56 protein-coding genes (1 of these 56 running past the window's edge) are annotated in these 54,806 nt (G+C 67.7%); 24 read left to right on the plus strand and 32 right to left on the minus strand.

Features of this window, described 5'->3' with window-relative positions:
• Together HV786_RS10125 and HV786_RS10130 are read right to left on the minus strand one after the other, a co-directional pair.
• The coding region (locus HV786_RS10125; protein WP_175210714.1) for a penicillin-binding protein 1A at window positions 1-2,523 on the minus strand (2,523 nt) is incomplete at its 3' end.
• A gap of 96 nt (window positions 2,524-2,619) precedes the next feature.
• Window positions 2,620-3,435, minus strand: coding sequence for an AraC family transcriptional regulator (locus tag HV786_RS10130; protein ID WP_062841859.1), 816 nt, complete (start codon window positions 3,433-3,435; stop codon window positions 2,620-2,622).
• A 180-nt stretch (window positions 3,436-3,615) separates the two neighbouring features.
• Here HV786_RS10130 and HV786_RS10135 point away from each other — a divergent pair, with 180 nt between their 5' ends.
• Window positions 3,616-4,851: an MFS transporter gene (locus tag HV786_RS10135; protein ID WP_128827997.1), complete on the plus strand. Its 1,236-nt coding sequence runs from the start codon at window positions 3,616-3,618 to the stop codon at window positions 4,849-4,851.
• 397 nt (window positions 4,852-5,248) lie between these two features.
• Window positions 5,249-6,481: a GGDEF domain-containing protein gene (locus tag HV786_RS10140; RefSeq protein ID WP_128827998.1), complete on the plus strand. Its 1,233-nt coding sequence runs from the start codon at window positions 5,249-5,251 to the stop codon at window positions 6,479-6,481.
• Here the strand turns inward: HV786_RS10140 and HV786_RS10145 are convergent.
• Entirely contained in the window at window positions 6,471-8,387 is a 1,917-nt protein-coding gene (locus HV786_RS10145) for a S9 family peptidase (RefSeq protein WP_128827999.1), read from the minus strand. The genes HV786_RS10140 and HV786_RS10145 overlap by 11 nt on opposite strands.
• A gap of 138 nt (window positions 8,388-8,525) precedes the next feature.
• Between HV786_RS10145 and HV786_RS10150 the strand changes: the two genes are divergently transcribed.
• Window positions 8,526-8,981, plus strand: coding sequence for a BPTD_2524 family lipoprotein (locus tag HV786_RS10150; protein ID WP_128828000.1), 456 nt, complete (start codon window positions 8,526-8,528; stop codon window positions 8,979-8,981).
• Window positions 8,982-9,000: 19 nt separating this feature from the next.
• Here the strand turns inward: HV786_RS10150 and HV786_RS10155 are convergent, their stop codons facing one another.
• Entirely contained in the window at window positions 9,001-9,423 is a 423-nt protein-coding gene (locus tag HV786_RS10155; RefSeq protein ID WP_063955853.1) for a PaaI family thioesterase, read from the minus strand.
• 75 nt (window positions 9,424-9,498) lie between these two features.
• Between HV786_RS10155 and dinB the strand changes: the two genes are divergently transcribed.
• Window positions 9,499-10,596, plus strand: a complete 1,098-nt coding sequence (gene dinB, locus HV786_RS10160) for a DNA polymerase IV (protein ID WP_128828001.1) — start codon at window positions 9,499-9,501, stop codon at window positions 10,594-10,596.
• Here the strand turns inward: dinB and HV786_RS10165 are convergent.
• The 19 genes from HV786_RS10165 to HV786_RS10255 form a co-directional block, all read right to left on the minus strand.
• Window positions 10,593-11,057: a GatB/YqeY domain-containing protein gene (locus tag HV786_RS10165; RefSeq protein WP_128828002.1), complete on the minus strand. Its 465-nt coding sequence runs from the start codon at window positions 11,055-11,057 to the stop codon at window positions 10,593-10,595. The genes dinB and HV786_RS10165 overlap by 4 nt on opposite strands.
• Window positions 11,058-11,137: 80 nt before the next feature.
• Entirely contained in the window at window positions 11,138-11,578 is a 441-nt protein-coding gene (locus HV786_RS10170; protein WP_128828003.1) for an excinuclease, read from the minus strand.
• A 64-nt stretch (window positions 11,579-11,642) separates the two neighbouring features.
• Window positions 11,643-12,869, minus strand: coding sequence for a beta-ketoacyl-ACP synthase (locus HV786_RS10175; protein WP_128828004.1), 1,227 nt, complete (start codon window positions 12,867-12,869; stop codon window positions 11,643-11,645).
• Window positions 12,869-13,600 carry a 3-oxoacyl-ACP reductase FabG gene (fabG, locus tag HV786_RS10180; protein WP_056315995.1) on the minus strand — a complete coding sequence of 244 codons (732 nt, stop codon included), beginning with the start codon at window positions 13,598-13,600 and terminating at the stop codon, window positions 12,869-12,871. The genes HV786_RS10175 and fabG overlap by 1 nt, the downstream gene beginning before the upstream one ends.
• Window positions 13,597-14,052, minus strand: coding sequence for a hotdog family protein (locus HV786_RS10185; RefSeq protein ID WP_175210716.1), 456 nt, complete (start codon window positions 14,050-14,052; stop codon window positions 13,597-13,599). The genes fabG and HV786_RS10185 overlap by 4 nt, the downstream gene beginning before the upstream one ends.
• Window positions 14,049-15,248, minus strand: coding sequence for a beta-ketoacyl-[acyl-carrier-protein] synthase family protein (locus tag HV786_RS10190; protein WP_175210718.1), 1,200 nt, complete (start codon window positions 15,246-15,248; stop codon window positions 14,049-14,051). Before HV786_RS10190 ends, HV786_RS10185 begins: the two co-directional genes overlap by 4 nt.
• A complete protein-coding gene (locus HV786_RS10195; protein ID WP_175210720.1) occupies window positions 15,245-15,799 on the minus strand; it encodes a DUF3261 domain-containing protein in 555 nt (184 codons plus the stop codon). The genes HV786_RS10190 and HV786_RS10195 overlap by 4 nt, the downstream gene beginning before the upstream one ends.
• Window positions 15,800-15,805: 6 nt before the next feature.
• Window positions 15,806-17,068: an NAD(P)/FAD-dependent oxidoreductase gene (locus tag HV786_RS10200; RefSeq protein ID WP_252870086.1), complete on the minus strand. Its 1,263-nt coding sequence runs from the start codon at window positions 17,066-17,068 to the stop codon at window positions 15,806-15,808.
• Window positions 17,069-17,093: 25 nt separating this feature from the next.
• A complete protein-coding gene (locus HV786_RS10205) occupies window positions 17,094-19,421 on the minus strand; it encodes an MMPL family transporter (RefSeq protein ID WP_217472110.1) in 2,328 nt (775 codons plus the stop codon).
• A complete protein-coding gene (locus tag HV786_RS10210; protein WP_128828005.1) occupies window positions 19,405-20,007 on the minus strand; it encodes an outer membrane lipoprotein carrier protein LolA in 603 nt (200 codons plus the stop codon). The genes HV786_RS10205 and HV786_RS10210 overlap by 17 nt, the downstream gene beginning before the upstream one ends.
• Window positions 19,998-20,447: an acyl-CoA thioesterase gene (locus tag HV786_RS10215; RefSeq protein ID WP_128828006.1), complete on the minus strand. Its 450-nt coding sequence runs from the start codon at window positions 20,445-20,447 to the stop codon at window positions 19,998-20,000. Before HV786_RS10215 ends, HV786_RS10210 begins: the two co-directional genes overlap by 10 nt.
• Window positions 20,440-21,363, minus strand: coding sequence for an LpxL/LpxP family acyltransferase (locus tag HV786_RS10220; protein ID WP_175210723.1), 924 nt, complete (start codon window positions 21,361-21,363; stop codon window positions 20,440-20,442). The genes HV786_RS10215 and HV786_RS10220 overlap by 8 nt, the downstream gene beginning before the upstream one ends.
• Window positions 21,360-22,112, minus strand: coding sequence for a glycosyltransferase family 2 protein (locus tag HV786_RS10225; RefSeq protein WP_175210725.1), 753 nt, complete (start codon window positions 22,110-22,112; stop codon window positions 21,360-21,362). Before HV786_RS10225 ends, HV786_RS10220 begins: the two co-directional genes overlap by 4 nt.
• Window positions 22,099-23,802, minus strand: a complete 1,704-nt coding sequence (locus tag HV786_RS10230) for an ApeI family dehydratase (RefSeq protein ID WP_175210727.1) — start codon at window positions 23,800-23,802, stop codon at window positions 22,099-22,101. Before HV786_RS10230 ends, HV786_RS10225 begins: the two co-directional genes overlap by 14 nt.
• 3 nt (window positions 23,803-23,805) lie before the next feature.
• A complete protein-coding gene (locus HV786_RS10235) occupies window positions 23,806-24,354 on the minus strand; it encodes a COG4648 family protein (RefSeq protein WP_175210729.1) in 549 nt (182 codons plus the stop codon).
• The gene (locus HV786_RS10240; RefSeq protein ID WP_056316019.1) at window positions 24,351-24,605 is read right to left on the minus strand and encodes an acyl carrier protein; all 255 of its coding nucleotides are present in this window, start codon (window positions 24,603-24,605) and stop codon (window positions 24,351-24,353) included. The genes HV786_RS10235 and HV786_RS10240 overlap by 4 nt, the downstream gene beginning before the upstream one ends.
• A 16-nt stretch (window positions 24,606-24,621) precedes the next feature.
• Window positions 24,622-24,882 carry a phosphopantetheine-binding protein gene (locus tag HV786_RS10245; RefSeq protein WP_056316022.1) on the minus strand — a complete coding sequence of 87 codons (261 nt, stop codon included), beginning with the start codon at window positions 24,880-24,882 and terminating at the stop codon, window positions 24,622-24,624.
• Window positions 24,863-25,726, minus strand: coding sequence for a lysophospholipid acyltransferase family protein (locus HV786_RS10250; protein ID WP_128828007.1), 864 nt, complete (start codon window positions 25,724-25,726; stop codon window positions 24,863-24,865). The genes HV786_RS10245 and HV786_RS10250 overlap by 20 nt, the downstream gene beginning before the upstream one ends.
• Window positions 25,723-26,445 (minus strand): beta-ketoacyl synthase chain length factor, encoded by a 723-nt coding sequence (locus tag HV786_RS10255; protein ID WP_128828008.1) that lies wholly within the window; start codon window positions 26,443-26,445, stop codon window positions 25,723-25,725. The genes HV786_RS10250 and HV786_RS10255 overlap by 4 nt, the downstream gene beginning before the upstream one ends.
• 110 nt (window positions 26,446-26,555) lie before the next feature.
• Here HV786_RS10255 and HV786_RS10260 point away from each other — a divergent pair, with 110 nt between their 5' ends.
• The 7 genes from HV786_RS10260 (at window position 26,556) to HV786_RS10290 (ending at window position 33,377) form a co-directional block, all read left to right on the plus strand.
• A complete protein-coding gene (locus tag HV786_RS10260; protein ID WP_128828009.1) occupies window positions 26,556-27,221 on the plus strand; it encodes a 4'-phosphopantetheinyl transferase family protein in 666 nt (221 codons plus the stop codon).
• 90 nt (window positions 27,222-27,311) lie between these two features.
• On the plus strand, window positions 27,312-28,529 hold the full coding sequence (gene hmpA / locus HV786_RS10265) for an NO-inducible flavohemoprotein (protein ID WP_128828010.1): 1,218 nt from the start codon (window positions 27,312-27,314) through the stop codon (window positions 28,527-28,529).
• A 59-nt stretch (window positions 28,530-28,588) separates the two neighbouring features.
• A complete protein-coding gene (locus HV786_RS10270) occupies window positions 28,589-29,026 on the plus strand; it encodes an Rrf2 family transcriptional regulator (RefSeq protein ID WP_128828011.1) in 438 nt (145 codons plus the stop codon).
• Window positions 29,027-29,132: 106 nt separating this feature from the next.
• Window positions 29,133-30,380, plus strand: a complete 1,248-nt coding sequence (locus tag HV786_RS10275) for a D-amino acid dehydrogenase (protein WP_128828012.1) — start codon at window positions 29,133-29,135, stop codon at window positions 30,378-30,380.
• 178 nt (window positions 30,381-30,558) lie between these two features.
• Window positions 30,559-31,467 (plus strand): DMT family transporter, encoded by a 909-nt coding sequence (locus tag HV786_RS10280; RefSeq protein WP_175210731.1) that lies wholly within the window; start codon window positions 30,559-30,561, stop codon window positions 31,465-31,467.
• 72 nt (window positions 31,468-31,539) lie between these two features.
• Entirely contained in the window at window positions 31,540-32,499 is a 960-nt protein-coding gene (locus HV786_RS10285) for a proline dehydrogenase family protein (protein WP_175210733.1), read from the plus strand.
• Window positions 32,500-32,519: 20 nt separating this feature from the next.
• Window positions 32,520-33,377 (plus strand): AraC family transcriptional regulator, encoded by an 858-nt coding sequence (locus HV786_RS10290; protein WP_175210735.1) that lies wholly within the window; start codon window positions 32,520-32,522, stop codon window positions 33,375-33,377.
• On the opposite strand, the gene HV786_RS10295 is transcribed toward HV786_RS10290, so the two are convergent.
• Entirely contained in the window at window positions 33,317-33,991 is a 675-nt protein-coding gene (locus tag HV786_RS10295) for a flavodoxin family protein (protein ID WP_128829819.1), read from the minus strand. The two genes, HV786_RS10290 and HV786_RS10295, sit on opposite strands and share 61 nt — an antisense overlap.
• Before the next feature lie 123 nt (window positions 33,992-34,114).
• On the opposite strand from HV786_RS10295, the gene HV786_RS10300 reads away from it, so the two are divergent.
• The 4 genes from HV786_RS10300 (at window position 34,115) to HV786_RS10315 (ending at window position 37,801) form a co-directional block, all read left to right on the plus strand.
• The gene (locus HV786_RS10300) at window positions 34,115-34,999 is read left to right on the plus strand and encodes a LysR substrate-binding domain-containing protein (RefSeq protein ID WP_175210737.1); all 885 of its coding nucleotides are present in this window, start codon (window positions 34,115-34,117) and stop codon (window positions 34,997-34,999) included.
• A gap of 127 nt (window positions 35,000-35,126) precedes the next feature.
• A complete protein-coding gene (locus tag HV786_RS10305) occupies window positions 35,127-36,032 on the plus strand; it encodes a LysR family transcriptional regulator (protein WP_062842078.1) in 906 nt (301 codons plus the stop codon).
• Between the two features lie 104 nt (window positions 36,033-36,136).
• Complete coding sequence (locus tag HV786_RS10310) at window positions 36,137-36,799, plus strand: glutathione S-transferase family protein (RefSeq protein ID WP_175210739.1); 663 nt, start codon at window positions 36,137-36,139, stop codon at window positions 36,797-36,799.
• 30 nt (window positions 36,800-36,829) lie between these two features.
• The gene (locus HV786_RS10315; protein ID WP_175210740.1) at window positions 36,830-37,801 is read left to right on the plus strand and encodes a pyridoxamine 5'-phosphate oxidase family protein; all 972 of its coding nucleotides are present in this window, start codon (window positions 36,830-36,832) and stop codon (window positions 37,799-37,801) included.
• Here HV786_RS10315 and HV786_RS10320 read toward each other — a convergent pair.
• Entirely contained in the window at window positions 37,798-38,256 is a 459-nt protein-coding gene (locus HV786_RS10320; protein WP_175210742.1) for a winged helix-turn-helix transcriptional regulator, read from the minus strand. The genes HV786_RS10315 and HV786_RS10320 overlap by 4 nt on opposite strands.
• A 92-nt stretch (window positions 38,257-38,348) precedes the next feature.
• On the opposite strand from HV786_RS10320, the gene HV786_RS10325 reads away from it, so the two are divergent.
• Window positions 38,349-39,587: an MFS transporter gene (locus HV786_RS10325; RefSeq protein WP_254599471.1), complete on the plus strand. Its 1,239-nt coding sequence runs from the start codon at window positions 38,349-38,351 to the stop codon at window positions 39,585-39,587.
• Window positions 39,588-39,614: 27 nt separating this feature from the next.
• Here the strand turns inward: HV786_RS10325 and HV786_RS10330 are convergent, their stop codons facing one another.
• Both HV786_RS10330 and HV786_RS10335 read right to left on the minus strand, forming a co-directional pair.
• On the minus strand, window positions 39,615-41,384 hold the full coding sequence (locus HV786_RS10330; protein ID WP_175210744.1) for an acyl-CoA dehydrogenase: 1,770 nt from the start codon (window positions 41,382-41,384) through the stop codon (window positions 39,615-39,617).
• Window positions 41,385-41,419: 35 nt separating this feature from the next.
• Window positions 41,420-43,075, minus strand: coding sequence for an acyl-CoA synthetase (locus HV786_RS10335; RefSeq protein ID WP_175210746.1), 1,656 nt, complete (start codon window positions 43,073-43,075; stop codon window positions 41,420-41,422).
• Between the two features lie 160 nt (window positions 43,076-43,235).
• Here HV786_RS10335 and HV786_RS10340 point away from each other — a divergent pair, with 160 nt between their 5' ends.
• Window positions 43,236-43,946: a Crp/Fnr family transcriptional regulator gene (locus tag HV786_RS10340; RefSeq protein ID WP_056316086.1), complete on the plus strand. Its 711-nt coding sequence runs from the start codon at window positions 43,236-43,238 to the stop codon at window positions 43,944-43,946.
• Window positions 43,947-43,952: 6 nt separating this feature from the next.
• Here HV786_RS10340 and HV786_RS10345 read toward each other — a convergent pair whose 3' ends face one another.
• On the minus strand, window positions 43,953-44,663 hold the full coding sequence (locus HV786_RS10345; RefSeq protein WP_128828014.1) for an aspartate/glutamate racemase family protein: 711 nt from the start codon (window positions 44,661-44,663) through the stop codon (window positions 43,953-43,955).
• A gap of 212 nt (window positions 44,664-44,875) precedes the next feature.
• Here HV786_RS10345 and HV786_RS10350 point away from each other — a divergent pair, with 212 nt between their 5' ends.
• Together HV786_RS10350 and HV786_RS10355 are read left to right on the plus strand one after the other, a co-directional pair.
• A complete protein-coding gene (locus tag HV786_RS10350; RefSeq protein WP_128828015.1) occupies window positions 44,876-47,161 on the plus strand; it encodes a nitric-oxide reductase large subunit in 2,286 nt (761 codons plus the stop codon).
• Window positions 47,162-47,272: 111 nt separating this feature from the next.
• A complete protein-coding gene (locus HV786_RS10355) occupies window positions 47,273-48,118 on the plus strand; it encodes a formylglycine-generating enzyme family protein (RefSeq protein ID WP_175210755.1) in 846 nt (281 codons plus the stop codon).
• Here HV786_RS10355 and HV786_RS10360 read toward each other — a convergent pair.
• A complete protein-coding gene (locus tag HV786_RS10360; protein WP_128828016.1) occupies window positions 48,115-48,873 on the minus strand; it encodes a Crp/Fnr family transcriptional regulator in 759 nt (252 codons plus the stop codon). The genes HV786_RS10355 and HV786_RS10360 overlap by 4 nt on opposite strands.
• Before the next feature lie 191 nt (window positions 48,874-49,064).
• On the opposite strand from HV786_RS10360, the gene nirK reads away from it, so the two are divergent.
• Window positions 49,065-50,147 (plus strand): copper-containing nitrite reductase, encoded by a 1,083-nt coding sequence (gene nirK, locus HV786_RS10365; protein WP_056316100.1) that lies wholly within the window; start codon window positions 49,065-49,067, stop codon window positions 50,145-50,147.
• Window positions 50,148-50,218: 71 nt separating this feature from the next.
• A complete protein-coding gene (locus HV786_RS10370) occupies window positions 50,219-50,545 on the plus strand; it encodes a c-type cytochrome (protein WP_128828017.1) in 327 nt (108 codons plus the stop codon).
• A gap of 49 nt (window positions 50,546-50,594) precedes the next feature.
• Here the strand turns inward: HV786_RS10370 and HV786_RS10375 are convergent, their stop codons facing one another.
• Window positions 50,595-51,218 carry a LysE family translocator gene (locus tag HV786_RS10375; RefSeq protein WP_175210757.1) on the minus strand — a complete coding sequence of 208 codons (624 nt, stop codon included), beginning with the start codon at window positions 51,216-51,218 and terminating at the stop codon, window positions 50,595-50,597.
• Between the two features lie 182 nt (window positions 51,219-51,400).
• On the opposite strand from HV786_RS10375, the gene gorA reads away from it, so the two are divergent.
• On the plus strand, window positions 51,401-52,759 hold the full coding sequence (gorA, locus tag HV786_RS10380; RefSeq protein WP_128828018.1) for a glutathione-disulfide reductase: 1,359 nt from the start codon (window positions 51,401-51,403) through the stop codon (window positions 52,757-52,759).
• A gap of 19 nt (window positions 52,760-52,778) precedes the next feature.
• Here gorA and HV786_RS10385 read toward each other — a convergent pair whose 3' ends face one another.
• Window positions 52,779-53,603, minus strand: coding sequence for a DUF72 domain-containing protein (locus HV786_RS10385; RefSeq protein ID WP_128828019.1), 825 nt, complete (start codon window positions 53,601-53,603; stop codon window positions 52,779-52,781).
• A gap of 152 nt (window positions 53,604-53,755) precedes the next feature.
• Between HV786_RS10385 and HV786_RS10390 the strand changes: the two genes are divergently transcribed.
• Window positions 53,756-54,388 (plus strand): LysE family translocator, encoded by a 633-nt coding sequence (locus tag HV786_RS10390; protein WP_128828020.1) that lies wholly within the window; start codon window positions 53,756-53,758, stop codon window positions 54,386-54,388.
• On the plus strand, window positions 54,388-54,684 hold the full coding sequence (locus HV786_RS10395) for a hypothetical protein (RefSeq protein WP_056316115.1): 297 nt from the start codon (window positions 54,388-54,390) through the stop codon (window positions 54,682-54,684). The genes HV786_RS10390 and HV786_RS10395 overlap by 1 nt, the downstream gene beginning before the upstream one ends.
• Here HV786_RS10395 and pdxR read toward each other — a convergent pair.
• A protein-coding gene (gene pdxR / locus HV786_RS10400) for a MocR-like pyridoxine biosynthesis transcription factor PdxR (RefSeq protein WP_175210759.1) crosses the window boundary here: on the minus strand, window positions 54,681-54,806 show its final stretch. The gene runs 1,380 nt beyond the window's last position; the window shows 126 of its 1,506 coding nt (coding positions 1,381-1,506); the start codon falls outside the window, past its right edge; the stop codon is at window positions 54,681-54,683. The two genes, HV786_RS10395 and pdxR, sit on opposite strands and share 4 nt — an antisense overlap.

Genomic DNA, 54,806 nt, shown 5'->3' on the forward strand with positions numbered 1-54,806 from the left:
CGGCTGCACGCCGCCCGCTGCGGGCATGGCCTGCGCCTGCGGGCCGGGCGCGGCGTCCGCGCGCGGCACCGGGATCGGCATCAACGGCGGCTGGATCGGGCTGTCTTGCGGAGCCGCGGCGCCGCCCGGAGGCAGCGGCTTGACCGAGGTGTCGACGCCATCCGTCGAGCGGTTGTTGTTCAGGAAATCGGTGAGCGCGTCGCCGGAAGACAGGTCCAGCGAGGCCACTGCCTGGCCGGGCGGGAATTCGGAGAAGTAGTACTCGCCGTTGTCCACCAGCAGGCCATCGGGACGGGGCGCCGGCTTGGCCTGCGGCACGTCCTTGAGCACGGGCTGCATGTAGTCCAGCCAGGTGGACAGCGCCAGGCCGCTGCCGAACTCGTTGGTGCCCAGCGACTTTGGCTGATCAAAGCCCATCCACACGGTGGTGGCCAGGGTCTGCGTGAAGCCCGAGAACCAGACGTCGACGGCGTCGTTCGTGGTGCCGGTCTTGCCGCCGATGTCGTTGCGTTTGAGCACCTGATGCGCACGGGCGGCGGTGCCGTTGACGGTGACGTCGCGCAGGATGTCGTCCATGACCCAGGCGGTGCGCGGGTCGATGGCGCGCGCCTGCGCATCGCCGGCCACGACGGGTTGCGCCTTCATCAGCACGTTGCCGGAGCGGTCCGTGACGTGGTCGATGAGGTAGGGCGTCACGCGATAGCCGCCGTTGGCGAACACGCTGTAGCCATTGACGACCTGCAGCGGCGTGGCGCCGCCCGCGCCCAGGGCAAGCGGCAGCACGGCCGGCCAGCGCGACTTGTCGAAGCCGAACCGCGTCAGGTAGTCCTGGGCATATTGCGGGGAGATCGCCTGCAGGATGCGGATCGACACCATGTTCTTGGATCGCATGAGGCCCTGGCGCAGGGTCAGCATGGGTTCGTACTTGTTGCCGTCGTTCTTGGGCTGCCAGGCCTTCGATCCCGTCTGCTCGGCCGTCAGCATGAAGGGCTGGTCGGAAATCTGCGTGGCGGGCGTCAGGCCCCGTTCCAGCGCGGCCGCGTAAACGAACGGCTTGATGTTCGATCCGGGCTGGCGCCAGGCCTGCGTGACGCGGTTGAAGTGGCCGCGATTGAAGTCAAAGCCGCCGATCATGGCGCGGATGGCGCCATCCTGCGGCACCATCGACACCAGCGCGGCCTGCAGCGCCGGCATGTTGATGATTTCCCAGTTGTCGCCGTTCTTGTGGATGTAGACGACGGAACCGCGGCGGATGCGCTGGGTGTCGCTGGCCTTGGGATTGAGCGCGCGGGCGACAACCGCCAGGGCCTTCTTGTCCGAGATCGTGATGATGTCGCGTCCGCTGCGGGCCACGGTGACTTCGGTGGGGCTGGCGGCCAGCACGACGGCGGCGAGCAGGTCTTCGCTGTCGGGCGACTTTTCCTGCACGCCATCCAGGACCTCGTCGAGCGCTTGCGGATCCTTTTCCACGCCGTCGGGCAGGTCGACCTGGTCTTCCGGACCCGGATAGACGGCGCGGCGCGTGTAATCGATGATGCCGTCGCGCACGGCGCGGTAGGCGGCTTCCTGGGCCTTGGAATCGATCGTGGTGTAGACGTCGATGCCCTGCGAGTACGTGTTTTCCTGGAAGACGCCGTACATCAGCTGGCGGGCCAGCTCGGCCGGATAGTCGCCATGCACCGCGAAGCCGCGCGCGCTGCTGCCGTCCGAGCCGCGGATCGTGAGGCGCTGCTTCAGGGCCTCTTCGGTCTGCTCCGGCGTCAGGTAGCCCAGCGTCTTCATGCGGCCCAGCACGTAATGCTGGCGGATTTCCGCGCGCGGGAAGTTGGTGATGGGGTTAAAGCGCGAGGGCGCCTTGGGAATGCCGGCCAGCATGGCGGCTTCGGCCGGCGTGACTTCCGACAGCGGCTTGCCGAAGTACGTGCGGGAGGCGGCCGCAAACCCATAGGCGCGATGACCCAGATAGATCTGGTTCATGTAGAGCTCGAGGATCTGGTCCTTGGTGAGCTCGGATTCAATCTTGAACGTCAGCAGCAGTTCATAGAACTTGCGCGAGTAGGTCTTCTCCGACGACAGATAGAAGTTGCGCGCAACCTGCATCGTGATCGTGCTGCCGCCCTGGGACTTGGAGCCCTTGACGATGTTGGTCAGCACGGCGCGTGCAACGCCCATCCAGTCGACGCCGCCGTGGCTGTAGAAACGGTCGTCCTCGGCCGCCAGCACGGCTTGGCGCATTACCGGGGGGATCTCGTCGAAACGCAGCACGTTGCGGTGCTCTTCGCCGTACTCGCCGATCAAGACCTTGTCCGCGGTGTAGATGCGCAGCGGCACGCGCGGCCGGTAGTCGGTCATCGCGTGCAGGTCGGGCAGGCTGGGCCACGCCAAGGCCAGCGCGAGGCCGAGCAGGATGGCGCCGCACACGGCTGCGCCGGCGGCTGCGATGCCCGCTTTGACCAGGAGAGGTTTCCAGGGAAGGCCCGATTTGCCGCCCGGGTTGGCGGAGGATTGCTGGGGGGTGCTCATTGCAGGCGATTCTAGGTCAGAACGCTATAGACCGCCCAGGGCGCAATAAGGTTTCGGTAACGAAATCTGCCCGCCCAGGATGAATTCAGCTTAGTGTCAGGCGCTTGCAGCGCCGGGGACGGATTGCAGGTAGCGCTGCGGCGGCGCGCCAAGCGCGCGGTGGAACATGGCCGAGAACGCGCTGGCGCTACGGTAGCCAAGGTCCGCGGCGATCCGCGCGACGGGCTCGCCCAGCGACAGGCGGCACACGGCGTCGGCCAGGCGCACCTGCTGCACCCATTGGCGGTAGTTCAACCCCAGTTCGCTTTGAAACAATCGGATCAATGTGCGGCCGCTGGCGCCGATCTCGCTGCCCCAGTCGTCGATGCCGCGCTGCAGGCCGGGCTGGTCCAGGATGGCCGCGCAAATGGCTTGCAGGCGCCGGTCGCGCGGCCAGGGGATCTGAATCGGCACGACACGGGCCGCGGCCAGTTCGGCCAGGATCAACCCGGCGATCTGTTCGATCCGTCCCCCGAGCGGGTAGTCGATGGGCTCGGCCGTCAGCGCCAGAATCAGTTCGCGCAACAGGCCGCTGACCTCGATCACCTGGCACTGGGGCCAGTAGCCAGCGGCCGCCTCGGCCTGGATGTAGAGCGAACGCATGGAGACCGCGCCCACCATGTCCACGCCGTGCGGCACGCCGGCCGGCACCCAGAGCGCGCGCAGCGGCGGCAGGGCCCAGAAGCCGCTGGGGGTGGTGACGCGCATCACGCCTTCGATGGCGTAGATGAGCTGCGCGCGGGGGTGCGAATGCGAGCCGGTCTGCGCGCCCGCGGGAAATTCCTTGGCCATTGCCGTCACGACGCGCGGGCGATGCTGGTAGTCCTGGGCATTGATGCTGCGCGCGGGATCGGGGGCTGGACGCACGACCATGGTGTCACTTCCGGCAAAAGGATGAGGGGACGCCCAAAAGCGCAGTGCGCCTATTTTGTCACTTTGGCGACGAAAATTGGCAGATCGCGCGGACGCCGGATTTCTACACTTGAGGCCTGGTTCCGGCGTCCGGCCGGCTGTCCTTCCCCCTGGCTTTCCTTCCCACTCCTTGCGCGACCCATGAACTCCGCCCAGAATCCCGCCGCCGGCCTGGCTGCCACTCCGCCCGCGGCACCGGCCGCCTCGTCCGATCCCTCCACCGCCTTCAAGGTGTTGGGCGCCATCAGCGTGGCGCATCTGATGAACGACATGATCCAGTCGATCCTGCTCGCCATCTATCCGATGCTCAAGGATTCGTTCAGCCTGACGTTCACGCAGATCGGCCTGATCACGCTGGTCTACCAGCTTGCCGCGTCGTTGCTGCAGCCTTTCATCGGCTTGTATACCGACCGGCATCCCAAACCGTACTCGCTGCCGGTGGGCATGGGGTTCACGCTGGTGGGCCTCTTGCTGCTGTCGATGGCGCCGTCCTTCGGTTGGCTGCTGGTGGCGGCGGTGCTGGTGGGCACGGGTTCGTCGGTGTTTCACCCCGAGTCGTCGCGGGTGGCGCGCATGGCGTCGGGGGGGCGGCACGGGTTGGCGCAGTCGCTATTCCAGGTGGGCGGCAATGTGGGATCGGCGCTGGGACCGCTTCTGGCCGCGCTGGTCATCATTCCGCACGGACAGGGCAGCGTGGCGTGGTTTTCGGTGGCGGCGCTGTTCGGCATCGGGGTGCTGATGTGGATCGGCCGCTGGTACAGCGCCAACCGCGTGCTGCTCAAGCCGCGCGCGCGGCGCGAGGGCGCGGACAATGGGCTCACGCGCAATCAGGTGATGGGCGCGTTGGCCGTGCTGGGCGTGCTGGTGTTCTCGAAGTACTTCTATCTGGCCAGCCTGAACAGCTACTTCACCTTCTACCTGATCGACAAATTCGCGCTGTCGGTGCGCGAGGCGCAGCTGTATCTCTTCCTGTTCCTGGCCGCCGTGGCGGTGGGCACCGTCGTGGGCGGACCGGTCGGCGACCGCATCGGCCGCAAGATCGTGATCTGGGTGTCGATCCTGGGCGTGGCGCCTTTCACGCTGATGCTGCCGCACGCGAACCTGTTCTGGACGGGCGTGCTGGTGGTCATCATCGGCGTGGTGCTGGCCTCGGCGTTCTCGGCGATCGTGGTCTATGCCCAGGAACTGGTGCCGGGCAAGGTGGGGATGATCGCGGGGCTGTTCTTCGGCTTTGCGTTCGGCATGGGCGGCCTAGGCGCGGCGGTGCTGGGCAGGCTGGCCGACGCCACCAGCATTGGCCATGTCTATCAGCTATGCGCCTACCTGCCGCTGCTGGGCGTCGTGGCCATCCTGTTGCCAAAGATGCGGCGCGTGTAGGGGCGTCCGCCAGGATCGCAAGAATGCCGGCGCCAAACGTACGCGCCACGCCCGTCGGGCGTGGTCGCGGCGCTTATGGCTGGGCCGTCGACGGACGGAACTTTACGGATATTTGCGCAAGTTAACTGTCAATTACTGCAAAGGGAACGTCACGGCGCGGGCGCCTTGGCGTATTCTGTCGTCGCAGGCCGTGCGATCGTCTTGGCGCGGGCGGTAAAGGTTCTGAACGTTCAGGCGCGCGTTGCCCATGTGGGCAAACGCGCAGCACGTCGTTTTGCCGTTCTGGTAACAAAAAGCATCAAAAATGCTGACGTGTAACGCGTTATCGAGTGCGAACCCAGTGCAACTGCAATTCCCAACGGCGGGGCAGGCCCAGAAGGCCTGAGCCGGAACAACCATGACGACTAGCTTGTTTTTCCTGATGTGGGGGCTCGCCACGGCGCTGGCGTTGCCGCTGCTGCTGCCGTTTCATGGCCGCGGCGTCGAAGGCGTGCCCGCTTTCATGGCGGCCAATGCGCTGGCCGTGCTGTCGATGCTGGCCTACGCGTGCGCCGACATGATGCCGCCCGCGGCCTATGTGATGGTGTCCAACGCGGCCTGGGCCGTGTCCGCCGCGCTGGTGTACATCGGCGTGCGCCAGTTCTTCGGCTTGCATCCGCATATCCTGCGCACGACCGTGTTGTGCTCGCTGTGCACGTTCGGCTTTGCGCTGCTGCTGTATCGCAACGACAGCCTGCTGTCGCGGATGATGCTGTATTCCGGCTACACCTGCGTGCTGATGGCGGCAACGGGCTGGGTCATTTTCCAGCAGCGGCGGCGCATCCAGACCAAAGGCGTCGTTCTCTATCTGCTGCTGGCCTTCTTCGGGCTGGTGGGACTGCACGCGCTGCGCGTGTATGTCTACGGCGCGGGTGTGGAAGTGCCGGTATCCCTGTTGCAGCCGTCGGCGTGGGGCCTGTTCTTCATCGTGTGCGGCTCCGTCACGGTGCCCGGCCTGTTTCTGGCGCTGCTCTTCATGATCCAGTCCAGCCAGGCGGAAAAGATGCAGGCCGCGCTGACGTTCGACAGCCTGACGCAGGCCTACTCGCGGCGCAGCATCCTGGACGAGCTGGAACGAGAGCTGCAACGCTGCGAGCGCACCGGCGGGAAGCTGGCGGTGCTGGTGCTGGACATCGATCATTTCAAATCCATCAACGACCGCTATGGGCACGCGGGCGGCGACACCGCGCTACGGCACTTCGCGCGCGTGGTGCAGAACGCGGTCCGGTCGAGCGACCGCTTCGGACGCATGGGCGGCGAGGAATTCGTGCTGCTGATGTACGACTGTGATCCGGCGAACGCGCTGGTGCAGGCGCAGCGCGTCTGCGACGCCTTGCGCGACATGCCGCTTTACCTGCAGGGGCTGGAAGTGCGGATGACCACGAGCGGGGGGCTGGCGTCCTATCAGCCCGGCGATAGCGCCGACGTGATCCTGGCGCGGGCCGACGTGGCGCTGTATCGGGCCAAGGAACAGGGGCGCGACCGGGTGGAAATGGCCTGGAGCGGCCGGGGGATGGTGCGGGCAGGCGGCGGCCACCCGGCCGCCGCCACGAATGCCCTGGAGGCCGAAGCCGCGGGCACTACGGCTTGAGGTGTTCCGTCAGGAACTTCTCCATGGCCTCGTAGAACTCGAACTTGTTCTCGTCGTTGTGAAAGCCGTGGCCTTCGTTGTCCTTGACCATGTATTCCACATCGACGCCGCGAGCCTTGAGCGCCGATACCATCTGATCGCTCTCGTCCTTGTTCACGCGCGGATCCTTGGCGCCCTGCGCCACGAATAGCGGCGTGCGGATCTTGTCCGCATGCAGCGCCGGCGACGTGGCGGTCAGGCGGTCGCGGTCCCGCACCGGGTCGCCCACCATGTCCTGCATCTTGTCCAGCATCGGCTTCCAGTAGGGCGGAATCGACTTCATGAACGTAAAGAGGTTGGACACGCCCACGTAGTCCACCGCCGCGGCGTACAGGTCCGGCGTGAAGGCCACGCCGGCCAGCGTGGCGTAGCCGCCGTAGCTGGCGCCATAGATGCCGATGCGCTTCGGATCGGCGATGCCTTGCTCGACCAGCCATTCGACGCCATCGGTGATGTCGTCCTGCATCTTCAGGCCCCATTGTCCGAAGCCCGCTTCCCAGAAGTCGCGACCGTAGCCGGTGGATCCGCGGAAGTTCATCTGCAGGACGCAGAATCCGCGGTTGGCCAGGAATTGCACTTCTGGGTTGTAGCCCCAGCCGTCGCGGGCCCAGGGGCCGCCGTGCGGGTTGACGACGCAAGCCAGGTTCTTGGGCGCGCGGCCCGCGGGCAGCGTCAGGTAGCCGTGAATGGTGCGGCCGTCGCGGCTTTGGTAGCTGATGGGCTGCACCCGCGACATATCGGCCTCGGGGATCGCCGGATTCAGGTCCGCCAGCTTGGTCAGCGTGCCGGCCACCGCGTCATAGATGTAGCGCGAGCCGGGCGTGCGGTCGTTGTAGGCGGCGACGATGAACTTGTTTTCGTCGCGGTTGCCGCCCTGCAGGACGACGTCGTAGCCTGGCAGGCGCTCGGCAAGGGTCTTGTAAAGCGCTTCGGTTTCGGCGTCGAAGAACTTGTACTGCGGTTTGTCGGTCTGGTAGGACGCGACGGTCAGCACGCGGCGCTTGCGCGAGAATGCCGCGCCGTCCAGGTCGACCGCGTCGGGCGTGAAGATGACGTCTTCAACGTCCGGCGTGGCCGGGTCGATGACGACCAGCGAAAGCTTGTCGCGGCCGCGGTTGCTGAGCGCGTAGAACTTCTTGTCGTCGAATGTGAAGAACGCGGGGCTGACGCTGGTGCGGTAGTCGGTGCTGATGAGGGGGCGGAAGTCGGAGGCTTCGTCGTCGCGGTAGAGCAGGGTGGTGTTCAGCCCGTCGCTGGCGACGGCGGCGCGCACCTTGCCGGCGTGGTCGGTCTGCCAGCCGACGATGTTGCCCGGGTTCTGCGCCACCAGCACGGCCGCGCCGGTGTGGACGTTGACGCGGTAGACGTCGAAGACTTCGGGGTCGCGCTGGTTGTGACTGATCAGCACATGGTCGGGATCGTCTTCCAGGTCGTCTTCGATGCCCGCGCGCACGCCCTCGTAGGGCGTCAGGTCGGTGATCGTGCCGGTCTTGGCATTGGCGGCCAGGACATGGAAGTTCTCGTCACCGCCAAAATCCTTCTGGTAGAGCACCACGTCCGCGCCCTTCCAGAAGTAGGCGCTGATGTCGCGAGCGGTCTCGCGGGTCAGTTGGCGGGGCTCGCCGACGAGCTCGCTGCCTTGCAGGGGCTGCACATAGATGTTCATGCGGGCCGGATTGCCGTCCACGCTGGTCGGCTGCATGAACGAGAGCGTCTGGCCGTCGTCCGAGAGCCGGAAAAAGCCGCGATCCGGGTTGCGGAAGAAATCTTTCAGGGGATAGGCGCGAGGAGGCGGCTGCGTGGCGCAGGCACCCAATGAGGCGCCGACAATGCCGGCCGCCAGGACGGTGCGCAGGAATGAGAACAAGGGAAACCTCCGTGATGTCGATCCGCGTTGCAATGGCCGGTCGATAATGCCATAGCCGCGCGAGGGGTGTCGAACCGGCCCTACTTATGCCGCCAGTCGGTTTGCGGGATAATCGCGGCAATTCTTCTGGAGATTTACATGTACAGGAATCTGGTCGCGGCCTCGGCGCTGGCCCTGGGGCTGGCCGGCTGCTCGCTCGGCATTTCGCCGGACAGCGCGTCGCCGCACAGTGAATTCAAGGCGCCGGTGGCGTTCAAGGACGCCTACGATGCGGTCATCCGCCAGTCCAACGCCTGCCTGCGTAGCACCGACAACGCCTACCGTGTCGTGTCCGACCTGAACGAAAGCGCGCAAACCGGTGTGGTGCGCGTGCTGGCGCCGTACTCCGATCGCGAAATGTCGCGCGTGGACCTGAAGTCGCTGGGCCCGAAGTCCACGGACGTGCGCATCGTGATGTGGGGCAAGGGCACGTGGGACGCCGCCGCGATGCGCGCCATGCAGGATTCCGTCTACTACGGGCTGGTGTCGTGCAGCACGTACATGCCGCTGGATCCGCGTCCGCCCGTCAAGCCGTCGCGCGACCTGCCCAGGTAGGACAGGCAGCCCGGTAAGGTCAGTCGCCGCCCGGACGGCGGCGGATGATCTTGAAGGTGGCGGTGGCGCGCGCGACAAGTTCGCCGTCAGCGCGGCGGATGTCGCCCTCGCAGAAGGCGATGGAGGCGCCGCGGCGCAGGCAGCGCGCCTCGATGACCAGATCGCCAGTGCCGGGCGACAGGAACGTGGTGTTCATGTCGATGGTGGCCATGCCTTCGGTGGCGTCAGCCGAGCCGCGGGCGGCGGCGCTCAGGGTGAAGTCCAGCACGCTCATCAGCGTGCCGCCGTGCACATCGCCGCGGCTGTTGGTCAAGTCTTCGCGCCACGGCAGCGTCGTGCGGGCGTAAGCGGGCGCGATGCTTTCCGGCACCAGGCCGATGAAACTCATGAAAGGAATGGTCAGGCCGAAGTAGTCGGTGTTGGCGCGGGCGGGTGCAGTCATGGATCCGTCGGGGGCAAGAAGGGATAGCGAATTGTCGCCGGTCATAATATATGTTTTTGCCACGGGATTGAGGCCATGACGGGGCAGGCGCCCGCGCAGTCCGCGCGCAAGATCGTGCATGTGGACATGGATGCTTTCTATGCGTCCGTGGAGCAGCGCGACAACCCCGACCTGCGAGGCAAGCCGGTGGTCGTGGCCTGGACGGGACCGCGCTCGGTGGTGTGCGCGGCCTCGTACGAGGCGCGGCGCTACGGCATCCATTCCGCCATGTCGGCCATCAAGGCCGAACGTCTTTGCCCGCACGCGATCTACGTGCCGCCCGATTTCAACCGCTACCGCGACGTGTCGCGCCAGGTGCGGCAGATATTCGCCCGCCATACCGATCTGATCGAACCCTTGTCGCTGGACGAGGCCTACCTGGACGTCACGGTCAACAAGTGCGGGCTGCCTTCGGCCACCGAGGTGGCGCAGGTGATCCGCCAGCAGATTCGCGAGGAAACCGGCCTGACCGCGTCGGCGGGCGTGGCGCCAAACAAGTTCCTGGCCAAGATCGCCTCGGACTGGAACAAGCCGGATGGGCTGTTCGTGGTGCGGCCGAGCAAGGTGCTAGCGTTTCTGGAGCCCTTGCCGGTGCGCAAGGTGCCGGGCGTGGGCAAGGTCACGCAGGCGCGGCTGGAGCAGCTTGGGATCCAGACGGTGGGCGACCTGGCGACGCACAGCGCGCAGGAACTTGAGCACTATTTCGGCCGCTACGGCAGGCGCCTGTATGAACTGGCGCGCGGCATCGACGAACGCGAGGTGCAGACGGACCAGCCGCTGCAGCAGGTGTCCGCGGAAACCACGTTTTCCAACGATGTCCGGCTGGACGCCGTGGGCGAAGCGCTGGACCGCATGGCGGAAAAGGTGTGGGATCAGGCGCTGAAGAAGGGCGCCTTGGGACGCACGGTGGTGCTCAAGCTGAAGACCGACCGCTTCCGCATCCTGACGCGCAGCCAGACCTGCGCGCAGCCGCCCGCATCCGCCCTGGAACTGGCCGCGCTGGCACGGCTGCTGTGCGAACGGGTCGAACTGCCGCCGGACACGCTGTACCGGCTGGCGGGAGTGGGGATGAGCAACTTCGCAGACCCGGCGGAGCAGTCGCGCCAGCCGGATCTGTTTGGGGGGGCGTTTTAGTTCGCGAGGCGGGCCTTGACCTGCTGCGACAGCGCGGTCATGTCGGCGCGGCCGGCCAGATTCTGCTTGAGGATTGCCATTACCTTGCCCATCGCGGGCGCGCCCGTCACGCCTTGCGCGGCCACTTCCGCCAGCGCGGCGTCGATGGCGGCGGCCACTTCCTCGGGCGTCGCGGCCTGGGGCAGGAATTCCTGCAGCACGGCGAGTTCGCCCTTTTCCTGCTCGGCGGTTTCCGTGCGGCCGGCCTGCTCGAACGCGGCGATCGACTCGCGGCGCTGCTTGACCTGCTTTTCGATGATGGCGGTGATTTCGGCGTCGGACAGATCGCGGCGTTCGTCCACTTCCTTCTGCTTGACGGCAGCCAGCAGGAATCGCAGCGTGGTCAGGCGCTCGGTGGCCTTGGCGCGCATCGCGTCCTTGACGGCGTCGGACAGGCGGGTCTTGAGCGTAGCAGTGCTCATCGGTAAACCTTTGTGGTGTTGCGGTAATCGGGAAGTGTAAACCGGGCCGGGGCGCACCGGGCGGCCCCGGCCCGTTGCGGTTACTTCACCGTGGCGAGGTCGCCGCGCAGCGCAACGCCTGCCACCATGGCGCCGGCGTGGCACTCGTAATCGGTGGTGCTGCGGTATTCGTTCTTGCGGTAGTAGCTGACGATATTGGTGACGGCATTGGCGCCGGCCTTCTTCGCGGCTTCATGCAGCGCGATCACGGCGGACTGAGCCACCCACACGCAAGCCTCTTCGTCCTTTTTGGCAAAGGCGTTCGTCTTGCGGTTGGTGACCACGCCGGCCTCCAGCACCTTGCCCTTGGGGCCCGTGCCGGCCAGGTAGAACTTGACGCTGCCGTCGATCTTGCCGGCATCCTGCGCGGCCTTGATGGCGGCCGCGAGGGGCAGATGGACGGTGCGATCCGCGGCCAGGACCGGGGCGGTCAGGGCAAACGACACGGCCAGCGCGCCAGCGAGCTTGCAATGGAGGGTCATGACTTGCATTCCTTGATGAGACGTTGGAAAAGCGGGAAAGCCGGACGAGCGGCGCTGGCCGGCGTCAGGGCCAGCGCTTGAAGATCAGGGACGTGTTGATGCCGCCGAACGCGAAGTTGTTGTTCATCACGTATTCGTTGCTCATGCGCCGGCCGTCTCCGTCCAGATAGTCGAGCTCGCCGCACAGCGGATCGACATTCTGCAGATTCAACGTGGGCGCGTACCAGTCGTTCCTGAGCATCTCGATGCTGAACCACGATTCCAGCGCGCCGCAGGCGCCCAGCGTGTGGCCCAGGTAGCTTTTCTGCGAACTGATCGGCATGCGGCTGCCAAAGAGGCCGGAAGTCGCCTGCGTTTCGGCCACGTCGCCTTGTTCGGTCGCGGTGCCGTGTCCATTCACGTAGCCGATCGCCTCGGGCGGAAGGCCGGCGTCGGCCAGCGCCATCTCCATCGCGATGCGCATGGTGGCCGCTTCGGGCCGGGTGATGTGCGTGCCGTCCGAATTGCTGCCAAAGCCCACGATCTCCGCGTGGATGTGCGCGCCGCGGGCCTGGGCGTGTTCCAGCGATTCCAGCACCAGCATGCCGCTGCCTTCACCGATGACCAGTCCGTCGCGGTCGCGGTCGTAGGGGCGGGGCGTCAGTTCCGGCGTGTCGTTCTTCTGGCTGGTTGCGTACAGCGCGTCGAACACCAGCGCCTCGCTGGGGCACAGTTCTTCGGCGCCGCCCGCCAGCATCAGGTCCTGGCGGCCGTAGCGGATGGCCTCGTAGGCGTAGCCGATGCCCTGGCTGCCGGACGTGCATGCGCTGGAGGTCGGGATGATCCGGCCCTTCAGTTCGAAGAAGATGCCGATGTTGGCCGCGGTGGTGTGCGGCATCATGCGCACGTAGGAATTGGCGTTCAGGTCATCCGTCACGCCGTTCAGCAGCATGTTGCCGAACGCGCGGATTTCCGCGGTGCTGCCCACCGACGATCCGCAGGCCACGCCCATGCGCCCGTCGGTGATGCTGCGCTCGCCCAGCAGGCCGGCGTCGGCCAGGGCGTTTTCGGCGGCGCGCACCGCCAGCTGCGAAACCCGGCCCATGCTGCGCAACTGCTTGCGCGTCCAGTGCTTGGGCGGCTGGAAGTTTTCGACCGGGCCGCCCAGGCGGGTGTTCAGTTCCGTGTAGCGCGACCAGTCGGGCATGACGCGAATGGCGCTGCGGCCCGCCTGGAAAGCCTGCTGGATGGCCTGCCATTCCGATCCCAGGGCGCTGATGCCGGCCATGCCGGTGACAACGACGCGTTTCATCAGCAAAGTCCTCCGTTTACGGCGATGACCTGGCGCGTGATGTACGCGGCGCCGGGCGACATCAGGAATGCCACCGTCGCGGCGACCTCTTCGGGCCGGCCCATGCGCTGCGCCGGGATGGCCTTCAGGATTTCCTCGACGGGCACCTGCTCGTCGATCATGTCCGTATCGATCAGACCGGGCGCCACGCAGTTCACGGTGATGTGGCGTTTGGCCAGTTCCACGGCCAGCGCCTTGGCGGCGCCGATGAGGCCGGCCTTGGAGGCGCTGTAGTTGACCTGTCCGCGGTTGCCGACCAATCCGGAGACCGAGGTCATGCACACCACGCGACCCGCCGCGCGGCGGCGGATCATGGGCATCGCCAGCGGGCTCATCACGTTGTAGAAACCGTCCAGGTTGGTCCGCAGCACCTGGTCCCAGTCGTCGCCCGTCAGGGCGGGGAACGCGCCATCGCGCGTCAGGCCGGCATTGAGCACCACGCCGTAATACGCGCCGTGCGCGTCGACGTCTGCCTGCAGCACCGCGGCGCACTGCGCGCGGTCGGCCACGTCGAATTGAAGGATGCGGGCCTGGCGGCCACGGGCCTGCACCTCGGCCTGGACGGCCTCGGCCTGCGCGCGCTGTTGGCGGCAATGCAGCACCAGATCGTGGCCCGCGTCGGCCAGGGCCAGCGCGATGGCGCGGCCGATGCCGCGGCTCGAGCCGGTGACGAGAATGGGGTCGGCGCTCATTGGGGGGCTTGTTCCTGCATAAGGGTGTTGGGGTCGCTGGGCTGATAGACGTTGAGGCGGGCTTGGGCCAGCACGCGCGCGCCCTCGCGCAGTTCGCATTCGAAGACGCTCATGCCGCTGGCGTCGATCAGGCCGCGTTCGACGTGGATGGTGAGGGCGGCGCCGGCGGGCAACGATGCGTCGTGGCATTCGTAGCGCCGCGTGCCAAGCAGGAAGCCGAGCTTGACGGCTTCGTTGGCCTGGCGGGCCTGGCAACCTGCCCAGGCGCCGACGGCCTGCGCCATCAGTTCCATGCCGAGCCAGGGTGGCAGGGAGCCGTCGGGCAGCGAGTAGGGGCCCGGCCGCACGACGGCCTGGGCGGTAAGGCTGTCCGCGTCATGGTGGGTGACCGCGTCGAGCAGGATCATGTCGCCCGCGTGCGGCAGCAGGCTGGCGATGGGCCACGTTGTCATGGCTGGCCTCCCAGCACCAGGCTGGCATTGTTGCCGCCGAAGGCGAACGAGTTGCTCATGGCGAGCCGCCGCCGGCCCGCCGGGTAGCGGTGCGCGGACGTGCTGAAGTCCAGCGCCGGCAGCGCCGGATCCGGTTGGCCATCCCAAACATGGGGCATCAGCGCGCCCTGGGTGTTGGCGGAGGACAGGGTGATCCAGGCCAGCGCGGCTTCCAGGGCGCCGGCCGCGCCCAGCGTGTGGCCGGTCAGCGCCTTGGTTGAAGCGCAGGGCACGCCGTTCGGAAACACTGCGTGCGTGGCGTGGCTTTCCATGGCGTCGTTGTGCGGCGTGCCGGTGCCGTGCAGATTGAGCCAGCCGATGCTGGCGGCATCCACGCCGGCCGATTGCAGCGCGGCCTGCATGGCCCGGCGCGCGCCTTCGCCGGTCGGGTCGGGCGCGGACATGTGCCAGGCGTCGGAGCTGGCGCCGCCGCCCAAGAGCGCCACGGCATTGGCATCGGCCGGATCGCGTTCCATCAGGAACAGCACGCCGGCTTCGCCGATGTTGATGCCGCGACGATGGGCCGAGAAGGGCGCGCACAGCGCTTCGTCGACGGCTTCGAGCGTCGCGAAGCCATTGATGGTCAGGCGGCAGAGCGTGTCGGCGCCGCCGCAGATCACTGCGTCGCACAGGCCCAGCTGCAGCAGCCTGCGCGCCGACAGCAGGGCGCGGGCGCTGGAGGTGCAGGCGGTGGACAGGGTGTAGGCCGGCCCCGTCACGCCCAGCCAGTCCGCAAGGAAGGCGGCGGGCGAGGACAGGGCCTGCCTGCGGTAGTCGTAGTCGTCCGGCCAGGCGCCGTGCGCGCGCAGATGGCGGAACGCGGGCGCATTGTCATTCACGCCGGACGTGCTGGTGCCCAGCACCACCGCGACCCGCGCGGCGCCGTGCCGGGCGATGGCGCCGCGCAGCCGGTCCTCGATCTGGAGGGCCGCCGCAAGCAGCAACTGGTTATTGCGGCTGTGGTGATGCGCGGGCATCTGCGGGGGCGCCGGCGGCAGCGCGGCGGTGACGGCGCCCAGCGTCAGCGTGCGGCCGTTCACCCAGCCGTCCTGGGCGCGCATGCCGCTCGTGTCGCCCGCGAAAGCGGCGCGGCCGACGGCGTCCACGCCAGCGCCCAGCGCGCAGACGATGCCGGGAGTGCCAAGCCAGGTCGTCATGGCTGCTCCTTCAGGGGGGTGATGCGCCACGTCACGCCGCTGGCGCTGCCGATCGACAACACCTGGTCTTGCGTGTCCGCGGGATAGGTGATCGTCCAGCGCACCTTGCCGCCGTCAAGCAGCAGGCGTTGCGTGGCGCCGCCTTGCGAGGCCGCGCGCCACGACGCCTGGCCGTAGGCCGCGTCAAGCTCGGCCTGCGGGGTCCAGGCAAACATCAGCGCCGCGAACAGATCGCGCGCCTGCGGGTTGGGCCGCATGAAACCATCGTTGCGCCATTGCCCGCGCTCCAGCATCTGCCGCGCCTGCGGCACGCCCATGGGGTCGAACAGCGACCACCGCAAGGCGGCGTCTTCGCGCTGGACCACCAGCAGCAGGTCCTGGGCGGGCTGGCCCGGCGCGGTCTGCACCACGTGCAACTGGCGCGGCAGCGAAAAACCGGCGTCGCGTGCGGGCAGGGGCGGCGCGCCCGCGCAGCCGGCCAGCGCCAGCAAGGCCAGCGTCATCGCCAGGGCGCGGCAGGCGGACAGGAAGGAGGCGGGATGGGCGGTCATGGCGGTTCAGGCGGGCTGGGCGAGCCTGTCGCCGCTGCGGCACAGCTCACTCAGCATGCGCAGGCGGCGATGCGGGTTGGCGACGAAGGGGTTGGTCGTGTCCCAGGCGTAGCCGGCCAGGATGGAGCTGATCATGCGGCGGATTTCTGGCTGCGCCTGCTGGTAGAAGACGACGTCCTGGAATTCGCCGGTGTACCAGCCCTGCACGTACGCGCGGAAGGTTTCCACGCCGATCATCAGCGGGTCGGCGAACTCGGCTTGCCAGTCCACCTGCGCGCCGCCCAATTGCCGGTGCAAGGCGTCCGCCGCCAGCTTGGACGAGCGCAGCGCGATGGTGACGCCGGACGAGAACACCGGATCCAGAAATTCCGCGGCGTTGCCCAATAGGGCGAAGCCGGGGCCGTGCAGGCGGGTGACGCTGGCGGAGTAACCGCCGATAGTGTTGGCCGGCGTGTCCCAGACGGCGTTCTTCAAGACGCGCTTCAGGTTGGGCGCGGCATCGGCCATGGCGCGCAACGTGGTCATCAGGTCCTCGCCGGGGCCGCCAAAAAGGTCATCGCCGCCCACCACGCCGAACGAGCAGCGGCCGTTGGAGAAGGGAATCAGCCAGTACCAGATGCCGCGCTGTTCAGGGTGAACCGTGATCAGGATCTTCTCCCGGTCAAAGCCGGGATCGTCGATACGGTCTTCGATGTGCGTGAAGATGGCCTTGCGGGGCGGCAGGCCGGAGGGGCGTTCCAGGTCCAGCAGACGTGCCAGCACGCGGCCGTAACCGCTGGCGTCCAGCACGAACTGGCTCTTGACCTGGTAGGCGGTGCCGTCCGCGCGGCGCACGTCCAGCAAGGGCCCGGCGCTGCCGAAGTCCGCGGCGGTGACTTCCTGCTGATAGCGCACCTCGACTCCCTGGCGCGCGGCATCGTCCGCCAGCACCTTGTCGAAGTGCGCGCGCTGCACCTGGAAGGTCGTGCCCGGCCCGGCGGTGAACTTGTCGCGGAAGTCGAAGAACGTGTAGGCGTCGCCGCAGGCGAACGCGGCGCCGTTCTTGACCTGGAAGCCCGCGGCCTGGACGGCAGGCAACATGCCGGCCTCTTCCACGAATTCCAGGCAATGCGCGAGCAGGCTTTCTCCGATGGAGAACCGGGGGAACTGCTGGCGCTCCAGCATGAGCACGTCGTGGCCCTGCCGCTTGAGCAGCGCCGCGGCAACCGCGCCGGCGGGGCCCGCCCCGATAACCACAACTTCCCGATGTTCCATGCTGGAGGTTTCCATGATTCCTTGGTGAAAGAGGCAGGTGTCAGGCCCGCCGGGGCGGCCCGACCCAGGGCGCCCACAGGAGCGAAAAGGCGACGCCCAGGGCCACCGCCAGCCCGAAGTTCGCGATGGCGGGCGTGTGGCTCAGGGCAAGCAGTCCGAAAGACAGCAGCGTCGTGACGGCGCCCAGCAGAATGCCGACGAGGCTGGCGGCGGCGCCAGCGACGCGCTCGTACATGAAGATGGCGTAGTCCACGCCGATGGCCGACACCAGCAGCAGGCCGAAGAGGCTGAAGAGCGTCAAGGGCTGGCCCAGGTAGCCCAGCGCGGCCAGGCTGCAGGCGGTGGCCGCCAGCGGCACGGCAAGGATGCGCCAGGTGGCGGCGCGTCCCATCGTCAGAAGCAGCAGCACGGCCGCGGCCACGTAGGACAGCAGCTTGAGTTCGGCGGCCTCGACCCGCGTGGCGGCGAACATGCGGTTCAACTCGCCGCTGCGGTCGACCAGCGTGACGCCCGGCGCGGCCTGCGCGATGGTTTGCAGCGCGGCCGGATCGGTCAGGCCCAGCAGCGAGATCATGCCGGCGTATTCGCCGTCGTGCTGGCCAAGCCACAGCGAGCGCCAGCGTTCGGCCTGCGGGCCTTGCAGCGCGCCGTCGATGGTGACGACCGGCAGCGCCGCCAGCGACTGCACCTCTTGCGTCACGGCCTCGAGCGGAATGCCGAGGTCCGTCATGGGTTTCCACACTTGCGGTTGTCCGGCCAGCTCGGCCAGGCGGCGCCCCAGGGCCTGCTGGTCGGCGGCGGGCGACACAAGCTGGCTGAGCGCGTTGTAGGTGGCCAGGCCGCCCCGCTGGACCAGCGTGTCGAGCGCTTGCGCGACCCGCGCCTGGCGGCGCAGCAGTTCGTCGGGATCGGGGGCGCGCACCAGAAAGAACTGGCTCGTGGGCACGAAACCGGTGATCTCGCCGATCTGCCTGGCCTGCTGCATCAGCGGCGCCGGCAGGCTCAGCCATTGACGCAGATCGTCCTGGATGCCCAGCCGAGCGATGCCGCCCGCCGTCACCGCCACCAGGACGGCCGCGCCGGCCCACAGAACGCCGCGCCGGGCGCCCAGCCGTTCGCGCGTGGCGAGCGCGACCTGGGCAAAGTGAAGCAGCGGCAGCCAGGGGCGCGGCTGCCAGCCCCGCATCCACGCCGGAAGCTGGCACACGGTGCAGGCATACGCGCCAAGCAGGCCGGCCGCCGAGAATACGGCGGTCTGGGTCAGCGCCGGAAACGGCGTGAACGCCAGCGCGACATAGCCCACCAGACTGGCGGCCAGGCTGATCGTCAGGCCGGGCAGCACGCGGCGCAGCGCGGGCCACGCTTGCCAGTCCGGCATGCCGAAGCGCTTGCCCAGCCAGTGCATGGGAAAGTCGACCGCCACCCCGATCAGGCTGGCGCCGATGACCAGCGTCAGGACGTGGATCGAGCCAAACACCGCGACGCACGCGACCGCGCCGGTCACAAGGCCCACGGCCACCGGCACGAAGGCCAGCAGCACGCGCCAGCGGCGCAGCGCCAGCAACAGGACGAGCACGATGCCGATCGTGGCGCCGGACCCGATCCAGCTGCTTTCGGCGACCGCCTGCGCCTTGCCGGCGGCGGCGTACAGCGCGCCGCCCGCCACCAGCATCTGGGCGCCGCCGGCCTGCAGGGCCTCACGGTCCTTGGCGATCTGCGTGGCGATGCGTTGCGGCGCATCGGCGTCGAACGCGTCGCCGCGCGTCTCGGCGCGCACGAGCACCCAGCGTTTGCCGTTCTGCTGCGCCTGCAGCGTGCCCGAGCCCATGTCGTAATGCACAGGTCCGCCGGGCGTGAGCGATTGCTCGGCGCGGCGCGTGAGCCCCAGCCAGTCTTGATCGGCGGGCACGAGCCCCGACGAGGAGAACGGATCGGATAGCTCGCGCGCGCGGCGCTGTGCGAATGCGGCGGGATCCGTCTCAAGCAGTCGGCGGTCCGCCAGCGGCAGCATCGCCAGGCGGCCGGCCAGCAGTTGTTCGCGCAAGGCGGCCAGGTCCACATTGACTTCCACCTGCACGGCCGAAAAGAGGCCGCTGTCCGACCAGCGCTTGGCAAGCAAGCGTGCCGGCTGCGCGGGGTCGGCGCCATCCGGGGCAGACACCAGCGCGATGAGCTGGCGCGACAGCGGTTCCTGGATGCGGGACTCGGCCAGTTGGCGCGTGGCGTCACTGGCGCTTTGCGGCACCAGCTCCATCAGGTTGGCAGACACCGGCCAGCCATTGCGGCATTGCCAGGCGCCGGCAAGCAGCACCAGCAGCAGCCCCAGCTTGAAGAGGCGGGGCAGCCAGCGTTCAGTCCGAGAATGCACGCTGTTCCTCGGGCGTGAGCGCATCGGCCGCAACCGCGCCCGTCATCTGCAGGACGCTGCGGTCGCCTTGCGTCTCGCGCAATTCGATGCGATCGACCAGCGCGCCGCCGTCGATCTGGATCGTGCTGAAGATCTGCTTGAGCAGCGCCGACCGCGGCGTCAGCGTCAGTTTCCAGGCGGTCGCCTCGCCCGTCAGCGCCAGGTCGAAGTTCTCTTCGAGCCCGCGCGTGTCGCCGGCCAGGACTGACAGGAACAGCTGGTTCTCACGTCCCGCGCCGGTGTGCTGAGGCAGCGCCTGCCAGGCGCCCGATTCGTCGCGGCGCGCGATGCCGTCGGCGTTGATGCGCAGGTCCTGGGCGATGGGCGTACGCAAGAGCCACAGCAGGCCCTTGCCCGCCGCCAGCGTGAAGTCGCCCCGGCTGGTCAGGGGTTGGGGCAGCGACCGCAGGAATTTCTGCTGGACGAATTGGCCGCGCACGATCGGCGTGGCGCGCAGTTGCTGTTGCAGGGCGTTCAGGTCGAACGCCTGGGCGCTCAAGGGCAGCAGCGCCATCGCCAGCAGAAAGAGAAATCGGATCAGGCGCATGTCGCGGTCTCCTGGGATTGAAGGGCGCGTTGGACCGCGTCAACGAAGACGGTGGGTGAGGTCAGCTGCATTTCGCGGCTGGCCAGGCAAACGGCGACCTGTTCGGAGGTGGCCCGGGTGAGCCGCTGGCCCGTGGCCGCGTCCTGGATCAGGTAGTTGATCTTGAGGCGGTGCTCCCATTCGACCAGTTCGGCGCGCACGACCAGGCGTTGGCCGAACTGCGCGGGCTGGGCGTAGCGCAGATGCAAGTCGATCACCGGCCAGGCGTAGCCGCTTGCCCGCATCGCGTCGTAGTTGTGGCCGATCCGGTCCAGGAGCTCGCAGCGCGCCTGCTCCAGATATTTGACGTAGTGGCCATGCCATACGACGTTGATCGAATCGACATCGAAGAAGGGCACACGGATTTCGACTTGCGCGCCGATCGCGCCACGTTTACGCATCGTCTTTCCAGAAGGGGTAGAAGTTGAACCACTGCAACGGCGCTTCGCGGCAATGCGCGGCCAGACGGTCGGCATAGCGCTGGGTCCAGACGGCGATCTGCGCCTGCCGGGTCGCGCGCGTCCATTCGACGCGCTCGGTCAGGCGCTCCATCGAGACGCGATAGCGGCCGCCGTGGCGGGTGCAGCGCAGCAGGTTCACGGGGCAGCCCAAGAGGCCCGCCAGAAGCCACGGGCCCTGGGGGAACAGGGCGGTGGCGCCCAGGAATCGCACGGGCACCGTTCGGTCGCCGCGCAGCGGTACACGGTCGCCGGCGATGGCAAGCCATTCCCCGCGCTGAAGGCGCTCGGCCAGATCCAGCATGACGGCGGCATCCAGCTCGCTGACCTGGATCATGCGCAGCCCGCCGCCGGCCTCGTCGAGCAGGCGGTTGAAGTTCACGGCGTGCTTGCTGTGCACCAGCACATTGAGCCGCAGCGCGCCGGTCTGCTCCGCAAGCGCGCGGCAGATTTCGAGATTGCCCAGGTGCGAGCCCACCAGGATCTGTCCGCGGCCGTGGCCCATCTGGCCATGCAGGCCGTCCGGGTCCGCGATATCCAGGCGCGCCATCGTGATCTTGCCCTGCCACACGTCCAGCTTGTCCAGAATGGCGGTGGCGAAGGCGAGGTACTGGCGGTACACGGGCAGGGCGCGCGGCAGCGGCGCGGCCAGTTCGCCGGAGGCCGCCACGCGAGACTGGTACACCGCGATCGCGCGCCGCGCGCGGGCGCCAAACGCGTAGAAGTACAGCACCACCACCCAGACCACGGGGGCGACCACGCGCCGTCCCAGCCTGCGCGCGGCCCAGGCCGTCAGGCGCATCAGCACGGGGCTGCCGCGTTCGCGCTGCCCGGCCCAATGCGGATCGGCCACGCTCATGGCTGGGCGCTCCGGGACAGGCGGCGCCACAACAGCGCCGGCGACCGGGCCAGCATGCCGAAGAACAGGCGCGCGTGCATGCGGCTGATCAGCACGTTGTCTTGCAGGCCCTTGAAATGCGAAATGCCGCCCTCGGGGTAGACCACGCGCGTCGGCAGCCAGGCCATGCGCACGCCGCGCCAGTGCAGCCGCACCAGGACAGCAATGTCGAAATCCATGCGTTGGCCGACGTGGGCGCCGTCGATCACCGGCAGGACGGCTGCAAGCGGGTAGACACGAAACCCGCACATGGCGTCGGGGATGTCGAGCGACAGGGTGTTGATCCAGACCCATACGCGGGTCAGCCAGCGGCCGTAGAGACGGCTGCGCGGCACGTCGTCGCCGTACACGGGCGCGCCGCAGATCACGGCGTCCGGCTGCTCGCGCGAGGCTTGCGCGAATAGCGGGATGTCTTGCAGCGCATGCTGGCCGTCGGCGTCCACCTGCAGGGCATGCGTGTATCCCAACGCCAACGCGGCCCGCAAGCCATCCTGCACTGCGGCGCCCTTGCCGCCGTTGACGGCGCGGCGCACCAGCTGGGTGTCGGGCCGTTCAGCCAAGGCGTCCAGCACGCCGGCGCACGCGGGCGCGGAGCCGTCGTCCACCAGGACGCAAGGCAGGCCTTGCGCGGCAAGCTGCGCGACGACCGCGGCGACCGTGCCGCCGTGGTTGTACACGGGCACGACCGCGCACAGCTTATGCGGCGTCATGGCTTGCTCCGTGGAGAATGCGCCCGGACGAGCACGGTGCGTCATTCACCGTGAACGTGAAGTAGAGCTTCTGTTTGGCGGTATCCCATTTCAGCGTCAGGACTGCGGCGTCGCCCGGACGCAGCAGGCGCTGGAACTTCAGCGCTTCCATGCCCGCAAAGTTCAGGCTCGGGAGCAGGTCACGCTGGGCAAGCGACATGGCCCAGCTGATCTGCGCCACGCCCGGCACGACCGGCGCCGCGGGAAAGTGTCCGCTGAAGTAAGCCAGGTCGTAGGGAATGTCCAGCGTATAGCGGCGTTCGTTGTCCGGTTGTCCGGGCAGGCCAGCCGGGATGGCGGCGGGCGCCACGGGGCGCGGGCCGGCCGCGGCCTCGAAGTCGGCTTGCGGCAGTTTGCCTTGGGCGTTGGCGGGCAAGTGGGGCAGCAGCCGCCAGGTGCGCGGAATCGCCAGCGATTCGAAGCGGGCGGCCAGATGGCTCCGCAGCGCGTCCACCACGGCTTTTCGGCCCTGGTTGCGCAGTGCATGCAGGCCGTGGGCCGACAGCGCAACGAGCGCGGCCAGGCGCGTGGCGCCGGCGGCCTTGCCGAGCCGGACGTCGGTCGCGAAGGCATGTTCCATCAGCGCGTGTTCGATCATGGGCAGCGATACGCGCTTGTCTTCGATCTTCATGATGCGGTCCAGCCTGCCGAGCAGCCGGAAACCAGTCGCAGTGAGCTCGGCGCCATCGGCGGTCTGCGCCTCGCTGGACTGCACCCAGGGCGACGACACGCGCAGCGCGCCTGCGTCGTTCAGGTCGACGCTGACGCCCGGCAGCGGCTGCCAGTCGGTGTCGCCGGTGCGCCAGGCGACCGCGCCCGTTTCAGAACTGCCGTAGATCTCGGTGGGGCGCAGTCCGAGCGAGCGTTCGATGTCGTCGGATACGTCAAGCGGCAGCGCGCCGCCCGACGAATGGATGCGCGTCAGCCGCCCGCGCAGTTGCGCCGCGTCCAGTCGCTGGCCCAGCCGGCGCAACAGCGCGGGGCTGGCGATCCAGGCGAATGTGGGAAAACGCAGGCTGGCCTGTTGCAGGTCTTCGGGGTACAGCCGCTGGCGGCGGTCGATCTGGCGGCCCGCGCAAAGCGGCCACAGCACGCGAAAAGGCAGGCCATACATATGCTGGGCGGACACGCTGCCCAGCACCGGTGTCTGCGTGTCGGGCCATTGCCGCTGCAAGGCGTCGATCTCCGCCGCAAGCTGGCGCCATTGCTTGACGATATGCTTGGGCGCGCCGCTGGACCCCGAGGTGCACAGCACCAGCGTCACCGATGCATCCAGTTCGGCCGGCGCGAGCGGCGGCTGGTCCAGCAGGTCCGCCAGCCGCCATTGCCGCGCGGCAGGCACGGGCAGATCGGTGTCGGTCAGCCACGCATCGACCGTGCCGTCCAGGCCGTTGCAGGTCTGGCCCTGGTTGTCTCCGGGCAGGACGGCCACGACGCCCGCGCGCCAGCACGCGAACAGCGCGCAGGCCAGTTCCACCGCGTCGTCGAACCACAGCGCGGCGCGCCGCACCGAGCGCGCGCGCAACGTGCCCGCGATGGACAGGGCGTTCCGGGCAAAGTCCTTATGGGTGATCGCCGGGCCATCCGCGATTGAGGCGTCCATGCCGCCAGGGGCGGGCATCAGCAGGCGGGGCAGGGGCGTCCAGGCCATGGCTCAGGCGGCCTTGGCGGCGGCGGGGCGCACCAGCCACTCGCCGGCGGCCATCATGCCCATCAACACGTAGCTGGCGCAGCCGTTGTAGGCCAGCCACCAGCTCCACGGCGCCCAGGCGGCCAGCGCGGCGGCGATCGCGCCGTTAAAGGCGAAAAACACGCACCAGGCCCGCGTCACGTTGCGGGTGTAGCGCACGCCCTCGGGCGGCAGATCGGGGTGGCGCAGGCGCGCCAGGCGTTCCACCACGGGTTGTCCGGCGCGCAGGCTCATGCCGAAAATGGCCAGCATCATGGCGTTGACCAGCACGGGATACCAGCGCAGCCAGCTCTCGGAATTGGTTACCGCCAGGATCAGGCAGAAGACTAGTGCGGCGGCGGGCAGCAGCTTGTCGCCGGGCTGCGCGGCGCGCGCGGTCAGGCCGCGGGCCAGCCACAACAGGGCAAGCGGCAGGGCCAGCCAGGCGGCGTTCACGCGTCCCAGCATCGCGTACACGACGAAGGGGTAAGCCACGGCGGCGGCGGCCAAGGCGGCCGCAACGCCACGGTTCATGCGGCGGGGTCCTGCTTTTGCCACATGGCCTGCACGACGTCTTCGACGGTGCGGACCGTGCGGAAGTCGTTGGCGTCCAGCTTGCGGCCGGTCTGGCGGCGCACGTGGTCGATCAGGTCGATCGCGTCGATGCTGTCGATTTCCAGATCGGTGTACAAATGCGCGTCGGGCGTGATCCGTTCCGGTTCGATTTCGAACAGTTCGACGAGGGCGCCGCGCAGCGTGTTGAAGATTTCGTCGCGGGTGTGCATGGTGACTCCGTATGCGTCAGTCGCGGCGTTGCGCAGTGACAAATGCCGCCAGGCTGGCAATGCTGGCGAAATGCTCGCGCATGTTGCGCGTTTCGGGATCGATGGTGATGGCGTAGCGCTTTTGCAGCGCCAGGCCCAGCTCCAGCGCGTCGACCGAATCCAGGCCCAGTCCGTCTCCAAACAGCGCGGCTTCGCGGTCGATGTCGTCGGGCGTTATGTCTTCGAGCCCGAGGGACTCGATGACGAGCGTCTTGAGCTCAAGTTCCAGTTGATTCATCCAGCTTTGACTCCACTTGCGCCGTCGTGGACGGCGGCGCGTTCATTGGGGCGCCGTCCGGCGCGCGGGGCGCCAGCTTGGCTTCGAAATAGGCGTGCAGGTAGGCATTCATCTTGCGGCCGGCGATCGGCAGCGGATGCGCCTGGCTCCAGGTCGCCGGGTCGATGTCTTCACCGACCTCGATGACATAGCGCATGCGCGACGGCGGAATCCGGTACCAGGGCTCGCCCTTGGTCAGGCTGCGCGGGTTCATCCGGATCACGACCGGCGTCACGACCCGCGCGCCGCGCAGCGCAATGGCGCATGCGCCGCGATGAAACTGCGGCATGGCGTCCGGCGGCGTGCGCGTGCCTTCCGGAAAGACGATCAGCGTTTCGCCATTGCGCAGCACATCAGCCGCGCGGTCGAACATGTCGAAGCTTTCGTCATTGGTGATGTATCCGGCATTGGCGACGGGGCCGCGGGTGAAGGGATTCGTGGCAAGACCATGCTTGACGATGCAGTTGGCGTTCTTGACGTGCCCGACCAGGAACACCACATCCAGCAGCGACGGGTGGTTGGCAAGAATCATCTGGCCCGGCCGGCCCAGGCGGTCGGCGCCCTTGAATTCCACAGTCAGGATGCCCACGCGCACCATGAACCGGATGAACAGCCTGAAGGTGCCATTCAATGCCCAGCGGGCCCGGCGTTGGCGGTCCTGGCGGTCGCCCGGCAGCAGGCGCTGGGGCGGAAACACCATCAGGCGCAGCAGCACGCCGCCCACCCCGAACATGGTGAAGGCCATGCCGGTGGCGACCAGGCGCCAAAGCCAGAAATCTTGACGAACTTGAGCCGGGGAGGTCATGCGTTACGTGTCCAGGTCCATTGGCGGCTGCAGTTGGCGTGCCGCCAGCTTGGGGTCTGCAGCGTCAGGTGGCGCACCAGATTCAGCGGATTGGGCCAGACTTGCGGCGGCGCATCGCCGTCGCCAGCCGGACCCATCGAGAGCGCCCAGTCCGTGCCCGGGCACAGGCGGAACGCGGCGGCGTAGGAAAACGGCGCGTCGGCCACCCAGGGTGCGTACGGGTGCGGCGGCACTTCCTCGGCCAGCACCACCAGCACGTTGTCATGCCCCTGGCCGAACAGCAGCGCGGCTTCGAGGAAGGCGTGCTCCAGGCCATCGTCCTCGACGGACAGCGCCACGGACTCGGCCGTTTCGCGGCGTATGATCGACCATTGCGCGGCTATCGCGTTGTGCACCGACAGGCCAAATGCCGTGGGCGAAAGCGGCTCGTCCGCCGCCAGCGACTCAAGCAGTCCGAAGTTGCGCGTGGTTTCTCCGTGCCGCGAGGCGAATACGAACGGCATGTCCGGGTATCCGTCGGCAAGCGGCCACGCGCACGCGAACACCCCGCGAGCCAGAGGGCTGAGGCGGCGGCGCTGCATGGGGGGCAAGAAGTCGAGGCGGGCGGCGGCCTGATCTCCGAGGGGGCAATACGGGTGTTCCGCCCAGTGCTGCCAACTGCTCGGGTCTTGAAATCCTGGTGTCCAACCTTGCCAATGCGCGATGGAGAACGTCAACATAGCGCGCGATTCTACTATGGCAAACTCGGCTCAAACTGTTTTGAATAGTTACACATCACACAAATTGGCTTAGATTTCTCGCATTATTTTCTAAATAGTTACGTTCTCCGTTGGATATTCAGGAACTTTTAATCTGGTGGGCGGATCAAAGCGCCGCCTCTCTATATAGCCCCGAGCAGCTGTCCGCCGAAGACGCTGCCCGAGCGGCTGCGATCCGCAGCGGCAAGGCACTGCGCGACTGGAAGGCCAGCCGCGCGCTGTTGCATGACGTGCGCAGCCGCCAGCCCGATTCCCGCCCGGCCTCGCTCAGCCACAGCAACGGTCACGCCATCGTGGCCACCGCCCCGTCCGGCTGGAAAGTCGGCGCCGACCTCGAGGCAATCTCCCCGCGTGACGTGCAGGGGCTGGCCCAGTGGGTGTGTTCGGCCGCCGAACGCGACCTGTTGGCGGGGCTGCCCGACGAGGCGCGCCTGCTCCGCTTCTACCAGCTATGGACATTGAAAGAGGCCTTCATCAAGGCCGCGGGTCTGGATTTTCCGGCTGACATGGCATCGGTGGGCTTGTGTCCGGCGCCGTCGGGTTTGGCGCTGCGCCCGCCGCCGGGACGCTGGCGGGCCTGTTCCTATCGGGTGGGCGCCGGCTGGATGGCCTCGGTGGTATGGCAGGCCCCTGAAGGATCAGCAGGGGACTTGGCGCAACCCGCGTGGACCGGCGCGGCCGGCTGTCAGTTGCCGGCTGTCTTGATACAAGGTAGTTGGCCGCCCGATACGACTTGAAACCGCCCTGACGTTTCGCGGCTCGCATTTAAAGATGTATTATGAATATATGTTTAAAGGCGATCCTGTTCGCCATTCAAGGAGCAGTTGATGTTGAGCCCCCAAATCCGCGAGCTGGTCAAAGCCACGGCCCCCGTCCTGAAGGTCCATGGCGTCGCCTTGACCAAGCACTTTTACGCGCGCATGTTCCAGCACAACCCGGAACTCAAGCACGTGTTCAACCAGGCCCACCAGGCGGGCGGCGCGCAGCAGCACGCGCTGGCCGGCGCGGTCACCGCCTATGCCGAGCACATCGACGATCCCTCGGTGTTGATGCCGGTTGTGACGCGGATCGTGCACAAGCATGTCAGCCTGGGCATCCGGCCTGAGCATTACGCCATCGTGGGCAAGCATCTTCTGGCTTCCATTCGTGAGGTGCTGGGCGAAGCCGCCACCGACGAACTGGTGGACGCGTGGGCCGCGGCGTACGGCCAACTGGCCGACCTGCTGATCGCCGAAGAGGCCCGTCTGTATGCGGAATCGGCCAACAAGCCCGGCGGCTGGACCGGCTGGCGCGCGTTCCGCGTCGTGGGCAAGCAGCCCGAAAGCGCCGAAATCACCTCGTTCTACCTCGCCCCGGCCGACGGCGGCACGGTCCCGGCTTACCGGCCCGGCCAGTATGTGTCCGTGCGCGTGTTCGTGCCGGAACTGGGCCTGATGCAGCCGCGCCAATACAGCCTGTCGGACGCGCCCGGCCAGGATCGCCTGCGCATATCCGTCAAGCGCGAACCGGCGGGCGACCAGACGCCGGCGGGCCGCGTGTCCAACGCGCTGCATGACCGCCTGGAAGAAGGCGGCGTGCTGGACGTCGCGCCGCCGCAGGGCGATTTCCACCTGCGCGAGGATGGCGATGCGCCCGTCGTGCTGCTGAGCGGCGGCGTGGGTCTCACGCCCATGGTGTCGATCCTGAACCATCTGGTGCATGCCAATGACGCGCGCCAGATCCGCTTCGTGCACGGCTGCCGCAATCGTTCGGTGCACGCCATGCGCGACCACGTGAACGACATCGCAGCAAAGCGCGCCAACGTGCGCAAGGCGGTGTTCTACGAAGAGGTGGGCCACGGCGACCAGGCCGGCCGCGACTACGATCACCAGGGGCGCGTCGATCTGCTCGCCATTCGCGACGAGGCCATCGTGCCGGGCGCGGACTACTACTTGTGTGGCCCGGCGGCCTTCATGCGTGCGCAGCGCGAGGCGTTGCTGGGGCTGGGCGTGACCGAAGACCGCATCCACGCCGAGGCCTTCGGCACCGGCGGCGTCGCCGGCTGACCGGTGTATCCTGGCGGCCCGACGTTTCCGGGCCGCCCGGCCCCCATGTCCTGTCCACCATGCAACTGAACCGATTCACCGACTTCGGCCTGCGCGTCCTGATGTATCTGACGCAATGCCGCGACCGGTCCGCAGCCGTCACGATCCCCGAGATCGCGGACCGCTTTGGCCTGTCGCGCAATCACCTGGTGAAAGTCGTGCATTTCATGTCGCAGCGCGGCTGGGTCAGCACCACGCGCGGCAAGGGGGGCGGGCTGAGCCTTGCCCGTCCCGCCACGGAATACCGCGTCGGCGACCTGGTGCGCGAGCTCGAGCAGCAGGGCCCCCTCATCGATTGCCGCGAACCTCCGTGCGCGCTGGACGGCGTGTGCCGGCTGTCGGGCGTGCTGGCGCAGACGCTGCAGGCCTTCTACGACACCCTCAATAACTACACGCTGGCCGATCTGGTCCGGGAACCGACCGCCGCCGCGATCATCAAGCTGCACCGCGTCGCCTGAATCGGGGACATGATGTTTGGTTATGGCCCCTGCGGCGTTTGGCATTTGCCGGCGCGGGGGCGGCCGTTACAAAATGGCCGTGTTCGCGGTCTACTTGGATAACGGTATGCGCGTTTGCGTAATTGGCGCCGGCGTCGTCGGTGTGACGTCGGCCTATTTCCTGGCGCGCCAGGGTCATGACGTGGTGCTGGTCGACAGCCAGCCCCGCCCGGCGGAAGTCTCCAGCTATGCCAATGGCGGTCAGCTCAGCTACAGCTATGTGGCACCGCTGGCCGGGCCCGGCGTGCTGCCCAGCGTGCCGGGCTGGCTGCTGCGCCATGATTCGCCGCTGCGGTTCCGGCCCCGCCTGGACCCGCATCAGTGGCGCTGGTGCCTGCAATTTGCGCTGGCCTGCCGCGCCTCGGTCGCCAAGGCGTCCACCGCCCAGATGCTGACGCTGTCCTATCTCAGCCGCGATGTCATGCACTCGCTGCTGGAACAGGAAGACCTGGCGTTCGGCCACCTGAAGAACGGCAAGCTCATCGCCTACCGCAGCCCCGACCTGCTCGAAAAGGCGCGCGCGCTGGTGGCGTACCAGGCGGCGCACGGCGCGGACCAGCAGGTGCTCGATGCCGCCCAGACCGTGGCGCGCGAACCGGCGCTGGCCGGCATGGGCACAAGCCTGGCGGGCGCCATCTATACCCCCAGCGAAGAAGCCGGCGACTGCCGCCAGTTCACCGAAGCGCTGTTCGACCGCCTGCAAGGCCTGGCCAACGTGCAGTGCGCCATGTCCAACCCGGTGTCCGGCCTGCAGCGCGAAGGCCGCCGCATCGTCGCGGTCAACACGCGCGACGGCGACATCGGCGCCGACGCCGTCGTGCTGGCCACGGGCATCGGCACCCGCGCCTTGCTTGGGCCCCTGGGCCACGACGTGCCGCTGTATCCCCTGAAGGGCTACAGCCTGACCGTGCCGTTGGCAGACGACGACACCGTGGCGCCGCGCATCAGCGTGACCGACTACGAACGGCGCATCGTCTACGCCCGGGTCGGCGGCGTGCTGCGGATCGCGGCCATGGTGGACATCGGCAGCAACAACGCCGACATCGACCCCGCTCGCGTCGGCCTTCTGAAAAAACAGGTGCTCGAAGCCTTCCCGCAGCTGGACCTGCGCCAGGCCATTCCATGGGCGGGCCTGCGTCCGGCCACGCCGACCGGAAAGCCGCTGATCGGCCGTAGCCCGGCAGCCGACAATTTGTGGCTGAACGTGGGGCAGGGGGCGTTGGGGTTCACCTTGGCCTGCGGAAGCGCGGCGTTGCTGACGGCGCAAATGGGCGGCCTGGAGCTGCCGTTGGATCCGGCGCCGTTCAAGCCCTGAATCCTGAACCCCGCAGCGTGAACCCAGCGCCCGCAGGGGCAATGTCCATTTTGCGATAGCGCGTGCCATTTCGTCGGCAGACGGGCTGGCGCAGGCTCAATAGGATGGCGGTCACTCCTTCGCGACACCGCATTTCGGCGGACGCGAAGGAGCCGATCCCTCCTTCGAGCGCCTGACCATGTCCTATCTGTTTCCGTTGTTCGCCATCCTGTTCTGGGCGGGCAACGTCATCGTCTCCAAGATGGCCGCCAGCGCCATCTCTCCCACCGCCATCACCTTCTACCGCCTGCTGCTGGCGCTGTTCCTCATGGGGCTGTTCACGGCCCGTCCCGCGTGGCGCAATCGCAGCGTCATCCTGCGGCACTGGCCGAAGCTGGCGCTGTATGGCGCGCTGTCCTCGGCGGTTTTCCAGGCGCTGTCGTACCGGGCGGCCGAAACCACCACCGCCACCAACATGGCCATCCTGACGGCACTGATTCCGCTGCTCAGCATGCTGGGCAGCGTCGTGATCCTGCGCGATCCGCTGACGCTCGGCATGGCCGCGGGCGGGGCGTTGTCCTTTCTGGGACTCTTGTACCTGGTGGGGCAGGGCGACATGCTGAGCGTGTTCCAGCATGGCGTGCATGTGGGCGACGGCCTGATGCTGCTGGCCGCGTTGTCGTATGCGCTGTACGGCGTGCTGCTGCGCCACTGGAAGGTGCCGGTGCCCGCCTGGCAGTCCACCTTCGTGCAGTCGATTTTTGCGCTGATCTACATGCTTCCGCTTTACCTGCGGGTGCCGGCCGCCCAGGCCGCGCTGGACACCAATACCATTCCGCTGATCCTGTACGCCGGCATTTTCTCGTCGGTGCTGCTGTCGTACCTGTGGATCGAAGGCGTGCACCGCTTGGGCCCGAACCGCTGCAGCATCTTCATCAACCTGTTGCCGCTCTTCACCGCGCTGGCCGCTTTCGTGATGCTGCGCGAGCACCTGCAGCGCTATCACGTCCTGGGCGGCGCGGTCACGCTGGCGGGCGTGCTGCTGGCGCAGACTGTGCAGCGGCCGCTGTTTGGCGCCGGGCGCGCGCTGGCGGCCGGCAAGGCGTAGCCTCGCCGTTCACGGGCGTTCAAGACAGGCGCCCGCCGCCGACGCATAGTGGCCGCTTTGCGCGGTGAGGCGATGAGCATTTTTCAAAAGACCACAATTGCGCTGGCCCGGAGCCCGGCGGTCGGGCAGGCGATGCGGGCGATGGCCGCCCGGACCTCGCTGGCGCGCCGGTTCGTCGGCGGCGCCAGCATGGAGGAAGCCGTGCGCACCGCCGTGAGACTGCGCGAGGCGCACGGCATTCGCGCGTCGCTCTTCTATCTGGGCGAGTACGTGGCGGATCGCGCCGCCATCGACCACAACGTCGGGCAAGCCATCGACGCCTGCCGGGCACTGGCCGACGCGGGCCTGGACGTGCATGTCTCCGTCGACCCCACGGCCATCGGCTACATGCACGCCGATGCCCTGGGCGAGGAAAACGCGCGCCGTATCGGCAGGGCGGTGCAGGCCGCCTCGGGCACGGGGCGGGACTGGCTGGTGCTGGACATGGAAGATTCCGGCATCCGCGACCGCACGTGCGCGCTGCATCGGACACTGCTGGCCGAGGGCCTGCCGGCGGGCCTTACGCTGCAGGCGCGCCGCCGGCGCACGCCCGAGGATCTGGCCTGGGCGATCCGGCAGCGCACATCGCTGCGGCTGGTGAAAGGCGCTTTCCCAGAGCGCGCGCTGGACCACGCCGGGCGCGCGCGCATCGACCAGGCCTATCTGGACGCGGCGTCGATCATGTTGTCGCGCGAGGCCCGCGAATCGGGCTTTTACCCGGTGTTCGGCACGCATGACGACCGGCTGGCCGGGGCCATCGTCGATCTGGCGCGCGAGCGCGGCTGGCCCGCCGAGGGATTTGAATTCGAAATGCTCTACGGCGTGCGTCCGGACTGGCAGATTGCGCTGCGCGGATTGGGCTATAACGTCAGGGTTTATCTTCCGTTCGGCGCGGACTGGTGGCCGTATGCCATCCGCCGCGTCGGCGAGAATCCTCGCAATGCGTGGCTCCTGGCCCGTTCGCTGACATCGGACGGGCATTACTTCGGATAGCCGCGACTGGCTGGCGCAACATGGCGGTTTCTCAACACATCTGGCATTGCGGCGCGGGATTGCCCGGCGACGTGCTGATCGCGGACCTGCGCGCCTACCGGTACGCGCCGCATTTTCACGACGCCTGGTCCATCGGCGCCATCGAGCACGGCCGGTGCGACTTCACCGTGCAGGGCGAAGCCCACGCCGCCTGCGCGGGCGAACTGGTGGTGATCGCGCCGGGACAGGTGCACACGGGGGGCACGGCCGCCGGACCGCTCGCGTATCGCATGGCGTACATCGATCCGGCCTGGTTCCAGGATCATGCTCGCGCGCTGCATGCGCAGGGCGTGCGGCTGGAGGGACCGGTGATCGCGGATGCCGCCCTGTGCGCGCAATGGCTGGAGGCGTTGACGCCCGACGAGATCGCGCCCGCCGAACGCAGCGCACGCCTGTCCGCGGCCCTGTTCGGCACGCTGGCCGCGCACGGCAAGGCGCTGGAGGAAAGGGGGACGCCCGCAGCCGGTACGCCCGCAGCACCTCCCTCCGATGACCTATCCGCCATCACCGACGTCTGCGCCATGCTGCACGCGCGCATGGCCGCGGATCCGTCCTGCGCGCCCGACCTGCAAGCGCTGGCGCAGGCGCAGGATCGTCATCGGACCACGCTGGTCAAGCAGTTTGCGCGGCGTTACGGACTGCCGCCGCAGGCGTGGCTGCGCAACTGGCGCGTGGCGCGCGCGCGGGTGCTGCTGCGCGGCGGCTTGCCGTTGGCGGACGCGGCGCAGGCGGTGGGTTTTGCCGATCAGGCGCACCTGACGCGGGTGTTCAAGCAGGTTTACGGCAGTCCGCCCGGCGTGCTGGTGAGAGCCGGCGCCGGCGGCTCCCAGACGTTGTGACTGCGGGGCGTTTCAAGCCGGTAATCTGAATATTTGCGCGTGAAGAATTCCGCGCCCAGCGCCTGCGCGGCGGCCAGCGGACGCCGCGGATCCAACGCCACCTCGCCGCGCCGGTTGCCCGCGCCGTGAACATATCCCACGAAGTCGGAATGCGTGTAGCGCGCAAACTCCTGCACCTGATGCACGATGCCGAGCGCCGCGCCGGGATAGGTCTCTTCGGACGCCACCGCCAGTCCCAGCCGCTTGCCGGCCATGCGCGCCTTGACGTGTTCGGGCTCGGGGCCGGAACCCGCGTAGTGGCTGAACGATCGGTCAAAGAACGCCTTGGTCTGCGCCGACATGCCATACCAGTAGATCGGCGTGCAGAACAGCACGCCATCGGCCGGCAGGAAATGGTCCAGGAAAAGTTCGGCGTACCGGTCGGCGGGCGGTTTGGCATGGCGCAGATCGGGCAGCAGGCCCTGGATGTAGTCATCCAGGAAAAAGAGGGAGGCCGAAATGTCAGCTGCCTGCGCGCCCTGGCGCGCGGCGTGGGCCAACGCCGCGCTGTTGCCATTGCGGCGGGGGCTGCCCACCAGGATCAGCAATCGCTGTTTCGGTTGATTTGAATTCATTCTTGGTTCCTTGGTGAAATGCTGGAACTACGTTCGGATAGGTAATCTTGATCTCCAGGCAGGGCCGCGACAACTGACGATTCCTTCACTAAGATGAATCCTGTTCATCCCAGGAATCGCCCCATGTTCGCCACGCTTCCCGTCACTGCGCTGCGCACGTTCGAGTCCGCCGCGCGGCTGCGCAGTTTCAAGCTGGCCGCAGCCGAACTCTCCGTCACCCCGACGGCGGTGTCGCATCAGGTCAAGGCGCTGGAACGCCATGTGGGGTGCGCGCTGTTCGATCGCGTGCCGCGCGGCGTGCGGCTGACCGACCAGGGGGCGCGCCTCTTTGCCGGCGTGCACGGCGCGTTGCTGGACGTGGCGCAGACGCTGGACGCCTTGCGGCCCGCGCCGGAATCCGGCGCGCTCACCGTGTCCACGACGCATTCCTTTGCGGCGTTGTGGCTCGTGCCCCGGCTGGGGCGCTTTCACGAGGCCTACCCGCAGTATCAATTGCGTCTGGATACGTCGCCCGACCCCGTGGACCTGCTCAAAGACGCCAGCGTGGACGTCGCCATCCGCTACAGCCGCGCGCGCTATCCCGCATTGCACGCGGCCTGCGCGCTGCCCGAATGGTTCGGGGTATATGGCGCGCCGGCGCAGGTTGCCCGCGCGGGCCGGCGGGCGCCGGCCCTGGTGACGGTGCGCTGGCGCGACTCGCCCTTGTACGAACAGGGGTGGCAGGCGTGGTGCGAAGCTGCCGGCCTGCCGGCATGGAAGCGGCCGGTGGCGGAGCACGCCTATACCGAGGAACACTACGCGCTGCAGGCCGCCATTGCCGGGCAGGGCCTGGTGCTGGCCAGTTCGGTGATGGTGTCCGACAGCGTGGCCGCGGGCACGCTCGCGCCTTATCGGCCCGAGGTCCGGGTGCCGGGCGCGGCCTACACTGCGCTGTGCGCGCCGGGGCGCGAGCGTCATCCGCCCGTCAAGGCATTCCTTGCATGGTTGCGCAAGGCCTTCCAAGGCTAGTGGCCGGCCGCACGCGGCATTCGTGGTGCGCGCACGCGCGGCGGGACAGGATGCGCACGAGCGGGTACATTGACGTCGCCGCCCGTGTGCGGCGTTCGCGTTGTCAGACTACGGAGTACGCCCCGCCGTGAACCGATTCCATGAAATGACGGTATTTCTTGCGGTTGCCGACGCGGGCGGCTTTGCCGCGGCAGCGCGCCGGCTGGAGATGTCCGCGCCCAGCGTCACGCGCAGCGTCGCCGCGCTCGAACGCCGCCTGGGCGCCTTGCTGCTGGTGCGCACGACGCGCAGCCTGCGCCTGACCGAGGCCGGCCAGCGCTACGCCGCCGATTGCCGCCGCATCCTCGACGAGGTCGAGCAGGCCGATGACGCCGCGGCGGGCGCGATGGCGGTGCCGCGCGGCGCGCTGTCCATCACCGCGCCCGCGCTGTTCGGCGAGCTGCACGTGATGCCGGCGGTGCTGGGCTATCTGCGCGGGCATCGCCAGGTGTCGCTGCGCGCACTGCTGGTGGACCGCGTGGTGAACCTGGTGGACGAGGACATCGACGTGGCCGTGCGCATCGGTGCGCTGCCGGACTCGTCGCTGACGGCGGTGCCGGTGGGCCACGTGCGCCGGGTGGTGTGCGCCGCGCCGGGATTCCTGAGCGCCCATGGCGAGCCGGCCGACCCCGAATCGCTGCATCGCTTCTGCACCATCACCGCGGCCATGGAAGGCCGCGGGCCGCAATGGCGCTTCCTGCAGGACGGCCAGAGCCTTCGCTTGAACATGCAGTCGCAATTGACCGTCACCTCGTTCCAGGCGGCCGTGGCGGCTGCCCGGGAAGGCTGGGGCCTGACCCAGGTGATGTCCTATCAGGTGGCCCCGCACCTGGCCAGCGGCGCCTTGCAGGTGGTGCTGCGCGACTTCGAGATGCCGCCCGTGCCCGTCCATCTGGTGTATCCGGAAGGGCGGAAAAGCTCGGCCAAGGTGCGCAGCTTTGTCGATTTCTGTGTCGAGGCGCTGCGCCGCGACCTGGCGGCGCTGCCAGCCTGACTGGTTTATTTCATTTCCGGCAAGAGTGTCTTGCCGGCGCCGGCCGTTCTCCATTGGCGCGGGCAGGCCCAAGATGGTGGCTCGAATCCACCTGAGAGCTTCCGATGCCATCCACCTCCTCGCAATCCGCCCCGGCGCAAGCCGCCGCTCCGCTCAAGTTCTACAGCTTCGCGCTTTCCGGCCACGCGCATCGTGTCGCGCTGATGCTGTCGCTGCTGGACGTGCCGCACCAACGTATCGACGTGGATCTGCGTCAGCGTGAGCAGAAGCGTCCCGAATTCCTGGCGCTCAACTCCTTTGGCCAGGTGCCCGTTATCGACGACAACGGCGTGGTGGTGGCTGACTCCACCGCCATCCTGGTGTACCTGGCCAAGCGCTACGGCGGCGGGGCCTGGCTGCCCGAGGATGCGGCGGGCGCCGCGGCCGTGCAGCGCTGGTTGTCGGTGGCGTCCGGGCCGCTGGCTGGCGGTCCGGCGTCGGCGCGGCTGGTGACGCTGTTTGGCGCGCCGCTGGATGTCGACGCCACGCTGGCGCGCGCGCACGCGCTGCTTGCCGTGATGGAAGGCGAACTCGCGCAGCGCGACTTCCTGGCCGGTACCGAGCCGACCATCGCCGATGTGGCCTGCTATGCCTACGTGGCGCATGCGCCTGAAGGCAACGTGTCGCTGGCGGACTATCCGCGGATCCGCGCGTGGTTGACCCGCATCGAGAACCTGCCGCGCTTCGTTCCCATGGAATCGTCGCCGGTGGGCCTGCTGGCCGCCTGATTCCCTCCAATCGACCGCGAGGACATTGCCATGAACCTTCCCGAAAACGTCACGCCGTCGCCCTGGCACGCGGGTGAACTGCAACTGCAGAAGCACGCGGGCGTTGCCGCGCGCATGGACATGGTCGGCCGCAAGGTCATCCGCGACTACATGCCCGATCAGCACCGGGAATTCTTCGCGCAGCTGCCGTTCGTGGTGGCCGGCGCGGTCGACGACCACGGCGATCCCTGGGCCGGCATCCTGGAAGGGCAGCCGGGCTTTGCCGTGTCGCCGGACCCGCACACGCTGCGCATCGCCGCCATGCCGGACGCGGACGACCCGTTGCGCGCGGGACTGGGACTGGGCAAGGCGGTGGGATTGCTGGGCATCGAGCTGCACACCCGGCGGCGCAACCGCATGAACGGCCGAATCGCGGCCTGGGATGGCAAGCGCTTTGACGTGGCGGTGGCGCAGTCGTTTGGCAACTGTCCGCAGTACATCCAGTCTCGCGAATTCTTCTTTGCGCGTTCGCCCTCGCTGCGCTTTGCCGCCGCGCCGCAGGAACGCGCGGGGCTGGACGACGCGGCGCGCGCCCTGATCTCGGTGTCCGACACCTTCTTTGTCGCCAGCTATGCGGACCGCGATGAAAGCGAGGGCGGACGCGCCGTCGATGTCTCGCACCGGGGCGGCAAGCCTGGCTTCGTGCGGGTGGACGGCGACGTGCTGACCATTCCGGACTTCTCGGGCAACCGGTTCTTCAACACGCTGGGCAATCTGGCCGCCAATCCCGTCGCGGGGCTGCTGTTCATCGACTTCGAACGCGGCGACGTGCTGCAACTGACGGGAAGGGCGGAGGTGATTCTGGACAGCCCGGAAATCTCGGCCTTCCAGGGTGCCGAACGCCTGTGGCGCGTGCATGTGCGCCGGGTGGTCTGGCGGCCCGGCGCGCTGGCCTTGCGCTGGCGCTTCGATGCCTGGTCGCCCACGGCATTGGCGACGGGGCGCTGGCCTGCCGCGACCTAGCGGCTGTCTTGCGCCACCTTGCGCACGACCGTGTCGCCGGGGCGCAGCGGCCGGCCGTCCTGCGCGCGGATCTCCATGCGTTGCACCGGCTGGCCGCGCTGGCGATCGATCAACGTCGAGTGTGCCTCGTCCGGCCCGAAGTAGTGGTCCTCGCCCCATTGGCGCAACCCGACGATCACCGGAAACAGCGCCTCGCCTTTTTCCGTCAACACGTATTCCTGATACGCGCTGCCGTCGGACGCCGGGGCGACCGCCAGGATGCCGTGCGCGACCAGCGTGCGCAGCCGGTCGCTCAGGATGTTCTTTGCCATGCCCAGGTTCTTCTGGAATTCGCCAAACCGGCGCAGGCCGTCGAAGGCGTCCCGCACGATAAGCAGCGACCACCAGTCGCCAATGGCGTCGAGCGAGCGCGCGACCGGACAGGCGGCGCCTTCAAGGCTGGTGCGTTTGACCATGCGGACTCCTTGCGCTGGCTGATGGTGAAGTTGGTTGCATTATAAAACCTCATGAACTAGCATTCTGGTTTCGTTATAAAACCAGATAGATCATGACGCCAACCACCCGACCCGGCGCGCCGGGGTACGACGAGACACCCTCGATGCCGCCCGCGCTGGTGCTGCTGCTGGCCGCGGCCTGCGCCCTGAGCGTTGCCAACGTGTATTACGCACAGCCGCTGCTCGATGCGATCGGCCGCGAGTTCCGCATGGACGAGGGTGCGGTGGGCATCGTCGTCACGGCCACGCAACTGGGCTGCGCGCTCGCACTGTTCTTCGTGGTGCCGCTGGGCGACCTGCTGGACCGGCGGCGATTGATGCTGGCGCAGCTGGCACTGCTGGTGCTGGCCCTGGCGGCGGTGGCGGCGTCGGCAAGTTCGCCCTGGCTGCTGGCCGGCATGGTGGCGTTGGGCTTGCTGGGTACGGCGATGACGCAGGGCCTGCTTGCGCTGTCCGCGGCCCTGGCCGCACCGGCGGAGCGCGGGCGCGTGGTGGGCGCGGCGCAGGGCGGGGTGGTGATCGGCCTGTTGCTGGCCCGCACGCTGGCCGGCGCCCTGGCGGATCTGTGGGGCTGGCGCGCGGTCTACGTGGTGTCGGCCTGCCTTTCGGCGGTGCTGGCGCTGGTGCTGGCCCGCTGGCTGCCGCGGCGGCGCCTGCCCGTGGCCGGGCTGGGATACGGGGCGCTGCTGCGCTCCGTCTTCACGTTGCTGGCGACCGAGCGCGTGCTGCGCGTGCGCGGCATGATCGCGCTCTTGATGTTCGCCGCGTTCGGCGCGTTCTGGACGGCGCTGGTGCTGCCGCTGAGCGCGCCGCCGCATTCGCTGTCGCACACGGCGGTGGGGGCATTCGGATTGGTAGGCGTCGCGGGCGTGCTGATGGCGGCGCGCGCCGGCCGTCTGGCCGACGCCGGGCACGGCCAGCGCACCACCGCGCTGGGCTTGGCCCTGCTGTGCGTGGCCTGGGTTCCCATTGCCTTGCTGGACCACAGCCTGTGGCTGCTTGCACTGGGCGTGCTGGTGCTGGACCTGGCGGCGCAGGCGCTGCACGTGACCAACCAGGCCATGATCTTCAGCATCAGCGCGCAGGCGCACAGCCGCCTGGTTGCGGGCTACATGATGTTCTACGCCGTGGGCAGCGGCCTGGGCTCGATTGCCGCGACGGCCGTGTATGCGCGCGCCGGGTGGCTGGGCGTTTGCGCGTTGGGCGCAGGCATCAGCGTGGCGGCGTTGGTGTTCTGGGCGGCGACGGCGCCGCGCGCGAACTGTGTGGGGCAGGGGCGGGCGCGCGTCTGACGACGTGCGCGCCCGCCGCTTGCCGGGTTACGGCTGAACCTCGTACTCCGCCGTGCCCAGCACCACCGCCGCCAGGCCCGGCGCCTGCGTCAGCTTGTGCAGCGCAAAGCATTGCGCAGTGGCGATCTTGGCGCTGTGGAAGTCCGGGTCTTCGGCCTGCAGGTCCAGGCTGGCCAGCAGCGCGCGGGCCATCTGCCAGCCGGCGAAGGTCGTGCCCGCCAGCAGCAGGTAGGGCACCGCCGCGCCAAAGACCGCGTTGGGATTGCCGGCCGCGTTGGCAAGAATGAACTCGACCGCGCTGGCCAGCGCTTCGCGGGCCTCGCGCAGCGGCTTGAGCATGCGGGCGGCGGCGGGCTCGCTGCGGGCTTGCAGGTCGGCCTCGGTCTGGCGGACCGCGTCCAGCAAGGCGCGCGCCACGGCGCCGCCGTCGCGCAGCGTCTTGCGGCCGACCAGGTCGTTGGCCTGGATGGCGGTCGTGCCTTCATAGATGGTCAGGATGCGCGCGTCGCGGTAGTACTGCGCCGCGCCGGTCTCTTCGATGAAGCCCATGCCGCCGTGCACCTGCACGCCCAGGCTGGCCACGTCGATCGACATTTCGGTGCACCAGCCCTTGACGATCGGCACCAGGAATTCCTGGATCGCCAGGTGGCGCTTGCGCTCGTCCGCATCCGGGCTGGCATGCGCCAGGTCCGCATGGCCCGCGGTCACGTAGGCTAGCGCGCGGCCGGCTTCGGTCAGGGCGCGCATGGTGCCCAGCATGCGGCGCACGTCCGGATGCTGGATGATGGGCACGGCCTCGCGCGACGAGCCGTCCACGGGGCGGCTCTGCACGCGGTCGGCGGCGTACGCCACCGCATGCTGGTAGGCGCGGTCGGCGATGGCGATGCCTTGCACGCCGACGGCATAACGCGCGGCGTTCATCATGATGAACATGGCGTCCAGGCCGCGGTTTTCCTGGCCGACCAGGTAGCCCAGCGCGCCGCCGCCGTCGCCGAACTGAAGCGTGCAGGTGGGGCTGGCCTTGATGCCCAGCTTGTGCTCGATGGACACGCAGGCCACGTCGTTGCGCGCACCCAGCGAGCCGTCTTCATTGACCAGGAACTTGGGCACCAGGAAGAGCGAAATGCCCTTCACGCCGTCGGGTGCGTCCGGCAGGCGGGCCAGGACCAGATGCAGGATGTTCTCGGCCAGGTCGTGCTCGCCGTAGGTGATGAAGATCTTGGTGCCCGACAGGCGGTAGGTGCCGTCGCCCATCGGTTGCGCGCGCGTGCGGATCATGGCCAGGTCCGAACCGGCCTGGGGCTCGGTCAGGTTCATGGTGCCGGTCCATTGGCCGGAAATCATGGGGCCGATGAAGCGCTCGCGCAATTCGGGCGAGCCGGCCGTCATCAGGGCCTCGATGGCGCCGTTGGTCAGCAGCGGGCACAGTGCGAACGACAGGTTGGCGGCGTTCAGCATTTCAGAGCAGGGCGAGCCGATCAGGCCGGGCAGTCCCTGGCCGCCGTATTCGGTGGGGTGGGCCAGGCCTTGCCAGCCGGCGTCCGCGTATTGGCGAAAGGCCTCTTTGAACCCTGGGGCGGTGGTCACCGCACCGTCGTGCCAGGCGCTGGGGTCGCGGTCGGCCGGATGGTTCAGCGGCGCCAGCACTTGCGCGGCGAAGTGGGCGGATTCTTCCAGCACGGCCTGGGCGGTGTCGGGCGTGGCCTCCTCGAAACCGGGCTGGGCGGCCACCTGCGGCAGGCCGGCCAGATGGTTCAACACGAACAGCATGTCTTTCACGGGGGCTTGGTACGTCATGGCGTAGGCGCTCCTGGTTTTATGGAATTAGCGGATCAGGCTGGCTTGCCGGGGTCGGCCACGTCGATGGCGGACGTGGCGCCGACGGCGGCGCGCAGCTCGAATTTCTGGATCTTGCCGGTGGAGGTCTTGGGCAGTTCACCGAAGCGCACCGCGCGCGGCACCTTGAAGCCCGACAACAGCAGCTTGCAGTGCGCGATGATTTCCTCGGCGGTGGCGGTGCAGCCGGGCTTGAGCTCGACGAAGGCGCAGGGCGTCTCGCCCCATTTGGGATCCGGCATCGCCACGACGGCCACGGCCGCCACGGCGGGATGCCGGTAAAGCGCGTCCTCGACCTCGATGCTGGAGATGTTCTCGCCGCCCGAGATGATGATGTCCTTGCTGCGGTCCTTGATGCGGACATAGCCGTCGGCCGTCATCACGCCCAGGTCGCCGGTGTGGAACCAGCCGCCGGCAAAGGCGTCCTCGGTCGCGCGGGCGTTCTTCAGGTAGCCCTTCATGCAGATGTTGCCGCGGAACATGACTTCGCCGATGGTCTGTTCATCGGCCGGCACCTCCTGCATGGTGTCGGGATCGCGCACCGAGACGCCGGCCTGCAGGTGATAGCGCACGCCCTGGCGGGCGGTCAGCAACGCGCGGCGCTCGGGGTCCAGCGCGTCCCAGGCGTCCTGGTGGGCGCAGACCGCGGCGGGTCCATAGACCTCGGTCAGGCCGTAGACGTGGGTGAGCTCAAAGCCGATCTCGCGCATCTTGTCGATCACGGCCGGCGCGGGCGCGGCGCCCGCCACCATGGTGCGCACGGTGTGGGTGATGCCGGCGCGCAGCTCGGCCGGGGCGTTGGCCAGCGCGCTTTGCACGATGGGCGCGCCGCAGTAGTGCGTGACGCCTTCGTCGCGGATCAGGTCGAACACCGTCTTCGGGTCGAACTTGCGCAGGCAGACGTTCACGCCCGCGCGCGCCGCGATGGTCCAGGCAAAGCACCAGCCATTGCAATGAAAGAGCGGCAGCGTCCACAGGTAGACAGGATGCTTGGGCATGTCCCATTCGAGGATGTTGCTGACCGCGTTCAGGTAGGCGCCGCGGTAGTGGTAGACCACGCCTTTCGGATCGCCCGTGGTGCCGGACGTGTAGTTCAGTGCGATGGCGTCCCATTCGTCGGCGGGCGGCTTCCAGTCGTAGGTAGCGGGCGCGGCCGCCAGGAAGTCCTCGTAGTCGGTGGCGCCCGGCAGCGTGGCGGCAGCGCTTTCCAGGTCGTGCACCGAAATGATCTTCAGATGCGGAAATTCGGCGCGGGCGCGCTGGGCGATGTCGGCGTATTCGGTGTCGACGATCAGCGCCCGGGCTTCGCCGTGGCCCAGCATGAACAGCACGCTGGGCGCGTCCAGGCGGGTGTTCAGGGTGTTCAGCACGGCGCCCAGCATGGGCACGCCAAAGTGCGCCTCGACCATGGCGGGAATGTTGGGCAGCATGACGGCGACCGTTTCGCCGCGCTGGATGCCGGCCTGGGCCAAGGCGCCGGCCAGGCGCTGGGCGCGTTCATAGGTCTGCGCCCAGGTCCGGCGGACCTTGCCGTGGACGATGGCCAGCCGCTGGCCATAGACTTGCGCCGCCCGGGCAATGAAATCCACGGGGGTCAGAGCTTCGTAGTTGGCCTCGCGGCGTTCAAGGCCGTGATCGAACATGCCGGTCATGCTTGTCTCCAATGGGGCGGGTTGACCCCTTATCAAGTCCGCGGGGTGTTGATCCCCGTCGCTTGCCCTAGCTTATGGCCGGCTGGAAAATGGCGTCTGTCGCCTGCATGACAGACCCCCGGCCGGTTGCGCATTCCCCAAGTTTTACACGGTTCTTCCCATGTCCGATGTTTCAAACACAGTTTCCGCCGACGAACTGCCGGCGCTGTTTCGCGCCTGTACGTGGTTCGGGGCGCTGGATGCGCGGCACCAGGCGCTGGTGCTGGCGACCTCGCGCGCGGAACACGTGGCCAGCGGCGCATGGATTGCGCGGCGCAACGCGCCGTCGGACTACTGGCTGGGCGTCAGCCAAGGACTGCTCAAGCTGGCTATCTATAACGAATCCGGCCGCAGTTGCACGTTCTCGGGCGTGCCGCCGGGCGGCTGGTTCGGCGAGGGCAGCGTCATCAAGCGTGAGCTGCGCAAATACGATGTCGTGGCCATCCAGCCGTCGCTGGTGATGATGGTGCCCACCGCGACATTCCACGCGCTGCTGTCGGCCAGCCTGCCGTTTTCGCACTTTGTCATCGGCCAGTTGAATGACCGTATGGGCGAGTTCATCGCGTCCATCCAGAACCACCGTTTGCTGGATGCCGACGCGCGCGTGGCGCAATCGCTGGCGCAGCTGTTCAATCCGCAGCTGTATCCGTCCACCGACCTGACGCTGGCGATTTCGCAGGAAGAACTGGGTTACCTGACGGGGCTGTCGCGCCAGCGGGTCAACCAGGCGCTGCAGACGTTGGCCGACCAGGGCATCCTGGCGCTCGCCTACAACCAGATCAAGGTGCTGGACCTGTCGCGCTTGCGCCAGTACGGGCTGGATCAGATCTGACAGCCGTCAGGGGGCCAGGCCGCCCAGCGCACGGTCGAGCGCGGCGCGCGCCAGCACGCGGGTCGAGTCCAGTGTCGGCAGGGCGCAGTTGCCATCGTTCAGCACCAGCGGCAGTTCCGTGCAGCCCAGCACGACCGCGTCACATCCGTCGTCCTTCATTCGTTGGACGATGCCTTGCAGCCGGGATACCGAGGCCGGCTCGAAGACGCCATAGACCAGCTCGTCCATGATGATGCGGCCCATCAGCCGGCGGTCGTCCTGCCCCGGCCGCGCATATTCCAGGCCGCGGGCACTGAAGGCTGCGGGGTAGACGTCGCTGTCCACCAGCCAGTGCGTGCCCAGGATGCCCACGCGCCGGTAACCGCGCGCCGCCGCTTCCGCGGTCACTTCCTGGGCGATGTGCAGCCAGGGGCGCGGCGAGTCCACCACGACCCCGCCGAACGCCTGATGGATGGTGTTGTCCGGGCAGATCAGAAAGTCGGCGCCCGCTCGGGCCAGCTTGTTGGCCGACGAAAGCATCAGGGCGGCCACGCCGTCCAGGTCGCGGGCATCCAGGCAGGCGACGTAGTCCGCCAGCGAGTGCGTATGCAGCGAGATCTCGGGATGCGCATGCGGGCCCATGCGCTGCGCGCCTTCGGCGCACAGGGTGCGGTAGCAAAGCGCGGCGCCTTCGGCGGAGCAGGCGACGATGCCAATGTGCAGCGGCGTGGCGTTCATCCAGGCGATTCCTTCTGTAAGGGTCCAATGGACCAGATGGCGGGCGGATCAGGGTCAAATTCACCATGCGGGGGTTGTTTATACCCGCAATCGCGATAGTAAAAAACACCACAAAGAATCCAACCTGTTGATTCTGCGTGGTTTTTTTCTGGCACGGATTTCGCATGAGGACACGTACCCAACCAACCGCAACACAGGAGGGCGTTCCCATCATGGGTCCGTATCGGAAATTATGGTTCACGTTGATCGCCGTGGTGGCGATCACATTTGCACTGCTCGGGTTTTACGGCGGCGAAGTCTACCGCCAGGCGCCGCCGATTCCCGGTCATGTGGTGACGTCCGACGGCCGTGCGCTGTTCGGGCGCGAAGACATCCTGGATGGGCAGACCGCCTGGCAGTCCGTGGGCGGCATGCAGCTCGGTTCGATCTGGGGCCACGGCGCCTACCAGGCGCCCGACTGGACGGCCGACTGGCTGCACCGCGAGCTGATGGCCTGGCTGGACCTGGCCGCGCGCGACGAGCACGGCCAGGCCTACGCCGACCTGTCCAAACCGCAGCAGGCCGCGCTGCGCGAAACGCTCAAGGCCGAGTACCGCGCCAATCGCAGCGACGCCGCGACCGACACGCTGACCATCACGCCGCGCCGCGCCAAGGCCATCGAGCAGACGGCGGCCTATTACGACCAGTTGTTCTCCGATGCGCCGGCCCTGCAAGGCAGCCGCGAGAGCTTCGCCATGAAGGAAAACACGCTGCCCGACGCCACGCGCCGCCAGCAGCTCACGCACTTTTTCTTCTGGACGGCCTGGGCCGCGGCTACCGAACGCGAAGGCAAGCCCGTCACGTACACCAACAACTGGCCGCATGAACCGCTGATCGGCAACCAGCCCAGCGCAGAAAACGTCATGTGGTCCATCATCAGCGTCGTCGTGCTGCTGGCAGGCATCGGCTTCCTGGTCTGGGCGTGGGCTTTCCTGCGCGGCCAGGAAGAAGACGAACCGCAAGCGCCCGCCCGCGATCCGCTGACCACCTTCGCCCTGACGCCCTCGCAGCGCGCGCTGGGCAAGTACCTGTTCCTGGTCGTGGCGCTGTTCGGCTTCCAGGTGCTGCTGGGCGGGTTTACCGCGCACTACACCGTTGAAGGACAGAAGTTCTATGGCATCGACGTCTCTCAGTGGTTCCCGTATTCGCTGGTGCGCACCTGGCACATCCAGAGCGCCCTGTTCTGGATTGCCACCGGGTTCCTGGCCGCCGGCCTGTTCCTGGCGCCGCTGATCAACGGCGGACGCGATCCCAAGTACCAGAAGGTGGGCGTGGACATCCTGTTCTGGGCGCTGGTGCTGGTCGTGGTCGGCTCGTTTGCCGGCAACTACCTGGCCATCGCACAGATCATGCCGCCCGAGCTGAACTTCTGGCTGGGCCATCAAGGTTATGAATACGTCGACCTGGGCCGCCTGTGGCAGATCGGCAAGTTTGCGGGCATCTGCTTCTGGCTGGTGCTGATGCTGCGCGGCATCGTGCCCGCGCTGCGCACGCCGGGCGGCGACAAGAACCTGCTGGCGCTCTTGACGGCATCGGTCGGCGCCATTGGTCTCTTCTACGGCGCCGGCTTCTTCTACGGCGAACGCACGCACCTGACCGTCATGGAGTACTGGCGCTGGTGGATCGTCCACCTGTGGGTCGAAGGCTTCTTCGAAGTGTTCGCCACCACCGCGCTCGCGTTCATCTTCTCCACGCTGGGCCTCGTCTCGCGCCGCATGGCAACGACGGCCAGCCTGGCTTCGGCGTCGCTGTTCATGCTGGGCGGCATTCCCGGCACGTTCCACCACCTGTATTTCGCGGGCACGACCACGCCCGTGATGGCGGTGGGCGCCAGCTTCTCGGCGCTGGAAGTGGTGCCGCTGATCGTGCTGGGCTATGAAGCCTGGGAAAACTGGCGCCTGAAGACCCGCGCCGCCTGGATGGACAACCTGAAGTGGCCGCTGATGTGCTTCGTGGCCGTGGCCTTCTGGAACATGCTGGGCGCTGGCGTCTTCGGTTTCATGATCAACCCGCCCATCTCGCTGTACTACATCCAGGGTCTGAACACCACGCCGGTGCACGCGCACGCCGCGCTGTTCGGGGTGTACGGCTTCCTGGCGCTTGGCTTCACGCTGCTGGTCCTGCGCTACATCCGCCCGCAATACGCGTTGAACCCGGGCCTGATGAAGCTGGCCTTCTGGGGCATGAACATCGGTCTGGCCCTGATGATCTTCACCAGCCTGTTGCCCGTGGGCCTGATCCAGTTCCATGCCAGCGTCAGCGAAGGCATGTGGTACGCCCGCAGCGAAGCCTTCATGCAGCAGGACCTGCTCAAGACCCTGCGCTGGGGCCGCACGTTCGGCGACGTCGTGTTCCTGCTGGGCGCGCTGGCCATGGTCATGCAAGTGATCCTGGGCCTTCTCAGCAGCAAGCCCGCGCTGGTCGAACCGCGCCTGACGCCCAAGGCGGCTCGCGGCTAACCTGCGTACCTTCGCGACTTTGCGCCAGCGCAACGTTGCGAAGGGGACCTCCCGGTCCAATGGAAGCAAAGCCTGCGCCGGCCTGGCGCAGGCGCTTCGGAGAAACTCCGCATGCGCTTCCTGCCCATTGCCGCAACCGTTGCCGGCGCCATGACAGTGTTGTTGATCGCTTGCGGGCCCGCAGACCGGGCCCGCTTTGCGTTGCCTGACCTTACGCGGCTGCCGCCCGGCGAGGTCACGCATCAGCCCCCCGGCGAGGCGCTGCGCAACGGCTATCCCGTCACCCCCGCACCGGTCACCACCCGCCACCCGCGCGGCGTCGCGATCATGACGCGGCAGGTCAGCCAGGCCGAATACGCGGCGTGCGTGGCCGCGGGCGCCTGCAGACAGCTGGACGCGGCGCACCGCAAGGACGCTTCTGCCGATCTGCCCGCCACCGGCATCAGCTGGTCCGACGCGACGGCCTACGCCGCGTGGCTATCGGGTTCGACAGGCCAGCGCTATCGCCTGCCGCGCTACGCCGAATGGATCTACGCGGCCGGCGAGGCCTATCGCGAAGAATCGCCGCCTGCCGCCTTGCAAGACAACGGCCAGGCGACCAACGACCCCGCGCAGCGGTGGCTGGCGGAATACGAACAGGAAAGCCGCCGCGGCAAGCAGGGCGCCGACATCGACGTGCGGCCGTTTGGCCAGTACGGCGCCAACGCTGCCGGCCTGAAGGACATGGCGGGCAGCGTATGGGACTGGACGTCCGACTGCCACTCGCGCCGCGTGCTGGACGCGGCGCCGGACGCTCCCGAAGACGCCGACCTGAGCCGCAACTGCGGCATACGCGTCGCGGCCGGACGGCATATTGCGTATCTGCCTGATTTCATCCGCGATCCCAAGAACGGCGCGTGTTCGGTCGGCGTGCCGCCCGCGAACCTGGGGATGCGGCTGGTATTGGAAGAGGGCTAGTGGCCCGTTGCCGGTGACCCGTTGCGGCACGACAGGCACGATGCGCAGTCCATGGCCGGCTGCGCGTTCTGCGACAGGCTGGCCAGGGCGGCGGGCGAGCGAAGCACGATGCGCTTGCGGCCGCTGCTGACGATGCCGCGCTGCTTCCAGTCGCTGAGCAGCCGGCTGACGGTGTGCAGCGTGGTGCCGGTCATTTCGGCGACGTCCTGCCGCGTGATCGGGAAGCTGATGCCGATGCCGTCGTGCGTGGGCTGCCCCGATTGTTGCACCAGCCGCAGGATGGCGCGCGCCACGCGCTGCTCGACTTCGTCGGTGGACAGTTCCTGGATGCGCAGGTGCGCATCCTGCAGCCGCTGTCCCATGGTCTGCAGCGCAATTGCGCCCAGTTGCGGATGGCTGCCCATGAAGTCTTCCCAGGCCGACGCCGGCCACGCCAGGCACACGCTTTCCTGCACCGCCAGCACGCTGGCGGGGTAACAGGACTGCCGCATCGCGCAAGCCAGGCCAAACATATCGCCCGGATTGACATATCTCACGACAACTTGATCGCCTTCCGATGTAATTTGGGTGACCTTGAGGCAGCCGTGCAGCAACACGAAGAAATGGGCGCCTTCGGCGCCTTGTCGGTAGGCGGCTTCGCCGGCTTCAAGGCGGCAGGGAACGGCGTCGTTAAGCGCGGCGTCTAGCTGCGCATCGGACAAGGGCCTGAACAGATCCAGGTTGCGCAGCAGGGCATGGCATAAAGGCGATGGCATGGCGGTCCGCGTGTGGACGTGGAGGGATTTTCCACGGATCGATGGTGACACCTGAGGGGCACCAAGACAACTCGCGGGCGGCCGCAGGGTTATCCCGAATTTGCGCTACAGCAAAGAACGCGATCGCTCGCGGTTCTTCAATGGAGGTGCCGACAGACTCGGCTTTGAAGAAACCGAAAGAGGAGTAGCACATGAACGCGTTGCGCCCCACCTTGCTTGCCGCCGCCCTGATGTTCACGATGGCGGGTGGCCTGGCTTCCGCCCAGAACGCAGACACGCTGCCGCGCGCCAAGGTCACGCTGGTCGCCCCGCCGTTGGTTCACCCGCATGAGCAGGTAGCCAAGTCGGGCCCCAAGGTTGTCGAATTCACCATGACCATCGAAGAAAAGAAGATGGTCATCGACAGCAAGGGCACCACGCTGCAGGCCATGACATTCAACGGATCCATGCCCGGCCCCACGATGGTCGTGCACGAGGGCGATTACGTGGAATTGACCCTGGTCAATCCCAAGTCCAATGCGATGCCGCACAACGTCGACTTCCACGCCGCCACGGGCGCCTTGGGCGGCGCCAAGCTCACCAACGTGAACCCCGGCGAACAAGCCACCATGCGCTTCAAGGCCGACCGCGCCGGCACCTTCGTCTATCACTGTGCGCCCGAAGGCATGGTGCCGTGGCATGTGGTGTCCGGCATGAGCGGCACGATCATGGTGTTGCCGCGCGAAGGCCTGAAGGATCCGCAAGGCAAGCCGCTCAAGTACGACCGCGTCTACACCATCGGCGAGTTCGACCTGTACATCCCCAAGGACGCCAACGGCAAGTACAAGGACTACGCCACTCTCGCTGAAAGTTATGGCGACACCGTGGAAGTCATGCGCAAGCTGACCCCATCGCACATCGTCTTCAACGGCAAGGTTGGCGCCCTGACCGGCGACAACGCGCTCACCGCCAAGGTCGGCGAGACCGTGCTGCTGATCCATTCGCAAGCCAATCGCGACACGCGGCCCCACCTGATCGGCGGCCACGGCGACTGGGTCTGGGAAACCGGCAAGTTCAACAACCCGCCCGAAAAGGACCTGGAAACCTGGTTCATCCGCGGCGGTTCGGCGGGCGCGGCGCTGTACACGTTCAAGCAGCCGGGCGTGTATGCCTACCTGAACCACAACCTGATCGAAGCCTTCGAACTGGGCGCGGCCGGGCACATCAAGGTCGAGGGCAAGTGGAACGACGACCTGATGAAGCAGATCAAGGCGCCGGGTCCCATCCCGCAGTAATGCCCAGACGGCAGGGCGCGCGCCGCGCGTCCTGCCGGTTTGCTCTCAACCCCACGCCTGGAATTGCTGCCATGCCTCTTATTGCTCGATTCGCCTTTGCCCTTGCGCTGGCGGGACTGCCCGTTCAGCATGCCGCGGCCGACACGCTTGCCGCCGTCAATCCCGCCGGAGAAAAGCTCTATAAATCCGCCTGTGTGGTGTGTCATGCCAGCGGCGTGGCCAATGCCCCCAAGCTGGGTGACAAACAAGCCTGGACGCCGTTTCTGGCGCAAGGCACCGATGCGCTGATGGTCACCGTGCTGAAAGGCAAGGGCGCCATGCCGCCGCGCGGCGGCTCGGCGGCAGACGACGCCACCCTGCGTGCCGCCGTGGAATACATGATGGCGGCAGCGAAGTAGCGCTTAACGGCTGGCGGCCCGCGCCGCTACACGCGGCTGGCCCGCCTCGCTATACGCGGCGGGCCAGCAAGGCCCACACGCCGGCGGCCGACATCAGCGCGCCGCCGCCCAGGTTGAAGCCGCGCTGCGCGCGCTGCGACACCAGCATCCGCCGGGCCGAGCCCGCAAAGATGGCGTAGGCCGCGGCATTGATGCCCGCGCAGGCCACAAAGGTGGCGGACAGCATCCACAACTGCCGCGTCACATCGCCCGCCGGATCGATGAACTGCGGCAGGAAGGCCACGAAGAAGATCATGCCCTTGGGGTTCAGGGCGGTCACCAGATACGTGTTGGCAAAGAGCTTCCAGCGCGAGCCCACCGGCTTGGCGGCGGGCAGCGTGGCCGGCGACACGCCGGCGCGCAGCAGCCGGTAACCCAGATACAGCAGATACAGGCCGCCGACGGTCTTGACCACCGTGAACCAGAAGGCGGACGCGGCCAGCAGCGCGCCCAGGCCCAGCAGCGACAGCACCAGGGCGGTCGAATCGCCCAGCGCCACGGCCAGCACCAGCGGCAGGCGGGCGCGCTTGCCGTGGGTAAGCGAATAGCTGATCACGGTCAGGATGGTGGGGCCGGGCAGCATGACAAGCAGGGCCGAGGCGCCCAGGAAGGCCAGCCAGGTTTCGAGAGACATGGAAGGAACTCCGCAAGAGGGACCGGCGCGTGGGGCCGGGTGCGGCCAATGTATCCCAACCGGGGCGGCCTGAGAACCAGGGCGGCGGGCACCCAAGACCCGGCAGTCCGCGACGCGGTGGTGTTAAATACAGCTTTCCCGGACAGTGAACGCCGGCCGCCAGGCCGCGCGAAGGAAACCCCATGGCATTTGACTTTGACCTGTTTGTGATCGGCGCGGGCTCGGGCGGCGTGCGCGCGGCCCGTTTTTCGGCCAGCTTTGGTGCGCGCGTGGCCGTGGCCGAAAGCCGCTACCTGGGCGGCACGTGTGTCAACGTGGGCTGCGTGCCCAAGAAGCTGCTGGTCTACAGCGCGCACTACAGCGAAGACTTCGAACAGGCGCATGGCTTTGGCTGGACCGCGGACGCGCCTAAGTTCGACTGGCCCACGCTGATCGCCAACAAGAACCGCGAGATCGAACGCCTGAACGGCATCTACCGCAATCTGCTGGTCAACAGCGGCGTGACGCTGCTCGAAGGCCACGCGCGCATCGTCGACCCGAACACGGTCGAAATCAACGGCAAGACTTACAGCGCCGCGCACATCCTGGTCGCGACCGGCGGCTGGCCGCAGGTGCCCGACATTCCGGGCAAGGAACACGCCATCACGTCCAACGAGGCCTTCTTCCTGAAAGACCTGCCGCGCCGCGTGCTGGTCGTGGGCGGCGGCTACATCGCGGTGGAATTCGCGTCCATCTTCAATGGCATGGGCGCGCAGACCATCCAGTCCTACCGCGGTCCGCTGTTCCTGCGCGGCTTTGACCTGGGCGTGCGCGAACACCTGCGCGACGAACTGGTCAAGAAGGGCATTGACCTGCGCATGAACACTGAGGTCGCCCGCGTCGACAAGCGCGCGGACGGCTCGCTGGCCGCCACCTGCAAGGACGGCTCCGTCATCGAGACCGATTGCGTGTTCTACGCCACGGGCCGCCGTCCGATGCTGGACAACCTGGGGCTGGAGAACACCGGCGTGAAGCTGCGCGAGGACGGCTTCATTGACGTGGATGACGAATACCGCACCGCGGAACCTTCCATCCTGGCCATCGGCGACGTGATCGGCCGCGTGCCGCTTACCCCGGTGGCGCTGGCCGAAGGCATGGCCGTTGCGCGCCGGCTGTTCCGCCCGCAGGAGTATCGCAAGGTCGACTACAAGCTGATTCCCACCGCCGTGTTCAGCCTGCCGAACATCGGCACCGTCGGCCTGACCACCGAAGAGGCGCGCGACGCCGGGTACGAGCTGCGGCTTTTCGAAAGCCGCTTCCGGCCCATGAAGCTGACGCTGACCGAGTCGCAGGAGCGCACGCTGATGAAGGTGATCGTCGACGCGCAGACCGATCGCGTGCTGGGCGTGCACATGGTGGGCCCGGAGGCCGGCGAGATCGTGCAGGGGCTTGCCGTGGCGCTGAAGGCGGGCGCAACCAAGGCCGTCTTCGACGACACCATCGGCATCCATCCCACGGCGGCCGAAGAGTTCGTCACGATGCGCACGCCCGTCGCGCAGTAAGACGCGCCAACGCCTGACGCTACAGGCGTTCGATCATGACGCGCGCCGCCGCCGGCGCGCGTTCTTTTGCCCCATTGATGAAGTACGCAAAGACGTCCTGAACCTTGGCGGGTTTGGCCGGCGCGCCGATGCGCGGCAGGTCGTCCGGATGGTCGCCGCGCGACCAGGCCTGCAGGCGCTCTGCCCAGGCGTCCAGCGCCTTGGGCGCATATCCGGCCTTGTATCGGGTGCTGGCGCGCATCAGCCGCGCGTAGACAAAGTCGCCCGTCCGGTCGGCAATGGCGGGAAACTCGTCGCTGTCGGTGTAGACGGTCGCTGCGCGATGGCGGCGCGCAAGGTCCAGATATTCCTCGCAGGCAAAGCTGGCATGACGCACGTCCAGCGCATGCCGCAAGGGCAGTCCGTCCACCGTGTCCGGCAGCAATTCCAGGAAGGCCCCGAAGTCCTTTGGATCGAACTGCTTGGTGGGGGCGAATTGCCACACGATGGGGCCGAGCTTGCCGCCCAATTCGGCGATGCCGCTTTTGATGAAGCGATCGATCGAGTCCCCCGCGCCCGCCAGTTCACGCCGGTTGGTGCAATAGCGCGACGCCTTGAGCGAGAACACAAATTCCTCGGGCGTTTCGTCGCGCCACTTGGCGAACGTGGCGGGCTTTTGCGTGCCGTAGTAGGTGCCGTTGATCTCGATGGCGGTGACCTGCCGGCTGGCGTATTCCAGTTCGCGCGCGTGCGGCAGGTCGTCGGGATAGAAGACGCCGCCGCGCCACGGCTCGAAGGTCCAGCCGCCGATGCCAACGCGGATCGCGGCAGCCCGGCCTGCCGGGGACGGAGGACGTTTCGGCATGGACTGCGCTCCACAAAAGGGGTCGAGCGGTCCACTGTATCGCCGGCGCGACTAGCCGCCAACCCCATCGGAAAATTCCGCTGTTCCGGTACAGTTTTCGGCTAAGGTGTGCATTCACGATCCGACTTTCGTCCGGCGCACGCCGGCTTCCCATGCCCGACCTGACACATCTGCTGACTTTCGCCCTGGTAGCGCTGGGCATGGTGCTCACACCCGGCCCCAACATGATCTACCTGGTGTCCCGCTCCATCTCGCAAGGGCCGCAGGCCGGCCTGATTTCCCTGGGTGGCGTGGCGGTCGGGTTCATCTTCTACGTGGCCTGTGCGGCGTTCGGCATCACCGCCTTGCTGATGGCCGTGCCCTACGCCTACGACGCGCTGCGCATCGGCGGGGCGCTCTACCTGCTCTACATGGCGTGGCAGGCGATCCGTCCGGGCGGCCGTTCGCCCTTTCAGGTGCATGACCTGCCCAAAAGCAGCCCGCGGCAATTGTTCACGATGGGTCTCCTGACCAATCTGCTCAATCCCAAGATCGCGGTCATGTACGTGTCGCTGCTGCCGCAATTCATCCAGCCCGAACACGGCAGCGTCTTCACCCAATCTCTGGCGCTGGGCATGACGCAGGTCGTGATCAGCCTGTCCGTGAACGCGCTGATCGCGATCATGGCGGGTTCCATTGCCGGTTTCCTGGCGGGACGCCCGCTGTGGATGGTGGTGCAGCGCTGGCTGATGGGCACGGTGCTGGCCGGCCTGGCGGTGCGGATGCTTGTGGATACGCGACGCTGATGCCGGCCCAGGACGGATTTTTCGCGACGCTGGGCGGCATGCTCGGCGAGGGCCTGCGCGCCATCGTTGCAGGAATCAAATGGCTCTTGGGCGGACTGGGCGGCGCGCTGGCGGATTTCTACGCCGGCCTGGCCGGCGCGATGGGCATGAGCCCGTCGATCTTCAATCTGGTGCTGCTGGCGCTGGGCCTCATGTTCCTGTGGGGCGCGGTCAAGGCGCTGCTGCGGCGCTCGATCCTGGGGTTCCTCTTCTGGCTGTTCATGACGCTGCTGGTGCTGGGCGGCCTGGTGGACTAGCGGGCCCGCGGCACCGCTTGTGCCGCGGCTTGCGCCACCTCCCGCAACCGCCGCACCATCGCCGGAAAGCGTTCCGCGCCGGTGTTGCCATAGCCGATCACCAGACCATTGTCCTCGGGGCG

This window comes from Achromobacter mucicolens, assembly GCF_902859725.1.
Lineage (GTDB): Bacteria > Pseudomonadota > Gammaproteobacteria > Burkholderiales > Burkholderiaceae_B > Achromobacter > Achromobacter mucicolens.

What these genes read in the sequence shown, in the direction of transcription:
- HV786_RS10315 (WP_175210740.1), top strand. Translation starts at nt 36,830, where the DNA reads ATGAACCTTCCCGAAAACGTCACGCCGTCGCCCTGGCACGCGGGTGAA.
- HV786_RS10135 (WP_128827997.1), top strand. Translation starts at nt 3,616, where the DNA reads ATGAACTCCGCCCAGAATCCCGCCGCCGGCCTGGCTGCCACTCCGCCC.
- HV786_RS10155 (WP_063955853.1), bottom strand. Translation starts at nt 9,423, where the DNA reads ATGACTGCACCCGCCCGCGCCAACACCGACTACTTCGGCCTGACCATT.
- HV786_RS10300 (WP_175210737.1), top strand. Translation starts at nt 34,115, where the DNA reads ATGTTCGCCACGCTTCCCGTCACTGCGCTGCGCACGTTCGAGTCCGCC.
- HV786_RS10235 (WP_175210729.1), bottom strand. Translation starts at nt 24,354, where the DNA reads ATGAACCGTGGCGTTGCGGCCGCCTTGGCCGCCGCCGCCGTGGCTTAC.
- HV786_RS10200 (WP_252870086.1), bottom strand. Translation starts at nt 17,068, where the DNA reads ATGGAAACCTCCAGCATGGAACATCGGGAAGTTGTGGTTATCGGGGCG.
- HV786_RS10225 (WP_175210725.1), bottom strand. Translation starts at nt 22,112, where the DNA reads ATGACGCCGCATAAGCTGTGCGCGGTCGTGCCCGTGTACAACCACGGC.
- HV786_RS10215 (WP_128828006.1), bottom strand. Translation starts at nt 20,447, where the DNA reads ATGCGTAAACGTGGCGCGATCGGCGCGCAAGTCGAAATCCGTGTGCCC.
- HV786_RS10130 (WP_062841859.1), bottom strand. Translation starts at nt 3,435, where the DNA reads ATGGTCGTGCGTCCAGCCCCCGATCCCGCGCGCAGCATCAATGCCCAG.
- hmpA (WP_128828010.1), top strand. Translation starts at nt 27,312, where the DNA reads ATGTTGAGCCCCCAAATCCGCGAGCTGGTCAAAGCCACGGCCCCCGTC.
- HV786_RS10150 (WP_128828000.1), top strand. Translation starts at nt 8,526, where the DNA reads ATGTACAGGAATCTGGTCGCGGCCTCGGCGCTGGCCCTGGGGCTGGCC.
- HV786_RS10370 (WP_128828017.1), top strand. Translation starts at nt 50,219, where the DNA reads ATGCCTCTTATTGCTCGATTCGCCTTTGCCCTTGCGCTGGCGGGACTG.
- HV786_RS10295 (WP_128829819.1), bottom strand. Translation starts at nt 33,991, where the DNA reads ATGAATTCAAATCAACCGAAACAGCGATTGCTGATCCTGGTGGGCAGC.
- HV786_RS10195 (WP_175210720.1), bottom strand. Translation starts at nt 15,799, where the DNA reads ATGACCGCCCATCCCGCCTCCTTCCTGTCCGCCTGCCGCGCCCTGGCG.
- HV786_RS10290 (WP_175210735.1), top strand. Translation starts at nt 32,520, where the DNA reads ATGGCGGTTTCTCAACACATCTGGCATTGCGGCGCGGGATTGCCCGGC.
- HV786_RS10140 (WP_128827998.1), top strand. Translation starts at nt 5,249, where the DNA reads ATGACGACTAGCTTGTTTTTCCTGATGTGGGGGCTCGCCACGGCGCTG.
- HV786_RS10345 (WP_128828014.1), bottom strand. Translation starts at nt 44,663, where the DNA reads ATGAACGCCACGCCGCTGCACATTGGCATCGTCGCCTGCTCCGCCGAA.
- dinB (WP_128828001.1), top strand. Translation starts at nt 9,499, where the DNA reads ATGACGGGGCAGGCGCCCGCGCAGTCCGCGCGCAAGATCGTGCATGTG.
- HV786_RS10355 (WP_175210755.1), top strand. Translation starts at nt 47,273, where the DNA reads ATGCGCTTCCTGCCCATTGCCGCAACCGTTGCCGGCGCCATGACAGTG.
- HV786_RS10335 (WP_175210746.1), bottom strand. Translation starts at nt 43,075, where the DNA reads ATGACCGGCATGTTCGATCACGGCCTTGAACGCCGCGAGGCCAACTAC.
- nirK (WP_056316100.1), top strand. Translation starts at nt 49,065, where the DNA reads ATGAACGCGTTGCGCCCCACCTTGCTTGCCGCCGCCCTGATGTTCACG.
- HV786_RS10240 (WP_056316019.1), bottom strand. Translation starts at nt 24,605, where the DNA reads ATGCACACCCGCGACGAAATCTTCAACACGCTGCGCGGCGCCCTCGTC.
- HV786_RS10255 (WP_128828008.1), bottom strand. Translation starts at nt 26,445, where the DNA reads ATGTTGACGTTCTCCATCGCGCATTGGCAAGGTTGGACACCAGGATTT.
- HV786_RS10285 (WP_175210733.1), top strand. Translation starts at nt 31,540, where the DNA reads ATGAGCATTTTTCAAAAGACCACAATTGCGCTGGCCCGGAGCCCGGCG.
- HV786_RS10350 (WP_128828015.1), top strand. Translation starts at nt 44,876, where the DNA reads ATGGGTCCGTATCGGAAATTATGGTTCACGTTGATCGCCGTGGTGGCG.
- HV786_RS10250 (WP_128828007.1), bottom strand. Translation starts at nt 25,726, where the DNA reads ATGACCTCCCCGGCTCAAGTTCGTCAAGATTTCTGGCTTTGGCGCCTG.
- HV786_RS10280 (WP_175210731.1), top strand. Translation starts at nt 30,559, where the DNA reads ATGTCCTATCTGTTTCCGTTGTTCGCCATCCTGTTCTGGGCGGGCAAC.
- HV786_RS10230 (WP_175210727.1), bottom strand. Translation starts at nt 23,802, where the DNA reads ATGGCCTGGACGCCCCTGCCCCGCCTGCTGATGCCCGCCCCTGGCGGC.
- HV786_RS10385 (WP_128828019.1), bottom strand. Translation starts at nt 53,603, where the DNA reads ATGCCGAAACGTCCTCCGTCCCCGGCAGGCCGGGCTGCCGCGATCCGC.
- HV786_RS10170 (WP_128828003.1), bottom strand. Translation starts at nt 11,578, where the DNA reads ATGACCCTCCATTGCAAGCTCGCTGGCGCGCTGGCCGTGTCGTTTGCC.
- HV786_RS10165 (WP_128828002.1), bottom strand. Translation starts at nt 11,057, where the DNA reads ATGAGCACTGCTACGCTCAAGACCCGCCTGTCCGACGCCGTCAAGGAC.
- HV786_RS10220 (WP_175210723.1), bottom strand. Translation starts at nt 21,363, where the DNA reads ATGAGCGTGGCCGATCCGCATTGGGCCGGGCAGCGCGAACGCGGCAGC.
- HV786_RS10185 (WP_175210716.1), bottom strand. Translation starts at nt 14,052, where the DNA reads ATGACAACGTGGCCCATCGCCAGCCTGCTGCCGCACGCGGGCGACATG.
- HV786_RS10245 (WP_056316022.1), bottom strand. Translation starts at nt 24,882, where the DNA reads ATGAATCAACTGGAACTTGAGCTCAAGACGCTCGTCATCGAGTCCCTC.
- HV786_RS10275 (WP_128828012.1), top strand. Translation starts at nt 29,133, where the DNA reads ATGCGCGTTTGCGTAATTGGCGCCGGCGTCGTCGGTGTGACGTCGGCC.
- HV786_RS10190 (WP_175210718.1), bottom strand. Translation starts at nt 15,248, where the DNA reads ATGACGACCTGGCTTGGCACTCCCGGCATCGTCTGCGCGCTGGGCGCT.
- HV786_RS10340 (WP_056316086.1), top strand. Translation starts at nt 43,236, where the DNA reads ATGTCCGATGTTTCAAACACAGTTTCCGCCGACGAACTGCCGGCGCTG.
- HV786_RS10390 (WP_128828020.1), top strand. Translation starts at nt 53,756, where the DNA reads ATGCCCGACCTGACACATCTGCTGACTTTCGCCCTGGTAGCGCTGGGC.
- HV786_RS10330 (WP_175210744.1), bottom strand. Translation starts at nt 41,384, where the DNA reads ATGACGTACCAAGCCCCCGTGAAAGACATGCTGTTCGTGTTGAACCAT.
- HV786_RS10395 (WP_056316115.1), top strand. Translation starts at nt 54,388, where the DNA reads ATGCCGGCCCAGGACGGATTTTTCGCGACGCTGGGCGGCATGCTCGGC.
- HV786_RS10175 (WP_128828004.1), bottom strand. Translation starts at nt 12,869, where the DNA reads ATGAAACGCGTCGTTGTCACCGGCATGGCCGGCATCAGCGCCCTGGGA.
- HV786_RS10310 (WP_175210739.1), top strand. Translation starts at nt 36,137, where the DNA reads ATGCCATCCACCTCCTCGCAATCCGCCCCGGCGCAAGCCGCCGCTCCG.
- HV786_RS10360 (WP_128828016.1), bottom strand. Translation starts at nt 48,873, where the DNA reads ATGCCATCGCCTTTATGCCATGCCCTGCTGCGCAACCTGGATCTGTTC.
- HV786_RS10375 (WP_175210757.1), bottom strand. Translation starts at nt 51,218, where the DNA reads ATGTCTCTCGAAACCTGGCTGGCCTTCCTGGGCGCCTCGGCCCTGCTT.
- HV786_RS10270 (WP_128828011.1), top strand. Translation starts at nt 28,589, where the DNA reads ATGCAACTGAACCGATTCACCGACTTCGGCCTGCGCGTCCTGATGTAT.
- HV786_RS10210 (WP_128828005.1), bottom strand. Translation starts at nt 20,007, where the DNA reads ATGCGCCTGATCCGATTTCTCTTTCTGCTGGCGATGGCGCTGCTGCCC.
- HV786_RS10325 (WP_254599471.1), top strand. Translation starts at nt 38,349, where the DNA reads ATGACGCCAACCACCCGACCCGGCGCGCCGGGGTACGACGAGACACCC.
- HV786_RS10320 (WP_175210742.1), bottom strand. Translation starts at nt 38,256, where the DNA reads ATGGTCAAACGCACCAGCCTTGAAGGCGCCGCCTGTCCGGTCGCGCGC.
- fabG (WP_056315995.1), bottom strand. Translation starts at nt 13,600, where the DNA reads ATGAGCGCCGACCCCATTCTCGTCACCGGCTCGAGCCGCGGCATCGGC.
- gorA (WP_128828018.1), top strand. Translation starts at nt 51,401, where the DNA reads ATGGCATTTGACTTTGACCTGTTTGTGATCGGCGCGGGCTCGGGCGGC.